This window comes from Limnohabitans sp. TS-CS-82, from assembly GCF_002943475.1.
In genome coordinates this window covers 56,387-112,784 of record NZ_PTQX01000015.1, presented here as the reverse complement: position 1 = coordinate 112,784, position 56,398 = coordinate 56,387, and the positions used below count along the sequence as shown (strand labels likewise).

At 58.2% G+C, this 56,398-nt stretch carries 55 protein-coding genes, 1 tRNA gene and 1 pseudogene (2 of these 57 cut by a window edge); 26 read left to right on the top strand and 31 right to left on the bottom strand.

The window, feature by feature from the left end:
• The 3 genes in view from C5F52_RS23855 to hemC are tightly spaced (at most 17 nt apart) and all read right to left on the bottom strand, a layout consistent with a single transcriptional unit that may run on beyond the window.
• Positions 1 to 669 carry the 5' portion of a uroporphyrinogen-III C-methyltransferase gene (locus C5F52_RS23855; RefSeq protein WP_104800848.1) on the bottom strand. Its footprint begins 465 nt before the window's first position, so 669 of the gene's 1,134 nt are visible here — the first part of the coding sequence; the start codon lies at positions 667 to 669; its stop codon lies beyond the left edge, outside the window.
• The gene (locus tag C5F52_RS23850) at positions 666 to 1,559 is read right to left on the bottom strand and encodes a uroporphyrinogen-III synthase (RefSeq protein WP_104800847.1); all 894 of its coding nucleotides are present in this window, start codon (positions 1,557 to 1,559) and stop codon (positions 666 to 668) included. The genes C5F52_RS23855 and C5F52_RS23850 overlap by 4 nt, the downstream gene beginning before the upstream one ends.
• Before the next feature lie 17 nt (positions 1,560 to 1,576).
• On the bottom strand, positions 1,577 to 2,452 hold the full coding sequence (hemC, locus tag C5F52_RS23845) for a hydroxymethylbilane synthase (protein WP_236657996.1): 876 nt from the start codon (positions 2,450 to 2,452) through the stop codon (positions 1,577 to 1,579).
• A gap of 147 nt (positions 2,453 to 2,599) precedes the next feature.
• Here hemC and argH point away from each other — a divergent pair, with 147 nt between their 5' ends.
• From argH to C5F52_RS23830, 3 genes and pseudogenes are all read left to right on the top strand, one after another.
• Positions 2,600 to 4,048: an argininosuccinate lyase gene (gene argH / locus C5F52_RS23840; RefSeq protein WP_104800845.1), complete on the top strand. Its 1,449-nt coding sequence runs from the start codon at positions 2,600 to 2,602 to the stop codon at positions 4,046 to 4,048.
• Between the two features lie 44 nt (positions 4,049 to 4,092).
• Positions 4,093 to 4,242 (top strand): annotated as a pseudogene (locus C5F52_RS23835) (DUF2127 domain-containing protein); the annotation flags it as partial.
• On the top strand, positions 4,239 to 5,174 hold the full coding sequence (locus C5F52_RS23830; protein WP_104800843.1) for a 1-phosphofructokinase family hexose kinase: 936 nt from the start codon (positions 4,239 to 4,241) through the stop codon (positions 5,172 to 5,174). The pseudogene C5F52_RS23835 and the gene C5F52_RS23830, both read left to right, overlap by 4 nt.
• 9 nt (positions 5,175 to 5,183) lie before the next feature.
• Here the strand turns inward: C5F52_RS23830 and C5F52_RS23825 are convergent, their stop codons facing one another.
• Complete coding sequence (locus C5F52_RS23825) at positions 5,184 to 5,456, bottom strand: hypothetical protein (protein WP_161499758.1); 273 nt, start codon at positions 5,454 to 5,456, stop codon at positions 5,184 to 5,186.
• Positions 5,457 to 5,675: 219 nt separating this feature from the next.
• On the opposite strand from C5F52_RS23825, the gene C5F52_RS23820 reads away from it, so the two are divergent.
• The gene (locus C5F52_RS23820; RefSeq protein ID WP_104800901.1) at positions 5,676 to 6,830 is read left to right on the top strand and encodes an alpha-hydroxy acid oxidase; all 1,155 of its coding nucleotides are present in this window, start codon (positions 5,676 to 5,678) and stop codon (positions 6,828 to 6,830) included.
• A 119-nt stretch (positions 6,831 to 6,949) separates the two neighbouring features.
• On the opposite strand, the gene C5F52_RS23815 is transcribed toward C5F52_RS23820, so the two are convergent.
• Entirely contained in the window at positions 6,950 to 7,141 is a 192-nt protein-coding gene (locus C5F52_RS23815; protein WP_104800841.1) for a 4-oxalocrotonate tautomerase, read from the bottom strand.
• Between the two features lie 76 nt (positions 7,142 to 7,217).
• On the opposite strand from C5F52_RS23815, the gene dinB reads away from it, so the two are divergent.
• Positions 7,218 to 8,453 carry a DNA polymerase IV gene (gene dinB / locus C5F52_RS23810; protein ID WP_104800840.1) on the top strand — a complete coding sequence of 412 codons (1,236 nt, stop codon included), beginning with the start codon at positions 7,218 to 7,220 and terminating at the stop codon, positions 8,451 to 8,453.
• 7 nt (positions 8,454 to 8,460) lie between these two features.
• Here dinB and queF read toward each other — a convergent pair whose 3' ends face one another.
• Genes queF through C5F52_RS23790 form a run of 4 tightly spaced genes read right to left on the bottom strand, consistent with a single transcriptional unit; the run spans position 8,461 to position 12,178 of the window.
• Positions 8,461 to 9,306, bottom strand: coding sequence for an NADPH-dependent 7-cyano-7-deazaguanine reductase QueF (gene queF, locus C5F52_RS23805; protein WP_104800839.1), 846 nt, complete (start codon positions 9,304 to 9,306; stop codon positions 8,461 to 8,463).
• Positions 9,303 to 10,106, bottom strand: coding sequence for a peroxide stress protein YaaA (gene yaaA / locus C5F52_RS23800; RefSeq protein WP_104800838.1), 804 nt, complete (start codon positions 10,104 to 10,106; stop codon positions 9,303 to 9,305). Before yaaA ends, queF begins: the two co-directional genes overlap by 4 nt.
• A gap of 2 nt (positions 10,107 to 10,108) precedes the next feature.
• Positions 10,109 to 10,531 (bottom strand): rubrerythrin family protein, encoded by a 423-nt coding sequence (locus C5F52_RS23795; protein ID WP_104800837.1) that lies wholly within the window; start codon positions 10,529 to 10,531, stop codon positions 10,109 to 10,111.
• A 48-nt stretch (positions 10,532 to 10,579) separates the two neighbouring features.
• Positions 10,580 to 12,178 (bottom strand): ABC transporter substrate-binding protein, encoded by a 1,599-nt coding sequence (locus C5F52_RS23790; protein ID WP_104800836.1) that lies wholly within the window; start codon positions 12,176 to 12,178, stop codon positions 10,580 to 10,582.
• A gap of 185 nt (positions 12,179 to 12,363) precedes the next feature.
• Between C5F52_RS23790 and C5F52_RS23785 the strand changes: the two genes are divergently transcribed.
• Both C5F52_RS23785 and galU read left to right on the top strand, forming a co-directional pair.
• The gene (locus C5F52_RS23785) at positions 12,364 to 15,429 is read left to right on the top strand and encodes a valine--tRNA ligase (protein ID WP_104800835.1); all 3,066 of its coding nucleotides are present in this window, start codon (positions 12,364 to 12,366) and stop codon (positions 15,427 to 15,429) included.
• A gap of 39 nt (positions 15,430 to 15,468) precedes the next feature.
• Entirely contained in the window at positions 15,469 to 16,353 is an 885-nt protein-coding gene (gene galU / locus C5F52_RS23780) for a UTP--glucose-1-phosphate uridylyltransferase GalU (RefSeq protein WP_104800834.1), read from the top strand.
• Between the two features lie 73 nt (positions 16,354 to 16,426).
• On the opposite strand, the gene C5F52_RS23775 is transcribed toward galU, so the two are convergent.
• From C5F52_RS23775 to cysM, 3 genes are read right to left on the bottom strand one after another with little or no spacing between them, the layout of a single operon-like run.
• Positions 16,427 to 16,654, bottom strand: coding sequence for a sulfurtransferase TusA family protein (locus C5F52_RS23775; RefSeq protein WP_104800833.1), 228 nt, complete (start codon positions 16,652 to 16,654; stop codon positions 16,427 to 16,429).
• A 4-nt stretch (positions 16,655 to 16,658) separates the two neighbouring features.
• On the bottom strand, positions 16,659 to 17,201 hold the full coding sequence (locus tag C5F52_RS23770; RefSeq protein WP_104800832.1) for an NUDIX domain-containing protein: 543 nt from the start codon (positions 17,199 to 17,201) through the stop codon (positions 16,659 to 16,661).
• Complete coding sequence (cysM, locus tag C5F52_RS23765) at positions 17,198 to 18,100, bottom strand: cysteine synthase CysM (RefSeq protein WP_104800900.1); 903 nt, start codon at positions 18,098 to 18,100, stop codon at positions 17,198 to 17,200. Before cysM ends, C5F52_RS23770 begins: the two co-directional genes overlap by 4 nt.
• A 50-nt stretch (positions 18,101 to 18,150) precedes the next feature.
• Here cysM and C5F52_RS23760 point away from each other — a divergent pair.
• The 4 genes from C5F52_RS23760 to C5F52_RS23745 all read left to right on the top strand — a co-directional run bounded on the left by C5F52_RS23760 (position 18,151) and on the right by C5F52_RS23745 (position 22,333).
• A tRNA-Leu gene (locus tag C5F52_RS23760) sits at positions 18,151 to 18,235 on the top strand.
• A gap of 371 nt (positions 18,236 to 18,606) precedes the next feature.
• Positions 18,607 to 20,085 (top strand): hypothetical protein, encoded by a 1,479-nt coding sequence (locus C5F52_RS23755; protein WP_104800831.1) that lies wholly within the window; start codon positions 18,607 to 18,609, stop codon positions 20,083 to 20,085.
• Positions 20,086 to 20,191: 106 nt separating this feature from the next.
• Positions 20,192 to 21,313: an NADH:flavin oxidoreductase/NADH oxidase gene (locus tag C5F52_RS23750; protein ID WP_104800830.1), complete on the top strand. Its 1,122-nt coding sequence runs from the start codon at positions 20,192 to 20,194 to the stop codon at positions 21,311 to 21,313.
• A gap of 27 nt (positions 21,314 to 21,340) precedes the next feature.
• The gene (locus C5F52_RS23745) at positions 21,341 to 22,333 is read left to right on the top strand and encodes a tripartite tricarboxylate transporter substrate binding protein (protein ID WP_201747082.1); all 993 of its coding nucleotides are present in this window, start codon (positions 21,341 to 21,343) and stop codon (positions 22,331 to 22,333) included.
• On the opposite strand, the gene C5F52_RS23740 is transcribed toward C5F52_RS23745, so the two are convergent.
• Positions 22,320 to 23,258, bottom strand: coding sequence for an NAD-dependent epimerase/dehydratase family protein (locus tag C5F52_RS23740; protein ID WP_104800829.1), 939 nt, complete (start codon positions 23,256 to 23,258; stop codon positions 22,320 to 22,322). The two genes, C5F52_RS23745 and C5F52_RS23740, sit on opposite strands and share 14 nt — an antisense overlap.
• A 34-nt stretch (positions 23,259 to 23,292) precedes the next feature.
• Here C5F52_RS23740 and C5F52_RS23735 point away from each other — a divergent pair, with 34 nt between their 5' ends.
• The 4 genes from C5F52_RS23735 to C5F52_RS23720 are packed head-to-tail and all read left to right on the top strand — an operon-like array spanning position 23,293 to position 26,377.
• Entirely contained in the window at positions 23,293 to 24,324 is a 1,032-nt protein-coding gene (locus C5F52_RS23735) for a CDP-6-deoxy-delta-3,4-glucoseen reductase (protein ID WP_104800828.1), read from the top strand.
• Positions 24,325 to 24,341: 17 nt separating this feature from the next.
• On the top strand, positions 24,342 to 25,400 hold the full coding sequence (locus C5F52_RS23730) for a tripartite tricarboxylate transporter substrate binding protein (protein WP_104800827.1): 1,059 nt from the start codon (positions 24,342 to 24,344) through the stop codon (positions 25,398 to 25,400).
• Entirely contained in the window at positions 25,393 to 26,169 is a 777-nt protein-coding gene (locus tag C5F52_RS23725; protein WP_104800826.1) for a DUF2189 domain-containing protein, read from the top strand. Before C5F52_RS23730 ends, C5F52_RS23725 begins: the two co-directional genes overlap by 8 nt.
• 7 nt (positions 26,170 to 26,176) lie before the next feature.
• Positions 26,177 to 26,377, top strand: a complete 201-nt coding sequence (locus C5F52_RS23720) for a DUF2788 domain-containing protein (RefSeq protein WP_104800825.1) — start codon at positions 26,177 to 26,179, stop codon at positions 26,375 to 26,377.
• Positions 26,378 to 26,402: 25 nt separating this feature from the next.
• Here C5F52_RS23720 and C5F52_RS23715 read toward each other — a convergent pair whose 3' ends face one another.
• Genes C5F52_RS23715 through C5F52_RS23690 form a run of 6 tightly spaced genes read right to left on the bottom strand, consistent with a single transcriptional unit; the run spans position 26,403 to position 32,103 of the window.
• Complete coding sequence (locus C5F52_RS23715) at positions 26,403 to 27,206, bottom strand: phytanoyl-CoA dioxygenase family protein (RefSeq protein ID WP_104800898.1); 804 nt, start codon at positions 27,204 to 27,206, stop codon at positions 26,403 to 26,405.
• Positions 27,207 to 27,211: 5 nt separating this feature from the next.
• Positions 27,212 to 27,940, bottom strand: coding sequence for an ABC transporter ATP-binding protein (locus C5F52_RS23710; protein ID WP_104800824.1), 729 nt, complete (start codon positions 27,938 to 27,940; stop codon positions 27,212 to 27,214).
• Position 27,941: 1 nt separating this feature from the next.
• Complete coding sequence (locus C5F52_RS23705; RefSeq protein ID WP_104800897.1) at positions 27,942 to 28,727, bottom strand: ABC transporter ATP-binding protein; 786 nt, start codon at positions 28,725 to 28,727, stop codon at positions 27,942 to 27,944.
• A 44-nt stretch (positions 28,728 to 28,771) separates the two neighbouring features.
• A complete protein-coding gene (locus C5F52_RS23700) occupies positions 28,772 to 29,875 on the bottom strand; it encodes an ABC transporter ATP-binding protein (RefSeq protein ID WP_104800896.1) in 1,104 nt (367 codons plus the stop codon).
• A 5-nt stretch (positions 29,876 to 29,880) separates the two neighbouring features.
• Positions 29,881 to 30,810 carry a branched-chain amino acid ABC transporter permease gene (locus tag C5F52_RS23695; RefSeq protein WP_104800823.1) on the bottom strand — a complete coding sequence of 310 codons (930 nt, stop codon included), beginning with the start codon at positions 30,808 to 30,810 and terminating at the stop codon, positions 29,881 to 29,883.
• 3 nt (positions 30,811 to 30,813) lie between these two features.
• Positions 30,814 to 32,103 carry a replication-associated recombination protein A gene (locus tag C5F52_RS23690; RefSeq protein ID WP_104800895.1) on the bottom strand — a complete coding sequence of 430 codons (1,290 nt, stop codon included), beginning with the start codon at positions 32,101 to 32,103 and terminating at the stop codon, positions 30,814 to 30,816.
• A 229-nt stretch (positions 32,104 to 32,332) separates the two neighbouring features.
• Here C5F52_RS23690 and C5F52_RS23685 point away from each other — a divergent pair, with 229 nt between their 5' ends.
• On the top strand, positions 32,333 to 34,813 hold the full coding sequence (locus C5F52_RS23685) for a HAMP domain-containing sensor histidine kinase (RefSeq protein WP_201747081.1): 2,481 nt from the start codon (positions 32,333 to 32,335) through the stop codon (positions 34,811 to 34,813).
• Here C5F52_RS23685 and C5F52_RS23680 read toward each other — a convergent pair.
• The 4 genes from C5F52_RS23680 to C5F52_RS23665 all read right to left on the bottom strand — a co-directional run bounded on the left by C5F52_RS23680 (position 34,782) and on the right by C5F52_RS23665 (position 38,841).
• Positions 34,782 to 35,135, bottom strand: coding sequence for a response regulator (locus C5F52_RS23680; RefSeq protein ID WP_104800821.1), 354 nt, complete (start codon positions 35,133 to 35,135; stop codon positions 34,782 to 34,784). The two genes, C5F52_RS23685 and C5F52_RS23680, sit on opposite strands and share 32 nt — an antisense overlap.
• Positions 35,136 to 35,215: 80 nt before the next feature.
• A complete protein-coding gene (locus C5F52_RS23675) occupies positions 35,216 to 35,722 on the bottom strand; it encodes a DNA-deoxyinosine glycosylase (protein ID WP_104800894.1) in 507 nt (168 codons plus the stop codon).
• Between the two features lie 39 nt (positions 35,723 to 35,761).
• Entirely contained in the window at positions 35,762 to 36,412 is a 651-nt protein-coding gene (gene lolA / locus C5F52_RS23670) for an outer membrane lipoprotein chaperone LolA (RefSeq protein WP_104800893.1), read from the bottom strand.
• 77 nt (positions 36,413 to 36,489) lie between these two features.
• Positions 36,490 to 38,841 (bottom strand): DNA translocase FtsK, encoded by a 2,352-nt coding sequence (locus tag C5F52_RS23665; RefSeq protein WP_104800820.1) that lies wholly within the window; start codon positions 38,839 to 38,841, stop codon positions 36,490 to 36,492.
• 103 nt (positions 38,842 to 38,944) lie between these two features.
• Between C5F52_RS23665 and trxB the strand changes: the two genes are divergently transcribed.
• The 3 genes from trxB (at position 38,945) to rpmG (ending at position 40,445) form a co-directional block, all read left to right on the top strand.
• Positions 38,945 to 39,901: a thioredoxin-disulfide reductase gene (gene trxB / locus C5F52_RS23660; RefSeq protein WP_104800892.1), complete on the top strand. Its 957-nt coding sequence runs from the start codon at positions 38,945 to 38,947 to the stop codon at positions 39,899 to 39,901.
• A 114-nt stretch (positions 39,902 to 40,015) separates the two neighbouring features.
• Complete coding sequence (rpmB, locus tag C5F52_RS23655) at positions 40,016 to 40,249, top strand: 50S ribosomal protein L28 (protein WP_100131507.1); 234 nt, start codon at positions 40,016 to 40,018, stop codon at positions 40,247 to 40,249.
• Between the two features lie 25 nt (positions 40,250 to 40,274).
• The gene (gene rpmG, locus C5F52_RS23650; RefSeq protein WP_100131508.1) at positions 40,275 to 40,445 is read left to right on the top strand and encodes a 50S ribosomal protein L33; all 171 of its coding nucleotides are present in this window, start codon (positions 40,275 to 40,277) and stop codon (positions 40,443 to 40,445) included.
• A 120-nt stretch (positions 40,446 to 40,565) separates the two neighbouring features.
• Here the strand turns inward: rpmG and C5F52_RS23645 are convergent, their stop codons facing one another.
• Entirely contained in the window at positions 40,566 to 41,777 is a 1,212-nt protein-coding gene (locus C5F52_RS23645) for an acyl-CoA desaturase (protein WP_104800819.1), read from the bottom strand.
• 51 nt (positions 41,778 to 41,828) lie between these two features.
• The gene (locus tag C5F52_RS23640; RefSeq protein WP_104800818.1) at positions 41,829 to 43,172 is read right to left on the bottom strand and encodes an RsmB/NOP family class I SAM-dependent RNA methyltransferase; all 1,344 of its coding nucleotides are present in this window, start codon (positions 43,170 to 43,172) and stop codon (positions 41,829 to 41,831) included.
• Positions 43,173 to 43,192: 20 nt separating this feature from the next.
• On the opposite strand from C5F52_RS23640, the gene C5F52_RS23635 reads away from it, so the two are divergent.
• Complete coding sequence (locus tag C5F52_RS23635; protein ID WP_104800817.1) at positions 43,193 to 43,435, top strand: DUF1653 domain-containing protein; 243 nt, start codon at positions 43,193 to 43,195, stop codon at positions 43,433 to 43,435.
• 6 nt (positions 43,436 to 43,441) lie between these two features.
• On the opposite strand, the gene C5F52_RS23630 is transcribed toward C5F52_RS23635, so the two are convergent.
• Positions 43,442 to 44,557 carry an acyl-CoA dehydrogenase family protein gene (locus C5F52_RS23630; RefSeq protein ID WP_104800816.1) on the bottom strand — a complete coding sequence of 372 codons (1,116 nt, stop codon included), beginning with the start codon at positions 44,555 to 44,557 and terminating at the stop codon, positions 43,442 to 43,444.
• Between the two features lie 15 nt (positions 44,558 to 44,572).
• Entirely contained in the window at positions 44,573 to 45,793 is a 1,221-nt protein-coding gene (locus C5F52_RS23625) for an acyl-CoA dehydrogenase family protein (protein WP_104800815.1), read from the bottom strand.
• 107 nt (positions 45,794 to 45,900) lie between these two features.
• Between C5F52_RS23625 and purN the strand changes: the two genes are divergently transcribed.
• A complete protein-coding gene (gene purN / locus C5F52_RS23620) occupies positions 45,901 to 46,491 on the top strand; it encodes a phosphoribosylglycinamide formyltransferase (RefSeq protein ID WP_104800814.1) in 591 nt (196 codons plus the stop codon).
• Positions 46,492 to 46,591: 100 nt separating this feature from the next.
• On the opposite strand, the gene C5F52_RS23615 is transcribed toward purN, so the two are convergent.
• Complete coding sequence (locus C5F52_RS23615; RefSeq protein WP_104800813.1) at positions 46,592 to 47,149, bottom strand: HNH endonuclease; 558 nt, start codon at positions 47,147 to 47,149, stop codon at positions 46,592 to 46,594.
• Between the two features lie 111 nt (positions 47,150 to 47,260).
• On the opposite strand from C5F52_RS23615, the gene C5F52_RS23610 reads away from it, so the two are divergent.
• The 3 genes from C5F52_RS23610 to lspA all read left to right on the top strand — a co-directional run bounded on the left by C5F52_RS23610 (position 47,261) and on the right by lspA (position 51,832).
• Positions 47,261 to 48,235, top strand: coding sequence for a bifunctional riboflavin kinase/FAD synthetase (locus C5F52_RS23610; protein ID WP_104800812.1), 975 nt, complete (start codon positions 47,261 to 47,263; stop codon positions 48,233 to 48,235).
• A gap of 130 nt (positions 48,236 to 48,365) precedes the next feature.
• Positions 48,366 to 51,278, top strand: a complete 2,913-nt coding sequence (gene ileS / locus C5F52_RS23605) for an isoleucine--tRNA ligase (protein WP_104800811.1) — start codon at positions 48,366 to 48,368, stop codon at positions 51,276 to 51,278.
• 44 nt (positions 51,279 to 51,322) lie between these two features.
• Positions 51,323 to 51,832 (top strand): signal peptidase II, encoded by a 510-nt coding sequence (lspA, locus tag C5F52_RS23600; RefSeq protein ID WP_104800810.1) that lies wholly within the window; start codon positions 51,323 to 51,325, stop codon positions 51,830 to 51,832.
• A 145-nt stretch (positions 51,833 to 51,977) separates the two neighbouring features.
• Here the strand turns inward: lspA and C5F52_RS23595 are convergent, their stop codons facing one another.
• Complete coding sequence (locus C5F52_RS23595) at positions 51,978 to 52,961, bottom strand: quinone oxidoreductase (RefSeq protein ID WP_104800891.1); 984 nt, start codon at positions 52,959 to 52,961, stop codon at positions 51,978 to 51,980.
• A 126-nt stretch (positions 52,962 to 53,087) separates the two neighbouring features.
• Between C5F52_RS23595 and C5F52_RS23590 the strand changes: the two genes are divergently transcribed.
• Positions 53,088 to 54,008, top strand: a complete 921-nt coding sequence (locus tag C5F52_RS23590; RefSeq protein ID WP_104800809.1) for a DMT family transporter — start codon at positions 53,088 to 53,090, stop codon at positions 54,006 to 54,008.
• Positions 54,009 to 54,284: 276 nt separating this feature from the next.
• Here C5F52_RS23590 and C5F52_RS23580 read toward each other — a convergent pair whose 3' ends face one another.
• Together C5F52_RS23580 and C5F52_RS23575 are read right to left on the bottom strand one after the other, a co-directional pair.
• On the bottom strand, positions 54,285 to 55,079 hold the full coding sequence (locus C5F52_RS23580; protein WP_104800807.1) for an SDR family oxidoreductase: 795 nt from the start codon (positions 55,077 to 55,079) through the stop codon (positions 54,285 to 54,287).
• Entirely contained in the window at positions 55,079 to 55,987 is a 909-nt protein-coding gene (locus C5F52_RS23575) for a DMT family transporter (protein ID WP_104800806.1), read from the bottom strand. The genes C5F52_RS23580 and C5F52_RS23575 overlap by 1 nt, the downstream gene beginning before the upstream one ends.
• A gap of 86 nt (positions 55,988 to 56,073) precedes the next feature.
• On the opposite strand from C5F52_RS23575, the gene C5F52_RS23570 reads away from it, so the two are divergent.
• A protein-coding gene (locus C5F52_RS23570) for a cation:proton antiporter (protein WP_104800805.1) crosses the window boundary here: on the top strand, positions 56,074 to 56,398 show its 5' portion. Its footprint extends 1,436 nt past the window's final position; 325 of the gene's 1,761 nt are visible here — the first part of the coding sequence; its start codon is at positions 56,074 to 56,076; its stop codon lies beyond the right edge, outside the window.

The following is a 56,398-nucleotide window of genomic DNA, read 5'->3' as shown; positions in this document are numbered from 1 at the left end:
CGCGCGCACCAACTCGTCGAGTTTGAACAGCAAGTTGGGCGTGTCTGCCACCGCCGATTGTTTGATGCGCTCAATGTCACGCGTGACAGCGCGCAGCAGCGGGGCCAAGCGAGGTTGAGCCACTTTGTTCAAACGCTGCTCGGCAGAATTGAGCGCAGCCAGCAAAGGCTGCACGCTGCCGGTGAGTTGCGACTGTTGCTGCGCCAAGCGAATGGCCGACTCGATGTCGACCACCAAGTTTTCATCGCGCGAGCGCGACAGGCTTTGCATCAACTCTTCGAGCTGCGTGCGTTGCAGCGCCACTTCGCTGAGCTTGGCATCGGTCACGGCCAAACGGGCGGCGGTTTCGCGGGCCAGTTCTTCGGCTTGTTTAGACGCGGCTTTGGCCTCCACCGCTTTGCTGCCCGTGTCCGCGCTTTGCAGCGCGAGTTGCTCTTGAATGCCGTTGAGCTTGGACCACATCAGCCCCATGCCCACGGCGCCAATCACGGCCACCACGCCCACACCACGCAGCAGCCAAGGCGTATCGCTGGAGGCCGACACGGCGGTTGGCGTCGCCACAGCGACGTCGGGCGCGGCCACAGACGCGGGCCCTGAGTTGGTGACGGGCTCGGTGACGGGCTCGTTAGAGGCTGGAATTGGAGGGGGTTCGACGTGCTCTGGCTTCATGCCAGTGATTCTAATGAGGCCACCACGTCGGCTACCAGGGGGCGTGCCGTGTGAATCTCACCAAAACCAAGCGATTCGGCCGTTTGCGCAATCCGCGCATGCGTGGCAATGCATCGCGCGGTGGCCCAGTTTTGCGCTGGCAACAGCTGCTGCAAATGCGTGACAGCCTGAGAACTGCTAAAACACCACACGCTGCCGTCGGTCGCGGCTTGTGTGGCTTGCTGGCGTTGCGCGGGCGTCCACACCGGCGCGCTGCGCGCATACGCGGCCACCCACGCGACCGTCACACCGCAGGCTTGCAACTGCTGCGTCAACCAATCGCGACCTGAACCGCTCTTGGCTTGCGCCGCAGACGCGCCTTCGTCGCTGCCGCGCACGATCAAAACAGCGGGTTGCGCAGAAGCACCAGCGCTGGCAGCACCTTGCCCAGAAGTTAACCCCTGCCGAGGCTCACCTGAATCCAAAGGGGTGAGCGCTTGCACTTGCGACGCCACCACGCGCCACAGCGCTTCGGAGTCGAACTGGGCCTCATGTTCGGGCGGGCTGTCGATGCACGCAGCAGGAACGCCTGCGCTCAGCAAGGCCTTGCGCGTGCCGGGGCCTGTGGCCCAGCAGCGCGGACCGCTCGCCCCATCCGAATGCATCGCCTGACACGCATCCGCACGCAGGGCCACGGGTTGGCTGTCAAAGAAGTAACGCACGGCTTGTGCACTGACAAACATCACCGCGTGAAAGTCGGGCCACTGCGCCCACGCCTGTTGCACAGCCTGCGGATCGGCAACGGGTGCGATGTCGATCAAGGGCAACACCCAAGCCTCATGACCCGCCGCTTCTAAAGCGCTCACCCACGACGCAGCGTCGCCAGCAGGTCGGGTGATGACCAAACGCATGGCCTGAAACGCCCCGATCAGTGCGCGCCTAGGCTTCGCAATTGCGCCGCCACAGCTTCGCCCAATTGACGGGCCAACTCACGCGAGGCGGGGTCAGCTGCGTTCATGGCTTGCTGGGTTTCGGCACGCAACAGCACGGGGGCACCTTCGGGGTCGCCCCAAGCGGCTTGCAAGCGCAACACGCCATCGGTCAACGTGGCGTGCGCAGCCAAAGGCATGGAACAACTGCCGCCCATGGCGCGGCTCACGGCGCGCTCAGCCGTCACCGTCAACCAAGTGGCGGCATCGGCCAGCGGGGCCAAGGCTTGGGCCACATCGGCACGGTGGCTGCGCACCTCAATGCCTAACGCACCCTGCCCTGCAGCGGGCAGCATTTCGGTCGTTTCAAAAATGTGGCGAATGCGCTCGCCCAAACCCAAACGTTTGAGGCCAGCAGCGGCCAACACAATGCCGTCGTACTGACCTTCGTCCAGCTTGCGCAAACGGGTGTCGAGGTTGCCGCGCAGGGGCTCGATCTTCAAATCGGGTCGCAGGGCGCGCAGCAGCACGGTACGGCGCAGGCTAGACGTGCCCACCACCGCGCCGTGTGGCAAATCATTCAGGTGCGCGTATTTGGACGACACCCACGCATCACGCGGGTCTTCGCGGGTCATCACGCAGGCGAGGTCAAAGCCTTCTGGCAAATCCATGGGCACGTCTTTGAGCGAATGCACGGCCAAATTGGCGCGGCCTTCTTCCAACGCCACTTCAAGTTCTTTCACAAACAGGCCTTTGCCGCCCACTTTGCTCAAACTGCGGTCCAAAATTTGATCGCCCTGTGTGGTCATGCCCAGCAATGCCACGCTGTGGCCTTGGGCCTGCAGCAAAGCTTGAACATGCTCGGCCTGCCACATGGCCAAGCGGCTTTCGCGGGTGGCGATGGTCAGGGAAACGGGGGTTGTGGGGGCAGTGGACAAAACAAAAACTCGCTGGTGAAAAAGCTTGGCTCAATAGCTGTAAATGTTAGCAGTGCGCCATCCGCCCGATAAAATCCCCCACCTATGACAAACCAACTCGACAAAAAATCCCAAGCCTGGTCCGCGCTCTTTTCAGAACCCATGAGCGAGTTGGTCAAGCGCTACACCGCCAGCGTGTTCTTTGACAAGCGCCTGTGGCAAGCCGACATCACCGGCAGCCTGGCCCACGCCGAGATGCTGGCCGCGCAAAAAATCATCGGCGCCAGCGACCTGGCCGACATCCAGCGCGGCATGGCGCAGATCACCCAAGAAATTGAATCTGGCGCTTTTGAGTGGAAGCTCGACCTGGAAGACGTGCACCTGAACATCGAAGCACGCCTGACCACCTTGGTGGGCGATGCTGGCAAGCGCCTGCACACCGGCCGCAGCCGCAACGACCAGGTGGCCACCGATGTGCGCCTGTGGTTGCGCAGCGAGATGGACCTGATCATCGACTTGTTGGTTGATTTGCAAAAGTCACTGGTGGATGTGGCCGAGCAAAACGTCGAGGTCATCATGCCCGGCTTCACCCACCTGCAAGTGGCCCAGCCCGTGAGCTTTGCGCACCACCTGCTGGCCTATGTCGAGATGTTCAGCCGAGATGCCGAGCGCATGAGCGACGTGCGCCGCCGCACCAACCGCCTGCCGCTGGGCAGCGCCGCCTTGGCCGGCACCACCTACCCCCTGGACCGCGAGCGCGTGGCCCGCACCCTGGGCATGGTCGATGAACACGGCAACCCACAGGTCAGCCAAAACAGCCTGGACGGCGTGAGTGACCGCGACTTTGCCATCGAGTTCACCGCCGCCGCCAGCCTGTGCATGGTGCACATCAGCCGCTTCAGTGAAGAACTGATCTTGTGGATGAGCCAGAACTTTGGCTTTGTGCGCATTGCCGACCGCTTCACCACCGGCTCGTCCATCATGCCGCAGAAGAAAAACCCCGACGTGCCCGAGTTGGCACGCGGCAAAACCGGTCGTGTGGTCGGCCACCTGATGGGCTTGATCACCTTGATGAAGGGCCAGCCCCTGGCCTACAACAAGGACAACCAGGAAGACAAAGAGCCACTGTTCGACACGGTGGACACGCTCAAAGACACGCTGCGCATCTTCAGCGAAATGGTGGGCGGCCAGGTCAACCCGGCCACAGGCCAAAAAGAAGGCGGCATCACCGTCAACGCCGCCGCCATGGAAGCGGCCGTGAAAAAAGGCTACGCCACCGCCACCGACTTGGCCGACTACTTGGTGAAAAAAGGATTGCCGTTTCGCGATGCCCACGAAGTGGTGGCCCATGCGGTCAAGACCGCCCAAGGCTTGGGTGTGGACCTGTCAGAGCTGCCGCTCGAAACCCTGCAAAAGTTCGACAGCCGCATCGAAGCCGATGTGTTTGGTCCGCTCAGCCTGCAAGGCTCGCTGAATGCCCGCAACACGCTGGGGGGCACCGCACCTGCGCAGGTGCGCTTGCAAATTGCGCGGCATCACAAACGCTTGGGTTAAGTCCACCTAAAGTCCACGCATGAACAGAGTATTCGGGGGCATTTTCGAGAAGAATTTACATTCCCTTCGAGGTGGTGCACTTGATCCATGAACTCTCTTGGGTCAACGCGGGCATCGTGGCATTGAATGGCGCCATCGTGGCCTACTTGGGCCATGCGCTGTGGATGCGTCTTACACAGAAAGTACAGCCATGACCGACATCCTGACCGTCACCCTCAATCCAGCCTTGGATGTGCTGACCACGATTGACCGTGTGTCTGACACCCACAAAATGCGCTGCGGCCCAGCCATCAAACATCCGGGCGGGGGCGGTGTGAATGTGGCGCGTGTGTTGCACCGCTTGGGCGCCAACTGCGTCGCTTTGTACTTGGCGGGCGGCGTGACCGGCGAACGCCATCACCAGTTGATGCGCGCAGAGAAAGTGCACTGTCACTTGGTGCCGATCGCAGAAGAAACACGCGAGAGCTTCTCCGCACACGAACTCAGCAGCGGTCACGATTTTCGTTTTGTGCTGCCCGGCCCCACCGTTTCAATGGCCGAATACGAAGCATGTTTTGGCTATGTGGTGCATCACATGCCCAAACAGTTTTTGGTCATCAGCGGCGGCTTGGCACCCGGTGTGCCCACCGATTTTTATGCGCGCCTTGCAGCCTTGGCCAAGTCGCAGGGGGTGCGGGTCGTTTTAGACACCAATGGGCCTGCCTTGCATGTGGCACTGAAAGAAGGTGTGTACATGTTCAAACCCAGCTTGCGAGAGTTGCGCGAGTTAACGGGGCAAGTGCTGCCCGACGCTGCCTCTTGGAAAGCAGCCGCGCAGCAACTGATTCATAAAGGGCAGGCCGAGGTGGTCGCCGTCTCACTGGGCGAAGAAGGCGCGATGTTGGTAACCGCCACGCAAGCTTGGCGCGCACCCAGCTTGAAAGTCAACGTTCAAACCACCATTGGCGCGGGCGACAGCTTCGTAGGCGGCATGGTGTGGGCATTGAGCGCAGGTCAAGCGCTGGAAAACGCGTTTCAAGTCGGCATGGCCGCAGGTGCCGCAGCGCTGCTGGCCCCCGGCACGTCGCTGTGCCAAGCGGTTGACGTTTTTGAGCTGATGTGCGTGGCTGGCTACGAAACCATTTGAGCGGCGTGATTAAGCCGCCTTAGGGGCCAGCTGCAAAGAAGCCTCAATTTTTTGCAAGGCCGTCAACTCCGCACGGTGCGCACCGGTGGAGGCATCCCAGCTGAACAACTCGGGGTGGCGCTGAATCACTTCGCGGATCAGTTGGCTGGATTCGACTTGGCTCAATCCAAACATCTCACACAAGGCATGTCGGGTGACATGGCCGTGCGCTTTGGCAACCTGAACCACCATGCCAAAGTGCATATCAAAATTTTTAGACGTCATCATGATGTGCTTACTCACGCAGACGCTGACCCCAAACAAGGTCAAAACAACGTCCACTCAATTGAGATTATTTTATTTGAGTTTCTTAACTTTATCAATTAAGTTGTATTTAACCTTTCAAAGGGTGCATCTCAAATCGGTGGGATGTAAATAATTTCACAAGCGCTGTCGCAGGCATCACAGCCCAAAGGACGGTGGGCGGCTAGGATGCACAGCATCAAATTTGGAGACTTGCCCATGCCCGTGATTACCAACATCGAAGACCTGCGCGTTTTGGCGCAAAAACGCGTGCCCCGCATGTTTTACGACTACGCCGACTCGGGCAGCTGGACCGAAAGCACGTACAAAGCCAACGAAAGTGACTTTCAAAAGATCAAGCTGCGCCAGCGCGTGGCGGTCAACATGGAAGGCCGCAGCACCGCCACCCAAATGATTGGTCAAGACGTGGCCATGCCTGTGGCGATTGCACCCACCGGTTTGACCGGCATGCAACACGCCGACGGGGAAATCTTGGCGGCACGCGCCGCGCGTAAATTTGGCGTGCCCTTCACGCTGTCGACCATGAGCATTTGCTCCATCGAAGACGTGGCACAACACGCGGGTGAAGGCTTTTGGTTCCAGCTCTACGTCATGAAAGACCGTGGCTTTATTGAGCGCCTGATCGACCGCGCCAAAGCCGCCAACTGCAAAGCCTTGGTGTTGACACTTGATTTGCAAATCTTGGGGCAACGCCACAAAGACCTGAAAAACGGCCTGTCTGCACCGCCCAAGTTGACCCTCGCCAACATTTTGAACATCGCCACCAAGCCCCGCTGGGCCTTGGGCATGTTAGGTACCCAACGCCGCGAATTCGGCAACATCGTGGGCCATGTCAGCGGCGTGGAAAACATGAGTTCCCTCTCCTCGTGGACCGCCCAACAGTTTGACCCTGCCTTGAGCTGGGACGACGTGGCGTGGATCAAAGAGCGCTGGGGCGGCAAGCTGATTTTGAAAGGCATTCAAGACGCCGAAGACGCCCGTTTGGCCGTCAAATCAGGTGCCGATGCCTTGATCGTCTCCAACCATGGTGGACGCCAGTTGGACGGCGCCCAAAGCAGCATTGAAGCGCTGCCCGCCATCGTGGCCGAAGTGGGCTCACAGATTGAAGTGCACATGGACGGCGGCGTGCGCAGCGGCCAAGACGTGCTCAAAGCCATGGCCTTGGGCGCCAAGGGCACCTACATCGGGCGCTCGTTCTTGTACGGCTTGGGTGCCATGGGCGAAGAAGGCGTGAGCAAAGCGCTGGAAATCATCCACAAAGAGCTGGATCTGTCGATGGCGTTTTGCGGTCGCACGCAAATGGGCCAAGTCGATCAATCGATCTTGTTGCCCGGCACGTTTCCAACGGCTTAAGCGCCAGCATCCACCAGGGCGGCGCCAATCGCCCAAACTTCGCTGAAACAAAAAAAGCTGCATAGCGCCGAGCGCTTGCAGCTTTTTTAATGGCTGGCTGGGAGCTAGCTGGCTGAGCTTTAGCTCGTCTTGTTGCTCCACAAAACCCCGCCCGTCGACCAGTCATGGCGTTTGACGTCAAAGAACAAAATGTCCACCGCTTCGGGGTTGCTTCCCAACGTTTTGCAAGTGGCTTCGGTCAAAGCTTGGGCCAAATCACGTTTTTGCTCAGGCGTGCGGCCTTCCAAAAGTTCGACACGGATGGTGGGCATAAGGGTCTCCTTGGGTTAAAAGTGACAACGATTATGCTTGCAGCCTGTGAGCCTTTCTACACCCGTCACCCCCCTCATGCGTCGCATTGCGCACCTCGACATGGACGCTTTTTACGCCTCCGTCGAGCTCTTGCGCTACCCGCAGCTCAAAGGCTTACCCGTGGTGATTGGTGGCGCGCGTCGACGCGAAGACGACTTGCTGAGCCGCCTGCGTCAGGCCTACCCAGACCAGAGCTGGTCCGCCGAGCATTTAGGTGACATTCCCCTCGATTTCTTCCCTCGCCTGTCGGGCTACACCGGACGCGGCGTGATCACCACCGCCACCTACGCTGCCCGTCAATTCGGCGTGGGCTCGGCGATGGGCGTGATGAAAGCGGCCAAGTTATGCCCAGACGCCATTCTTTTGCCCGTCGACTTTGAGCAATACCGCCATTACTCGCAACGCTTCAAAGCCATCATCACCGACATTGCGCCTGTGATGGAAAACAGAGGCGTGGACGAGGTCTACATCGACTTCACCCACGTACCCGGCGGGCAACGCGAAGGCGGTCGCGTGCTGGCCCGTTTGATTCAAAAAGCCATTTTTGACGACACGGGCCTGACCTGCTCTGTCGGCGTGGCCCCCAACAAATTGCTGGCCAAAATGGCGAGCGAGTTCAACAAACCCAACGGCATTTCCATTGTTCAAGCCGAAGACTTGCAAGCCATGATCTGGCCTTTACCGTGCCGCAAGGTCAATGGCATCGGCCCCAAAGCAGAAGCCAAATTGGCCCAGCACAGCATCCACACGATTGGCGATTTGGCGAGCCATGACCGCCTCTGGCTGATGGAGAACTTCGGCAAAAGCTATGGTGCCTGGCTGCACGATGCCGCCCACGGCAAAGACAACCGCCCCGTAGAAACCAGCAGCGAACCGGTGAGCCTGAGCCGCGAAACCACGTTTGAGCGGGACTTGCACGCCGTGCGCGACCGTGAAGCCCTAGGCGCCATCTTCACCAAACTCTGCGAACAAGTGGCGGCCGACCTGCAACGCAAAGGCTATGTGGGCAAGACGATTGGCATCAAGCTGCGCTACGACAACTTCCAAAGCGTCACGCGTGACCACACCGTTGACACCTATCTGGATTTGGCAACCCCCATTCGACACGCCGCGGGCCTGCTCTTGAAGCGCGTCGACTTATCGCGACGGTTGCGCTTGCTGGGGGTGCGCGTGGGCTCGTTGATGCGCAAAGACGCGTGGTTGGCACAGGGGCAGCAGGCGCAAGAGGCGCCGCAGCAGCCTTACACCGAGTCGCTGTTTGGGGACAGATAGAGAAAGGTCACTGCCGCGCCGTGCGCACGTTGGATGGTGCAGCTTGCGGATGGCTAGTGCGCCACGGGTTGATGTCCAAACCACCACGTCGGGTGTAACGCGCATACACCTCTAGACGCGAGGGTTTGCACTGCTGCCAAATGTCCATGAAGATGCGCTCCACGCATTGCTCATGAAACTCGTTGTGGTTGCGAAAACTCACGATGTAGCGCAGCAGTCCAGCTTGGTCAATTTGAGGGCCGCTGTATTTGATGCGAACACTGCCCCAATCTGGCTGCCCCGTCACCAAACAATTGCTTTTCAACAAATTGCTGGTGAGGGTTTCGGTGACGGGCGCTTCACCTGATGTGGTGCTCAAGAGCGAAGGCGCGGGTTGGTAAATATCGCAATCCAAATCGAGGCGGTCAAGGCTCAGACCATCCAACTCATGAATCGGCTCACGGTCAAATTGATCGGGCAGCACCAATTGCACGCCCACGCTGGCCATCATCGGCCCACCGTGCCAGACGGCCGCGCTCAGGTCTTGGCGCATGCGCGTTTGCAACTCGGTCGCATCCGCGAGACGGGTGTTGTTGAAGCTGTTGAGGTAGAGCTTGAACGACTTGCTCTCCACAATGTGCGTGGACTCCGCAGGCACGGTGATGCGAGCCAAGGCCACTTGAGGCTTGCCGCGCAGGTTGAGCCAACTCAACTCATAGGCCGTCCACAAATCGGCCCCAAAAAATGGCGGTTGGCCTGTGACGCCGATCTCATCGCGCTTGGTTTGGCGCGGGATCGGAAAGAGCAAGGACGCGTCGTATTGGTCCACGTAGGCCGAGGTCTTGCCGAGTTGTGATTGTTCGGGGGAGTTCATGCGGCGAGCTTTCTGCGAAAGACGAGTCGGTCGGGTTCAGAGACGGCGGCGTCAAAGGCGTAGCCCTCTGCGTCAAAGCCCTGCAAGTCTTTTGGCGTGGCAACGCGATGGGTCACCGCAAAGCGGGCCATCAAACCACGTGCGCGCTTGGCGTTGAAGCTGATGATTTTGTATTTGCCGCCTTTGTAGTCTTCAAACACGCACTCAATCACACGCGCTTGGAGGGCTTTGCGGTCCACCGATTTGAAATACTCTTGCGAAGCTAAGTTGACGATGATGGGCTCTGACGCCTTAGCAACTGGCACTTTAGAACCTAGCACCTTCAAATGTGCGTTCAAATAATCTGCGATTTGGGAGCCCCAAAATTTGTAGAGGTTGTTGCCCTTGTCGTTCGCCAAGGCGGTGCCCATTTCCAAACGGTAGGGCTGCATCCAATCCAGTGGCCGCAACACGCCATAGAGCCCGCTGAGGATGGCCACGTGGTCTTGCGCCCAAGCCAAGTCATCGGGCGCAAGGCTCTTAGCATCCAAGCCTTCGTACACATCGCCATTGAAGGCCAACACCGCTTGCTTGGCATTTTGGGCTGTGAATTTGGGGCGCCATGCTTGGTAACGTGCCACGTTCAAGGTGGACAGCGCATCACTCAAGTGCATCAAGCTGGCGATGTCTTGCGGTGATTTTTCTTTGAGGATGTCGATCAACTCGGCCGACTGCTTCACAAACAAAGGCTGCGTGTGTGGCACATCACCCGCAGGCGTGTCGTAGTCGAGGGCTTTGGCAGGAGAGAGCACAAACAGCATCGTTAATCCACCAACTCGTTGAGCGCTTTTTGGTAGCGGCTGGTGTGTGATCGCTCCGCTTTGGCCAAAATTTCAAACCAATCGGCGACCTCATCAAAGCCTTCATCGCGTGCAATTTGGGCCATCTCGGGATACATCTCCACAGATTCGTGACTTTCACTGGCCATGGCCGACAGCAAGTTTTGGCGCGTGGTGCCAATGGGCAAACCCGTCACCGGATCACCCGCTTTGGCCAAAAACTCCAGGTGTCCATGGGCATGCCCCGTCTCGCCGGTGGCCGTTGAGCGAAACAAAGCCGCCACATCGATTTGGCCCTCAATGTCGGCTTGGTTGGCGAAATACAAATAACGGCGATTGGCTTGCGACTCTGCCGCAAACGCCTCTTTCAAACATTGCTCAGTGCGTGAGCCTTTGAGTACGGCCATGGTGTCCTCCTCGGTGAAACAAGTTGCTTAGCGCTAAAGCAACGTAGTTTATGGCCTGAGGGAAACCCCAAAGAACGTGTGGCGTCCTAGCGGGCTGAGCTGGAAGCCCTCCACTTCGTTACGCAAAACTTTGAACTGCACGGTGTGCGCCAAGGTGAACCAAGGCGCTTGAGCCTTGAAGATGGCTTGGGCGCGTTGGTACAAACGTGTGCGCTCTTCTATTTCCGATGAAATCTTCGCCTTTTTAACCAAGTCGTCATAGGGGGCGTAACAAAACTTGGCCACGTTGTAGCCATTGAGCGACGTGCAACCCAGCAAGGTGTTTAAAAAATTGTCCGGGTCTCCGTTGTCACCGGTCCAACCCAATATGCCCATGTCGTGCTCACCCGCCTGCATGCCGCTCACGTAGTGGACCCAGTCCGGACTTTCAATCTTGACGGCCACGCCCACCTCGGCCAAATCCTCTTGGATCAACTTGGCCACACCCATCGCATCTGGCATGTAAGAGCGCTGCACGGGCATGGCCCAGAGGGTGGTCGAAAAACCGGATGGGTAGCCCGCATCTGCCAGCAACTTTTTTGCGGCGGCGGGGTCAAACACATCGTCTTCGATCTCTCGGTTGTAGGACCAGACCATGGGCGGTATCGGGTTGATCGCCGGAACCGCTGTGTTTTTGTAGATCACCCGCAAGATGCGCCGCTTGTTGATCGCCATGTTCAAAGCACGGCGCACCCGCACATCGGTGAAGGGTTTTTTGCGCAGGTTGTAGGCCACGTAGCCGACGTTCAAACCCGTTTGGTTCATCACGTCCATGCGCGAATCGTTACGCATGCTGGGCAAATCTGCGGGATTGGGATACGCCATGACGTGACACGCGCCCGCTTGCAATTTGGCCCAGCGCTGCCCCGCGTCGGGGGTGATGTCAAACACCAAATGCTCCACCTTGGCACGACCCGCCCAATGCTTGGCAAAGGCTTGGTATTTCAAGGCCACATTTTTTTCATAGCTCATCAACTGAAATGGCCCCGTGCCCAAAGGCGCTTGGTCTATTTTTTCAGGGGTTCCCGCTTTCAACATGGCTTGTGCGTAATCCGCGGACTCAATGCCTGCCCAACTCATGGCCAAATTCGCCACAAAGGGGGCGACGGGTTGATTCAAGGTGAACTTCACCGTGTAGTCGTCCAGTTTTTGCACCGACACCAAGACCTCGGGCATCCCCACATCATCGAAATAAACGTGCTTGGCGCTGGTCACGGCGTAAAACGGGTGATCACGCTTCCATTGGCGCTCCAACGTGAAGATCACATCGTCCGCATTGAAATCTCGTCGGGGGGTGAACAACGCGTTGGCTTGCCACTTCACACCGCGTCGCAGATGAAAGGTGTACTCCAAGCCATTGGCAGACACGGTCCAGCGGGTCGCCAAGGCTGGAACCACTTGGGTACCACCCGGCTCAAAGTTGACCAATTTGTCAAACATCTGCTCCGTCACATCGAACGAGGTGGTGTTGGAATTCAGACCCGATGTCAAAAACTCCGGATTGCCCTCTGAGCAAAACACTAAGGTCTGTTGACTGGCCCACGCACGGGGTAGAACGCACAGCGCCAACAACAGCCAGAGAAGACGTGAAATGAATGAGTACTTCATAGACCATCCGAATTTATAAATTGAATACCAATGCGCTCATTTTGACTGAACTCATCGAACACAACGACGCGCACGGGACTGAAATTGGTGAACAGTCACCTAGGTAAAATGAAGCATCCCGCTTTTAGCGCCAACGGCACGCTCATCGATGTGCGTGCCGTTCTTCTTTTTGTCAAAGCCCTCCCATGAGCAACGCGCCCGCCACTCCCGTGAACCAACCCGGCCTTGAGAGCCTGTCCAAATCGTTTGAACCTGCCGCCCTGGAAGCCCACTGGGGCCCCGAATGGGAAAAACGCGGTTACGGCGTGGCCGGCTTCCGGGGCACGGGCGCACCGACAGCGGATGCACCTGCATTTGCCATCCAACTGCCCCCACCTAATGTGACCGGCACCCTGCACATGGGCCACGCCTTCAACCAGACCATCATGGACTCGTTGACCCGCTACCACCGCATGCTGGGCCACAACACGGCCTGGATTCCGGGCACCGACCACGCGGGGATTGCCACGCAAATCGTGGTGGAGCGCCAGCTGCAAGCCAAGGGCATCAGCCGGCACGACATGGGGCCTACGCCCGCAGAAGCACGCAAGAACTTTGTGAGCAAGGTCTGGGAGTGGAAAGAAGAATCGGGCAACACCATCACCAGCCAAATGCGCCGCATGGGCGACAGCGTGGACTGGAGCCGCGAATACTTCACGATGGACCCCAAACTGTCCAAAACCGTGACCGAGACTTTTGTGCAGCTGTATGAGCAAGGCCTGATCTACCGTGGCAAACGCCTGGTGAACTGGGACCCGGTGCTGATGAGCGCGGTGTCTGACCTCGAAGTTGAGAGCGAGGAAGAAGAAGGCTCGATGTGGCACATCCGCTATGACTTGGCCGATGGAAGTGGCAGCGTGACCGTGGCCACCACCCGCCCCGAAACCCTGCTGGGCGACGTGGCCGTGATGGTGCACCCCGAAGACGAACGCTACAGCGCTTTGATCGGCAAGCAGGTGAACCTGCCTTTGTGCGGCCGCACCATCCCGGTGATTGCGGACGACTACGTGGACAAGGCCTTCGGCACCGGCGTGGTCAAGGTCACGCCCGCGCACGACACCAACGACTACCAAGTCGGCCAGCGCCACAAGCTGGACATGATCTGCGTGCTGAATCTGGACGCGACGATCAACAACAACGCCCCCGAGAAATACCGAGGCCTGGACCGCTTCGTGGCCCGCAAGGCCGTGGTGGCCGACCTCGAAGCCGCAGGCCATTTGGTCGAAGTGAAAAAACACAAACTCATGGTGCCCCGCTGCGCCCGCACCGGGCAGGTGATTGAGCCCATGCTGACCGACCAGTGGTTTGTCGCCATGAACCAGGTGGGCCAAGGCGACGCCACCGGCAAGAGCATTGCCCAAAAAGCCATCGACGCAGTGCAGTCCGGCCAGGTGAGCTTTGTGCCCGAGAACTGGGTCAACACCTACAACCAGTGGATGAACAACATCCAGGACTGGTGCATCTCGCGCCAGCTGTGGTGGGGCCACCAGATCCCGGCCTGGTACGACGAAGACGGCAATGTCTACGTGGCACGCAACGAAGCCGAAGCGCAAGCCAAGGCCCCGGGCAAAACCCTCAAGCGCGACGAAGACGTGCTCGACACTTGGTATTCCAGCGCCTTGGTGCCCTTCTCAACCATGGGCTGGGGCAACGACGACAAAGTTAGCAACGCCGCAGCTGGCGAGCGTGCCGGGCTCGGACGCAGCGACATTGCGAGCGAAGCGAGTGGGAGCAAGGCCGAGTCCGGCACGCTCGCCAGCGGAACCGAAGGCCACACCAGCGACTACGACCTCTACCTCCCCAGCAGCGTATTGGTCACCGGCTACGACATCATCTTCTTCTGGGTCGCCCGGATGATCATGATGACCACCCACTTCACCGGCAAAGTGCCCTTCAAACACGTCTACATCCACGGCCTGGTGCTCGACGCCCAAGGCAAAAAGATGAGCAAATCCGAAGGCAACGTGCTCGACCCGGTCGACCTGATCGACGGCATCACGCTCGAACCCCTGCTCGACAAACGCACCCAAGGCCTGCGCAAACCCGAAACCGCCCCAAAAGTTCGCAAGCAGACCGAAAAAGAATTCCCCGAAGGTATTCCGGCCTACGGTGCCGACGCGTTGCGCTTCACCTTTGCGGCACTCGCCAGCCTGGGCCGCAGCATCAACTTTGACAGCAAGCGCTGCGAGGGCTACCGCAACTTCTGCAACAAGCTGTGGAACGCCACCCGCTTTGTTCTGATGAACTGCGAAGGCCAGGACTGCGGCCTCAAAGAGCACACCAAAGCAGAATGCGCGCCACCCGGCGTCGATGCCAGTGGCCAAGCCACGGCCGCAGGCCCAGTGCACGGCTACTTGACCTTCAGCCAAGCCGACCGCTGGATCAGCTCGCAACTGCAACGCGTCGAAGCCGACGTGGCCAAAGGCTTTGCCGAGTACCGCCTGGACAACGTGGCCAACACGATTTACGACTTCGTCTGGAACGAGTTCTGCGATTGGTACCTCGAAATCGCCAAAGTACAGATCAACACCGGAGACGACGCGCAAAAACGTGCGACGCGCCGCACCTTGATCCGCACACTCGAAACCATCATGCGTTTGGCGCACCCGATCATCCCTTTCATCACCGAAGAACTTTGGCAAAAAGTGTCGGTGGTCGCAGGCCGTCCGGGCGAGTCGGTCAGCATCGCGGCCTACCCTGTGAGCCAGCCCGAGCGCATCGACGAACAGGCCGAAGCCCATGTGGCACGCCTCAAGTCTTTGGTCGACGCGTGCCGCAATTTGCGCGGTGAGATGAACGTCTCACCAGCCAACCGCATGCCCTTGTTTGCACTGGCAGGCAATGCCGAGGAACTGGCCTTCATGCAAAGCGCAGCGCCCGTGCTGCAAGCCTTGGCCAAACTGAGCGAAGTCAAAGTGTTTGACGACGAAGCCGCATGGTCCGCTGCCGCACAAACAGCCCCCGTGGCTGTGGTGGGTGAGTTGCGCGTGTGCTTGTTCATTGAGGTGGACGTCGCGGCGGAGAAGATTCGCTTGAGCAAAGAAGTGGACCGTTTGCAAAACGAGATCACCAAAGCCGGTGCGAAGTTGGGCAACGAAGCCTTCGTGGCCAAGGCACCCCCCGCGGTGATTGAAGAAGCCAAAAAGCGCGTGGCTGACTTCACAGCCACCCTGGCCAAGGTGCAAGAGCAGCTTGTCAAGTTGGGTAAATAAAGCACCGTTAAACTTGGCAAAACTATCAACTTCTCACGTATGACCAAAGCTCTTACCAAAGCCGTCTTTCCCGTCGCGGGCATGGGCACGCGCTTCTTGCCTGCCACCAAAGCCAGCCCCAAAGAAATGTTGACGGTGGTGGACAAGCCACTCATTCAATATGCGGTGGAAGAGGCCTACGAGGCCGGCATTCGTGAAATGATTTTTGTCACAGGCCGCAGCAAACGTGCCATCGAAGACCATTTCGACATGGCCTATGAGTTAGAGACCGAACTGGAAGCCGCAGGCAAACAAGCCTTGCTCGACATTGTGCGCAGCGTGCAACCCGACGACATGCAATGCGTCTACGTGCGCCAAGCACGCGCGCTGGGCTTAGGCCATGCGGTGTTGTGCGCCGAGCATTTGGTGGGCGACGCGCCGTTTGCAGTGCTGTTGGCCGATGATTTGATGCGCGGCAAAGCGGGTGGGCCTGGTGTGCTCAAGCAAATGGCCGAGGTGTTTGCGCGCACCCAATCGTCGGTGTTGGCGGTACAAGAAGTGCCGCTTGAGCACGTTCATCGCTACGGCGTAGTGGCGGGCACAGACTTGGGCAACGGCTTGATCGATATCCAACAAATGGTGGAAAAGCCCAAGGCAGAAGTGGCGCCCTCACGTACCACAGTGGCGGGCCGTTACATCTTGACACCGGCTGTGTTTGACCGCATTCGCGCAGGTGGCCGAGGTGTGCAAGGTGAGATTCAACTCACCGATGGCATTGCCGGTTTGTTGGCGTCTGAAAAGGTGTTGGCTTTCTCGTACGAAGGCAAGCGCTACGACTGCGGCAGCAAGCAAGGCTTTTTGCAAGCGTCTGTCGAGCTGGCTTTGGAACACCCAGAAGTGGGCGCCGAATTTCGCGCTTACTTGAAAGATTTCAAACTCGATTGAGGCTGAACGACTGAGTCGCCGTACTTTGGTCTAAAGCCCACAAAGCACAGGCCTCAGCGCTTGTTGAAGCGGCTCAACGGCGCTTCAACACATGCACAAAGTCGTTGCCTTCGGTGGTTTGAAACAACAGCTCATTGCCCGTTTGCTTAGCGAAGGCCGCAAAGTCACGCACCGAGCCTGTGTCTGTGGACACCACTTTCAAAATCTGCCCGCTCTCCATCGCGGTGAGTGCTTTTTTGGCTTTCAGAATAGGCAAGGGGCAGTTCAAACCGCGTGTGTCGATTTCTTGGTCAATGTGCATGGTGTCAGTCTAAACCCTTTGCCTCGCGTTGTGCCCATTCCATGAAGCGCGGCTCAATACCTTGGGTGCGCTGCCAATCGGCCATGGCGTAACCCGTGCCGGCTGGCCAACAAATCACATCAGCGGGGTTGTACAGCTTGTACTCAGCGAGCTCAGGCGAGAGCTGAATGTCACCATCGGCCACCGCATGGTAGGCAATGATGACTTGGTTCATGCGTTGAAAATCGTACACACCGATGAGTTTTAAATCGCTCACCTGCAAATTGGTTTCCTCGGCAATTTCACGTTTGATGCCATCTTCCGGCGTCTCGCCCGCCTCCATGAACCCCGTGATCAACGCAAAGCGTCGACCCGGCCAAGCCGCATTGCGCGCCAACAAAATTTGCCCCTGGTACTGCACGATGCCGGCGAGCACGGGTGTGGGGTTGTTCCAATGGGTCCAATCGCAAGCCGTGCAACGCAAGCGCTGCACCAAGCCGCCATCTTCTTCGCGTTCGATCAAAGCCAACGGGGTGGCGCAGCTGGGGCAAAAACGGAATTCACTCATGCGGGAAACACTCCTGTAGACAAGTAACGATCACCACGATCGCACACGATGAAGGCGATGGTGGCGTTTTCAACCTGTTGTGCGATTTGCAAGGCCACCCAACAGGCGCCCGCCGCAGAGATGCCCGCAAAAATGCCTTCTTCGCGTGCCAATCGACGGCACATGTCTTCGGCGTCGTCTTGGCTGACGTAGACCAATTCATCGACATTGTTGGCATCGTAGATTTTGGGCAAATAAGCCTCTGGCCATTTGCGGATGCCAGGAATGCGCGAGCCTTCGCTGGGTTGCGCGCCAATGATGCGCACCGCTGGATTTTTTTCTTTCAGATAACGCGAAACCCCCGTGATCGTGCCCGTGGTGCCCATGGCGCTCACAAAATGGGTGATGCGCCCGTGGGTGTCATTCCAAATCTCAGGCCCCGTGGTTTCGTAATGGATGCGCGGGTTGTCTTCGTTGGCAAATTGATCGAGCACGCGACCTTTGCCTTCTTTTTCCATGCGTTCCGCCAAATCTCGGGCGTACTCCATGCCACCGCTTTTGGGCGTCAAGATCAATTCAGCACCAAAAGCCTTCATGGTCTGCGCACGCTCAATGGACAAGTCCTCCGGCATGATCAGCACCATGCGGTATCCCTTGATGGCCGCCGCCATGGCCAAAGCGATGCCTGTGTTGCCAGAGGTGGCTTCAATTAACGTGTCACCGGGCTTGATTTCTCCGCGCTCTTGTGCGCGTTGAATCATCGACAAAGCGGGACGGTCTTTGACCGAGCCAGCGGGGTTGTTGCCCTCCAACTTCCCCAAAATCACGTTGCCACGCTTCGCATTTTCAGAAGCATGAATGCGCTGCAAGGACACCAAAGGTGTTTTTCCGATTGCAGCTTCAATGGTTTGATAAAAAATCTGTTCAGTCATGCCATAAATGTGCCATAATCTTGCCTGTTGATTCCAGTGCCCGGGTGGTGAAATTGGTAGACGCAGGGGACTCAAAATCCCCCGCCGCAAGGCGTGCCGGTTCGATTCCGGCCCCGGGCACCACTGGACAAAAGCCGCAAGCTTCAAACCTTGTGGTTTTTTTTCGCCTGTTCAAAATACACACCGCTTCGACCACGGCACCTCACAGGCAAGTCGCGGACGTGCCTCTTTGTTTTCGGGCTTAGCCCCCCAGAAGCGAAGACCTCATCAAATCAACAAAGTTACTTGATGATGCGCACAAAAAGACACAATCCGCACCGCGGCATTGGCGCTTGAATCATGCAAAAATCACAGCGAAATCGATATTCACAAATATTCGCTCCGAATCAGCAGTTATCCAAAGGGGAATAAAGCAATTGATGTCAGGTGTGATCCGCACGCAAAGCGGCTGCAAACGTACTCACCCCTTCAACTGACTCATTGACTTCGAATCTATGCAAGACGAAGAATTCACCAACATTGTGAGAAGCGGCGCCAAACACACGGTTCAAGTGTCCGAGCGCACAGGCAATGCCAAGACACCCAAAAATATTGTCAACTCGGCTGCAGATGAAGATCTAGCCAGAAAAAAAGCCTTGCTTGCACAACAAGCCTTGGCACTGGAATTGGCCAAAGCCAAAGAAAAAGAGCAAGCGATCCAGCTCAACAACGACCAAGTCAAAACAACGACCACCGCGACATCGAGCACGGCCATTGCGCCTGAATCAGTCCAAGTCAAAAATGTGCAAACCTTGGCAGACAGTGGCAGTACGCCCCCCAACGTTCAACACGTTGTAGTGGACAAGCTGCAAGCCAACGTTCAGCAAGTCACCACTGAGATCGTGGCCACGCCCAACGTCCAAAATGTGCCTGTCGATCAGTTGACGAGCAATGTCCAACACATTGACACATCAGCGCAAACAGAGAACCGCCAAACCCTGGCAACCGACGGGGCCAAATCGACGAATATTCAAAACATCGCGGTCGACAAACTGGAAGACAACCAGCAAGCCATTGAGACCTCGTCCACATCGCCCCATCGCCAAGGTATTGCGACAGAGCCGGCAGCCGCACCGAATGTGCAAAGCGTCCCGGTTGATCACATCGATGACAACACACAAGCCTTGTCTGAGTCGACCAACAGCCAAAATCGAGCCGCGATTGCAGCAGACGCGGCAACACCGCCCAACGTTCAAACCATTCCGACCGGAACCGTCACGAACAACGTCCAGCAGATCGACTCAACATCGGCTGTCGACAACCGTCAAAGTATTGCCAACGACGAGGTCTCGGCGAATGTGCAAACCATTCCCGCCGACGATGCCGCCAGCTACCGCCAAGCGCTAGAACAAACGCCCAGCACGCCTGCGAACCATGCCACGATCGACACAACCGTCGATTCAGACAACCGTCAAGCCGTTGCATCGCTGAATGTGATCGACAACATCCAAAACATTGGCAATGCGGCCATCACGGATAACGTGCAAGACCTTGGCAAAGCAGGCGTCATCGACAACCGCCAAGCGGCGCCAGAAAACCCACTGCCGGGCTTGAACCAACAAGATGTGCCGATTGATCACATCGAAGACCATCTTGAGGTGCTGCCGTCCACCGTCATTGAGCGGGCCACGGTGTCGTTTCCTTCTGACCCAACGCCACCTGCCCCACAAGCCAAGCCCCCAGCGGGGAAAACGCCCGCGGCCATCGCGAGCCAAGCGGCTGATCTCATCAAAATCAAACAGCAACAAGAAGAAGCACGGGCCGCATTTCGCGGTCGCTTGGCAGGCATCAAAAACACGGTCAACAGCCTCAATTCACGCTTAACCAATATTGAAGAAGATGCCAAACATACCCACAAGCCGCAAGTGAGCAGCGAAGACATTCGCGAGAACTTCGGGCCGAGCGAAGAAGAAGGTGATGAAAAGTTTCTCTAACCCCCACAGCGCCCGTCTTTGTCGCGCAGTTGCCAACTGAAACATCACAAGCAACTTACGATCCGTGCCTGCCTCACCCGCAGGCATTTTTGTTTTTGGAGTTCCCTTGAGCCACCTCTTTTCTGAATTCACCCTCACGTCGCCACGCGGTCCCCTAACCTTAGCGAATCGCGGCGTGGTGGCCCCCATGTGCCAATACTCAGCCGACCACGGTCAGGCCACCGACTGGCATTTGATGCATTGGGGCAACATGCTCAACAGCGGCGCGGCCCTGTTCATCATCGAAGCCACCGCCGTCACCGCACGCGGCCGCATCACGCCCTACTGCTTGGGCTTGTGGGACGACGCCACCGCAGCCGCCTTGAGTGACACCCTGCACCGCGCACGCCGACTCGCACCGCAAGTGCCTGTGTGCATCCAACTCGCCCACGCAGGCCGCAAAGCCTCCAGCGCATCGCCTTGGCAAGGCGGCCAACTGGTCGATGCGGCACAAGGTGGCTGGCACCCCGAGGCGCCCTCTGCTGTGCCGCATTTGGCGCAAGAAACGCCACCCGAAGCCATCGATGCCCAAGGTTTAGAAGACATCAAACAAGCCTTCGTCAAAGCGGCCGAACGCGCTGACGCCATGGGCATTGAGGCCATTGAATTGCACGGCGCACATGGCTATTTGTTGCACCAATTTTTGTCGCCCCTGTCTAATGTGCGCACCGATGGCTACGGCGGCAACTTTGATGGTCGCACACGCTTTCCCATGGAAGTTTTTCAAGCCGTACGCGCCGTTTACAAAGGCGCGCTGGGCATGCGCTTGTCCGCGACCGATTGGGTCGAAGGCGGCTGGACACCCGAAGAAACCGCCGACTTCTCGTTGCGCTTGAAACTCGCTGGCGCCGACTTTGTGCACATCTCCTCAGGCGGCGTGTCGTCGCAACAAAAGATCGCGATTGGCCCCGAGTACCAAGTGCCTTTCGCCAAGCTGGTGAAACAAAAAGCACAACTGCCCACCATCACCGTGGGACTCATCACCGAGCCCCAACAAGCCGAAGACATCGTGGCGCGGGGTGACGCCGATCTGGTCGCCTTGGCCCGCGCCTTTTTGTACAAACCCCGCTGGATGTGGGAGGCCGCAGCCGCCCTTCAAGGCACCGTACAAGCCAGCCCACAATACTGGCGCTGCATGCCGCGCGAAGCCCAAACCATTTTTGGCACGGTGCGCATTGGCCAACGCTAAGACCTACAAAGAACCAAGGAAAACAACATGAACCCCATCAACCGCCGCCAACTACACATCACGCTGGCGACCGTGGCTGCACTGGCTGGTTTGGCCGCTTCACCGGTGTGGGCGCAAGCCGATGCCTACCCCAGCAAGCCCATCACCTTGGTCGTGCCCAACCCGCCCGGTGGTTTGGTCGACACCTCGGCCCGTTTGGTCAGCGAGCCCTTGGCGCGCTTGATCGGGCAATCCGTGGTGGTCGACAACAAACCCGGTGGCAGTGGCAACTTGGCGTACTCACTCGTGGCGCGCAGCCCCAAAGACGGCCACACAGTGTTGGTCTCTTACTCGGGCTATCACATTGCCAACCCTGTGCTGATGGACAAACTGCCGTGGGAACTCAAAGACCTCACGCCCGTGGGCCTGATCACCGTGGCCACCAACGTGATTGCGGTCCACCCTTCCGTGCCCGCCAACACGCTCAAAGAGTTCATCGCGTGGGCCAAACAAAACCCGGGCAAGCTCAATTACGCCTCGCAAGGCAACGGCTCGGTGTCGCACATCGGCACCGAAATCTTCAAACAGCAAACTGGCATTGAGATGACGCATGTGCCCTACAAAGGCTCAGGCCAAGCCATTCAAGATGTGCTGGCGGGTCAAGTGCAAGTCTTCATCACCACCCCACCCTCGGTGATGGGCCATGTGCTCAGCGGCAAGCTCAAGGCCTTGGCCGTCACCGGTAAAACGCGTCATCACCAACTGCCCCAAGTGCCGACCGTGACCGAAGCCGGCTTGAGTGGCTTTGAGTTGGAATCGTGGGTGGCCTTGTACGTGGCCAGCGGCACGCCCAAAGACGTGGTGCAAAAACTCTCCGCCGAAGTCAAACGCAGCATGGAGTTGCCTGAGACCAAGCAACGCGCCGAACTCGCAGGCGTCGAAGTGCGCTACCTCACGCCCGACAACACCACCAAGCTGCTGGAGCGCGACACCGCCAGCTGGACCAAAGCCATCAAGGCGGGCAACATCAAGTTCGATTGATCGTTGGCGAGCTGGCCAAGCCCGCCTTCGCATCCGCATAGCGCAGCTGCAGGCGCAGCTCGCGTTTCATGCGGGTGTTCAACATGCGGCGTGACTCGCTCATGAAACTCAGCTGCATCGCAGGCACATCGACTTGCGCCTGCGCACGGCTGATGCGCGGCGGTTTGGGCAAACCGTACAGACCAGCAGCCATGTCGAAGTAATCGCCCATCAACAAGCTGCTGTCGTCGTTCACGTTGTATGCGCGCTGCGTTTTGCCGCGCCACAGCGCCAGCTGACACGCGCGCGCCAAATCGTCGGCGTGAATGTGGTTGGTGAACACATCGTCCGCGCGCTGGAGCACGGGCGCGCCGCGCAACAAACGCTCGCGGGGTGTGCCGCCTTCGCGGTCAGGTGCATAAATGCCCGGAATACGCAACACGCTCACGCGCACCGCATTGCCTCGCAAACGCGCATAGTGGCGCTGCCGCGCTTCCGCATCCACACGGCGCATGGCACGCGGCGTGGCGGGGTTCACGGGACGGCTGTCGCTCACCCACGCGCCCGCGCAATCGCCAAACACGCCGCTGGTCGAGCCATAGACCCAGCTGCGTGGTGGTGTGCGCACGCTGAGGGCACGGGTCAGCGCTTGGGTGCGCGGATCGGTGCTGCCGCGCAAGGGAGGCGGGGCCAGGTGAATGACACGGGTGGCCAAACCCGCCAAGCGTTTCAAGGTGGCTGGTTGGTCTAAATCACCCAGCAACGGCGTGACGCCCAAGGCTCGCAATTCAGCCACACGCGCGGAGTTGGAGGTCAGCGCCAGCACGCGCACATGGCGCTGCGCACGCACCACGCGCACACCCACATCGCCGCAGCCGATGATCAGCAAACGCTCGCGTCGAAATCGGGCAGGCAAAGCGCCAAGAGGGGGTTGGTTGGAGGGCAAAATACAGCCTATAAAAGTTCAAGGATACCCAAAGATGAGTTTCAACATCACGGTCCAACCCAGTGGCCGCACTTTCACTTCCACACCTGACGAAACCTTGTTGGCCGCGGGCATGCGCCAAGGCATTGGCCTGCCCTACGGCTGCAAAGACGGCGCTTGCGGTTCATGCAAATGCAAAAAGATTTCGGGCGACGTGACCCACGGCAAACACCAAGAAAAAGCCCTGAGCGCTGAAGAAGCCGCCAACGGCTTTGTACTCACCTGCTGCGCCACCGCACACAGCGATGTGGTGCTGGAGTCGCGCCAAGTGGTGGAAGAAGGCGCCTTCCCCATCAAGAAGATGCCAGTGCGCGTGATTTCGCTGGAGAAAGCCTCGCACGACGTGATGGTCGTCAAACTCCAACTGCCCGCCAACGACGTGATGAAGTTTCACGCCGGTCAGTACATCGACTTTTTGTTGCGTGACGGCGATCGCCGCAGCTACTCCATGGCCAATGCGCCGCACACCTTGGTCGCGGGCAGCCCTGCGATTGAGCTGCACATTCGCCACATGCCCGGCGGCAAGTTCACCGACCATGTGTTTGGTGCCATGAAAGAAAAAGAAATCCAGCGCATCGAAGGCCCGCAAGGCACCTTCTTCTTGCGTGAAGACTCGGACAAACCTTTGGTGTTCTTGGCCTCCGGCACAGGCTTTGCCCCGATCAAGGCCATCTTGGAACACATGCAGCACATGGAGATCACCCGTCCCGTCACGCTGTACTGGGGTGGCCGCCGCCCTGAAGACTTGTATTTGAACGACTGGGTACAAGCCCAATTGGCCGTCACGCCCAACTTGACCTACGTGCCCGTCATCTCCAACGCTTTGCCTGAAGACAACTGGACGGGTCGTACCGGCTTTGTGCACCAAGCCGTGTTGCAAGACACCCCCGACCTCAGCGGCCATCAGGTCTACGCTTGCGGCGCGCCCATCGTGGTGGACTCGGCCCGTGCCGACTACACCGCAGCAGGCTTGCCCGCCGATGAGTTCTACGCTGACTCGTTCACCTCGGCCGCCGACAAAACCTAAACCGCGAAAGACGCTGTATGACCTCATCTCACACCCCATCCACACGCACCACATCCGCATCGAAGCAAGCTCATGCACGAGCGGCGTGGCCGTTGATCCGACGCATCAGCGCGGGTCTGGGCGTGGGTCTGAGTTTGGCGGCAGCGTCGATCACGGCACAGGCACAAAGCTTCCCCACCAAACCCATCCGTTGGGTGGTGGTGGCGCCAGCGGGCTCGTCGCTCGATGTGATCGCCCGCGCCATGCAAGACCGCCTCAAAGACAATTTAGGGCAAGCCGTGGTGGTCGAAAACAAACCCCAAGCCGGTGGCACCGTGGGTACCAACGAAGTGGCCAAGTCCACCCCCGATGGCTACACCTGGGTCATGTCGTACAACGGGCCGCTGTCGTTTGCGCCTTATCTGTACCCCAAGCTGCCCTACCAACCCTTGAAAGATTTGCAGGCGGTGATGATCACCACCTCGCAGCCCAACGTCATCGCCGCCAACGTGCAACTGCCAGCCAACAACATGCGTGAATTGGTGGGCTTGCTCAAGGCCTCGCCTGGCAAATACAACTTTGCCTCCGTGGGCAACGGCAGCTCGTCGCACCTGACAATGGAATACATCAAGGCTGTCACCCACACCTTCACGGTTCACATTCCGTTCAACGGCAGCCCGCCTGCGGTGTTGTCGACCTTGTCGGGCGAGACCCATCTGATCGCCTCAGTCCCCACTGTGATTTCGCCGCAAGTCAAACAAGGCCGCTTGAAATATTTGGCCGTCACCAGCGCCCAGCGTTACCCGCTGTTACCCGATGTGCCCACCGTGGCCGAAAGCGGCGTGCCCGAACTCAAAGGCTTTGAAGCCTTGGCTTGGAACGGCGTGTTGGTGCCCGCTGGCACCCCGCGTGCCGTGGTGGACCGCATCAACAGCGCGCTCAATGCCGCCTTGCACGACCCCGCTGTCAAAGAGCGCCTGAAATCCGCAGGGCTTGAAGCCATCGGCGGCACACCCGAACAGTTCACCAAATTGATCCACGACGAATCCACCAAATGGGCGCCCATCATCCAACGCTCTGGAGCTCGCATTGACTGATTTCGCGCCGCACCCCGATCTGCAGGTCCGAGAAGTTGAGTTGACGCGACCGCTGCATTGGCTGGCCTTGGCTTGGAAAGACATCGAAAAAAGCCCCACCTCTGGCGCCGTGCATGGCTTGGTCTTGGCCTGCGTCGCTGGCCTCTTGTTTTGGTTTGCACGCCATGAGTTTTGGTGGATTGCCGCCATGCTGGCCACCTGCATGATCGTGGCGCCGCTGCTGGCCACGGGGCTGTACGACATCAGCCGTCGGCTAGAGCGCAACGAGCCCGCCACGCTGAGCGACGCGTTTCGCATTTGGACCTGCGGTGACAAACGCCTGATTCAATTCGGCCTGTTGCTCGCCCTCTCCAGCGGTGGCTGGCTGCTGTGTTCGGCCGCCTTGGTGCATTGGATGCTGCCCGCCAGCGTGCACACCCCCATCGACTTTGTGCGCTTGGTGGTCTTGCAACCTCACTTTGGCTTATTTGAGGTTTGGGTGCTGATGAGCACCTTGATTGCCGCACCCATGTTTGCCTCCACCGTCATCACCATTCCGCTGCTGATGGATCACCCCAGACTCACGCTCTGGCAAGCGGTGTTCACCAGTTGGCGCGTGGTGGCACTCAACCCCTTCGCCATGGCCATGTGGGCGGGGCTGCTGTGCTTGTTCACCGCGTTGGGCGTTGGGTCAGCATTTTTGGGTTTGCTGGGCGTGGTCCCCATGCTTGGCCACGCCAGCTGGCACGCGTACCGCGATTTGGTGGTCTACGAAGCCTCTGCGCATTGAGCCGGCCATGACAGAAGAACAATTTGCCAACTTCGGGCTGACCTTCGGCATCGCGGGTTTCATGCTCTACATGCTGTTCATCATTTTTCAGCTGGCACGCGAATCGAAGGCCGGTAAGTTTGGCACCTTTGTGCTGTTTCTCGTGCTGGCTTTTGGCATGCTGGGCTTTGTGGCCAAGCAAGTCATCATTTGGGTGATGGAAGGCTGAGACTTCAGCCTTTGCAACGGTGCTTTTAACGGTGCCCGACTTGAAAGTCGTTGCGTCCCGTGCGGTCTTCACCACGTAGCAGCCACAAAGGGCGCGTGCCAAAACTCACGGGCACGCCGGTCTTGCCATCCACAGGGCGCAGGTCGCGGTCAAACAAAGAGCTGCCAGGCATGAAGCGCAAAGCCACGCCGGTTCGACGTTGGGTGGAGGTGTTGGCTTTGGCACCGTGGATCATGTAGACGTCGTGCATGGACATCTCGCCAGGCTGCAACTCCAAATCGACCGCCTGCGCCTCGTCGAAGGTGCCTTCGGCCATGCGTTGGTTCAGAACCAAATCTTGGCGATCTTCGTGCAGGTGCTCGTGCAACACATGGTCGCGGTGCGAACCAGGAATCACGCGCAAGCAACCGTTCTCACGCGTGCTGGGCTCCAAGGCCACCCACACGGTGCAAGTGGCCAAAGGACGAATGGGCCAGTAGTGACCGTCTTGGTGCCACGGTGTTTCAAACCCCTCGCTGGCGGGTTTGCAAAACACATGGCAGCCCCACAAAATGATGTCAGGCCCAATGATTTGCGCCACCATGTCCACAATCGGCGGGTGCATGGCGAGCTCTAAGAAACGCTGGCTGCCGTGCACACCTTCGTCGTTGCGCCCCTCAATGTGGGCACTCACCAGCTTTTCAGGGCGCACACCCGGGTTGTTGGCAATCAAGGTGTTGAGCGCGTCTTGCAAGCCATTCAGCAACTCCGGCTCCAAGCGATAAGGCGGAATCACAAAGCCTTGTGTTTGGTAATGGGCGATGTCGTCGGCACTGAGTCGCTGGGTCATGGTGGTCACGCTCCTAAATAAGCTGCCCGAACTTTGGGGTCATGCAACAAGTCTTGCGCAGGGCCACTGAGGGTGATCACGCCCGACTCCATCACGTAGCCGCGATCGGCAATTTGCAAAGCACGGCTGGCGTTTTGCTCGACCAACAAAATCGTCACGCCTTGGGCCGAAACCTCGCGGATCACTTCAAAAATCTTGTCCACCATGATGGGTGACAAGCCCATGGACGGCTCGTCGAGCAACAGCATCTGAGGACGACTCATCAGGGCACGGCCCATGGCCAGCATTTGCTGCTCGCCACCCGACAAGGTGCCGGCCAGCTGGTCGCGCCGTTCTTTAAGTCGAGGGAAGGTGCTGAACACGCGTTCGATGTCATCGGCAATGGCTGCGTTGTCGTCGCGCAGATAAGCCCCCATTTGCAAGTTCTCAAGGATGGTCATGCGCGTGAACACACCACGGCCTTCGGGCACCATGGCCAAGCCTTGTTGCACCAAGTTCCAAGGGCCTTGACCGGCGATGTTTTGGCCCGCCAACGCAATCTGGCCGCCCCCCAAAGGCAAGAGCCCCGTGATGGCATTCATGGTGGTGGTCTTGCCCGCCCCGTTGGAGCCGATGAGCGACACCAACTCGCCCTGCCTCACCTCAAAGCTCACGCCCTTGACGGCTTGAATGCCGCCGTAGCCGACTTGGAGATCGCTGACCTTCAGCAGCACCTTCGCGTTGTGATGGGTCATGTCAATGCGCTCCTGTGCCGAGATAGGCATCGATCACTTGCGCGTTGCGCTGTACCTCGGCGGGGGTGCCCTGCGCAATCACTTTGCCGTAGTCGAGCACCGTCACACGGTCGCACAGGCCCATGACGAGCTTCACGTCATGTTCAATCAGCAAGACCGTGCGGTGGTCGCGGCGAATTTTGTCGATCAGTTCGCGCAATTGCACTTTCTCGGTGGCGTTCATGCCCGCCGCAGGCTCGTCCAAGGCAATGAGTTGGGGGTCGGTGGCCAAGGCCCGCGCAATTTCTAAGCGCCGCTGGTCGCCGTAGCTGAGGGTGCGCGATTTGTAGTCGGCAAAAGCGCCAATCCCCACGTAGTCCAGCAGCTCACGGGCACGTTGCGCAATGGCTGCTTCTTCGGCCAAGAATTTGCGAGTTCTGAAGATGGCACCGAGTAATCCCGAATGCGTGCGCACATGGCGGCCCACCATCACGTTTTCGAGCGCGGTCATTTCTGCAAACAAACGGATGTTTTGAAAGGTGCGCGCAATGCCGGCTTGGGCCACGCGGTGCACCTCGGTGGGCTGATAAGGCTGACCTGCCAACTCAAACTTCCCGCTGTCGGGCGTGTACAGACCTGTGATGACGTTGAAAAACGTGGTCTTGCCAGCGCCATTGGGACCAATCAAGCCATAGACTTGGCCGCGCTCAATCTGCATGCCCACATCGCTCAAGGCTTGCAAACCGCCAAAGCGTTTGGAGATGCCGGACACGTTCAACACCCAGTCAGCGGGCTTGTTGAGAGGCATGTTCGAAGAAGGGTTGAGCGAGTTGCTCGGGTTGCTGGTGCTGCTCATGCTTGACCTCCGTCGGTCGGCAGCTTTTTACCGTGTTCAGGCGTGGGCCACAAGCCGCGTGGACGCCAAAGCATGATGACGATCATCGCCAGCGCGATCAGCAACTGCCGCAAAATGGCCGCGTCCAAACGCCCACCACTCATCTCTTGCAGCGGCCCAGCGAGGTAGCGCAAAGCCTCGGGCAAAGCCGCCAACAACACAGCGCCCAAAATGACGCCTGGCAAATGCCCCAAGCCGCCCAGCACCACCATCGCCACGATCATCACAGACTCCATCAGGCTGAACGACTCCGGCGACACAAACCCCTGAAACGCAGCAAACATCGCGCCCGACACGCCGCCAAACGACGCGCCCATGCCAAAGGCCATGAGCTTCAAGTTGCGCGTGTTCAAGCCCATGGCTTTGGCGGCGATTTCGTCTTCGCGAATGGCCATCCAAGCGCGGCCAATGCGTGAGTGTTCAAGGCGTGCGCACAGCACCACGCTCACCACCACCAAAGCCAAGAACAGGTAGTAATACAAGGTGACCGAGGGCAGCTCGATGAAGCCCAAATCCAAGCGCCGCGAGAGGGGGTAGCCAAACACCGTCACCGCATCAATCTGCCCCAAGCCCTTGGGGCCGTTGGTGATGTTGACGGGGTGGTCCAAGTTGTTCAAAAACACGCGAATGATTTCGCCAAACCCCAAAGTGACGATGGCCAAGTAATCGCCACGCAGCTTCAAGGTCGGCGCCCCCAACAACAGACCAAACAACCCCGCCAAGCCAGCCGCCAAAGGCAGCACCAGCCACAAGCTCATGTGCAGACCATCGGGAAACAAAGCGGCGATGACCGGAAATGCGTCAGTCAAATGCGGTGAAGCCATCAAGCCAAACAAATAGGCACCTACGGCAAAGAAGGCCACATAACCCAAGTCCAGCAAACCGGCATAACCCACCACGATGTTCAGGCCCAAGGCCAGCAATACATACAACAGCGACATGTCGGCAATGCGTACCCAAGCGTTGCCAAAGCTTTGCAGCAGCAACGGCAACGCCAAGGCGAGGACGAAGATGAGCCAAGGTTTGTCGAGCCCGCGTTTGGAGAGAAAAGTATGTGTCATGTGCGTCACGCCCGATCTGCCACACGCTCGCCCAGCAGGCCCGAAGGCCGCAGCGTCAAGACCACGATGAGCACGATGAAGGCCAAGATGTCGGTGTAGTGGCTGCCCAGCACGCCCCCCGTCAACTCCCCCAAATACCCCGAGCCGATCGATTCAATCAGTCCCAGTAACAGCCCACCCACCACAGCGCCAGCCAAGTTACCAATGCCGCCAAACACAGCAGCTGTGAAGGCTTTCAGGCCTGGCAAAAAGCCCATGGCGTGTTGCACGGTGCCGTAGTTAGAAGCCCACATCACACCGGCAATGGTGGCGAGCACCGCACCGATGATGAAGGTGGCAGAAATGACGGTGTCGGGTTTGACGCCCATCAGGCTGGCCACGCGTGGGTTTTCTGCCGTGGCGCGCATGGCTCGGCCCAGCTTGGTGGCGTTGACCAACCAAGACAGCACCGCCAAAGCCATGGCCGTCACCGCCAAAATCATGATCTGCGTGGGGGTGATGACCGCCTCCCCAATGGCCATGGGTGTGCTGGGCAACAGCGTCGGAAACGATTTGTAATTGGGCTTCCAGACAATCATGGCCAGCGTCTGTAACAAGATCGACATGCCAATGGCCGTGATGAGCGGCGCCAGCTTCGGGGCATTGCGCAAAGGGCGATACGCGATTTTCTCAATCGCGAAGTTCAGCGCCGCGGCAGCGGCCGAGGCCACCACCATGGAGATCAGCAAGATCACCCATCCCGGGGTGGTAGGCAACAACGGCTGCAACCACCCAATGACCGACCAGCTGCACAAGGCCCCAATCATCAACACTTCGCCATGCGCAAAGTTGATGAGGTTGATGATGCCGTAGACCATGGTGTAGCCCAAAGCCACCAGCGCGTACATGCTGCCCAGCACCAAGCCATTGATGACTTGTTGAAGCAAGACGTCCATTTGTTATTTACCTGCTTGTTTGTTCTTGTCGCGCAAGTGGCGCAACTTGTCGGCGATTTTGATCTCTAAACCACGTTCCACAGGGCGGTAGAAGCCCGTAGTTTCTAAGCCTTCAGGCATGTAGTTTTCGCCAGCGGCAAAACCGTCCTCTTCGTCGTGGGCGTAACGGTAACCCTTGCCCCAATCCATGTCTTTCATCATCTTGGTGGGGGCATTGCGCAGGTGCATGGGCACGGGGCGCGTGCCGTCTTTTTTGATGAGGGCTTTGGCTTCGTTGTAAGCCTTGTAAACCGCGTTCGATTTAGGGGCCACCGCCAAATACACCACGCATTCGGCCAAGGCCAACTCGCCCTCGGGCGAGCCCAAGCGCTCGTACACCTCGGCTGCATCCAGCGCCAAACGCAAAGCGCGTGGATCGGCCAAGCCAATGTCTTCGGCGGCCATGCGAATCAAACGGCGCGCCATGTATTTGGGCTCTGCCCCGCCATCGAGCATGCGCACCAGCCAATACAAAGCGGCATCGGGGTCAGAGCCGCGCACCGATTTGTGCAACGCGCTGATGGTGTCGTAAAACTGCTCGCCACCTTTGTCGTAGCGGCGCATGCGCTCGCCCAACACACGCATGAGCCATGCATCGTTGATTTCTTCGAGCTTCTCGCGGTTGGCCGCAACGGACAAAGTTTCAAGCGTGTTGAGCAAGCGGCGTGCATCGCCATCGGCATAGGCAATCAGTCGCTCTAGTGCTGCATCTTCCAACGCAGGCACCGCGTCAATGGCTTGCGCTTTGGCAATGATTTGCGTGAGGTCTTCCACACTCAGCGACTGCAGCACATACACCGCCGCACGCGACAACAAGGCCGAGTTCACCTCGAACGACGGGTTCTCGGTGGTTGCGCCAATGAAGGTGAACAAGCCCGATTCGACATGCGGCAAGAACGCGTCTTGCTGGCTTTTGTTGAAGCGGTGCACCTCGTCCACAAACATGATGGTGCGTTTGGGGTCTAGCGAATCACGCGCCGCGATGGCCAATTCCACGGCTTCGCGAATTTCTTTCACGCCGCCCAAGACAGCGCTGATGGACAAAAACTGTGCATCAAACGCATCGGCCATCAAGCGCGCAATGGTGGTTTTACCCACGCCGGGCGGCCCCCACAAGATGCAACTGTGAGGTTGGCCCGACTCAAACGCCACGCGCAGCGCCATGCCCTCGCCCAGCAAATGCTGCTGGCCAATGACGTCGCCCAAAGTGCGCGGGCGCAGGCGTTCAGCGAGGGGGATATGGGTGGTATTCACAAAGATGTGGGGTGTCACAAAAATTACGTGAAAGTGTAGCGAGCGAAGCAAGGCCTGCGTCTTGGCGACAGCACGTCCGTCATGCTGACATTTTCCGAATCTATAATTTATTAGTATTAATTCATCGAAAACTAGCAAACAAATGAAACCACTGGAGTCACTTAAGGAAATTAAATTTGGTGTTAGATCCAAATTAATTACTTTATTTGCTTTGATTAAGGTTTTTCCTTTGATTCTCTTGGCGTATTTGGCTTGGCAGGGTGTGCACCATTTGGGCTTGCAGTTGACGCAAGAAACGGATCGACTGGCAGAGGAAGTCAGCACCACCGTCAACGACATGAGTACGCGATTCACCAAAGCGTCGGTTCAAGCGCTGGACGACCGTGCCCGCGAAGAGTTGGAACGTTTGACCACCGACACCGCCCGCTCGGTGGCTGATTTTTTGTATGACCGCGACCGTGATGTGTTGATGGCCGCGACTTTGGACCCCAACAAAACGCAGTACTTTAATTTCTTAGAAACCCGCACGCGCTTGCTCACCCAAACGGGGAAATGGCAACTCGCCGCGCATCAAAAAGGCTGGGCTTCTGCGACGCCAGACCCCGAACCTGCCTTTGAGTTGGCCGCCTCAGGCAACGCAGAAAACGTGCAAGATTTTCATGCGCGCCCACCTGAATCGGTGCGCCGCACACACCCTGCCCCGCTGTATCACGAGATCACTTACGTCGGGCTAGACGGGCAGGAGCTGATCAAAGTCTCAGGCACCGCTGTGCTGCCGCCAACGCTGCGCAATGTGTCTAACAAGGCCAATACGTGGAGCAAGGCTGAAACCTATTTCGCTGCGCTCAAACACCTCAAACCGGGGCAAATCTATGTCTCTGAAGTGGTGGGTCCCTATGTGCCATCGCATGTGATTGGACCTGTCACACCCGAGAGCATGGCGCGAGCCTCGCTGCCCTTTCATCCCGAAAAAGAAGCGTTCGCGGGTCGCGAAAACCCCGTTGGTAAGCCCTTTCAAGGTTTGGTGCGTTGGGCAACGCCGGTGGTGCGCCAAGGCGCCATCGTCGGCTACGTGACCCTTGCTTTGGACCACCGCCATATTCGCAGCTTCACCGACAACCTCACGCCCACGGCGCAGCGTTACACCGCCATCGCTGACGCTGAAAGCGGCAACTACGCCTTCATGTGGGACCACAAAGAACGCAACATCGCACACCCACGCCACCACTCCATCATGGGCTTTGACCCAGTAACAGGCGAGTACGCCACGCCTTGGCTAGAAGAGAGCATTTACAAAAGCTGGAAAGCATCGCAACGCCCCTTGCAAGAGTTTTTGCGCCAAGTACGCCCATTTGACAACCAGAGTCGAGACAAGAAACCGGCGACCGAACTCACCCAAGCTGGGCTGCTCGGCTTGGACTGCCGCTACCTGAACTTTGCGCCCCAATGCCAAGGCTGGCACGATTTGACCCAACAAGGCGGCTCGGGCTCATTTTTGATCCAGTGGTCAGGCCTGTGGAAGCGCACCACGGCCGCCGTCATTCCCTATTTCACCGGCCAATATGGCCAATCGCCACGCGGGTTTGGCTACGTCACGATTGGCGCCAGCGTGGAAGACTTTCACGCCCCAGCCGTGGCCAACGCGCAATTGATGAACGAAAAAGTAGCCGAGTTCAGCGAACGCCTCAAACACCGACAAGCCGACCTGCAAAGCATGATCGCGAGCTCGGTCAACCGCACCGCAGCCAGTTTGTCAGGCTCAACGTTTGTGATGCTGGGCTTGGTGTTGGTGGTGGCGGTTTGGTTAGCCTCCGCGCTCACGCAGCGCATCACCAATTTGGTCAAAGGCTTGTCGCGCATTGAAGCGGGCGATTTATCGTTCCGTTTTCAACACAACTCCAACGATGAATTGGGTCATTTGAACAACTCACTCAACACGATGGCCGACAGCGTGCAAGCCTCTTTAGAGCGCAGCGAAGAAGCACGCCGTCAAGCCGAAGAAAACAGCCGTTTGAAGAGCGATTTTGTGGCCAACGTTTCCCATGAGTTGCGCACCCCGCTGAACGGCATTTTGGGCTTCTCAGAAATCATCCGCGAAGACGCGAAAGACGAGGCCACCCGCGAGTTTGCGCAAACCATTCACAAAAGCGGCCAACACTTGCTGTCTGTGGTGAACGACATGTTGGATATCGCCAAAATTGAAGCGGGTCACATGACCCTAGAGCCCGCTTTGATCGATGTGCGTGCGTTACTGGAAGAAGTTGCCTTGCTGCATGCCACTTGTGCTCAACAAAAGGGCTTGCAGATGCACACAATTTTTGAGCCCCATTTACCGGCGCAACTCTGCACCGACCCCATGCGCTTGCGGCAAATCATCAACAACTTGCTGAACAACGCCGTCAAGTTCACGGAGCAAGGTGACATCACACTGTCAGCACGCTGGTCGGATCAGCAACTGGTCATTGGTGTGCGGGACACAGGCCCTGGCATTGCCCCCGATGTCCAAGAAGCGGTGTTTGAACGTTTCCACCAAGCCACTTCGTTCATCACCCGTGAGCATGGCGGTACGGGCTTGGGCTTGGCTTTGGTGCGCGAGCTGGTTCGATTGATGGGTGGACGACTGCAACTGTCGTCACAAGTGGGCGAAGGCGCTCACTTTGAGGTGTCGGTACCTGAACTCAATCCGGAAGAACACGCAACAAATCGCTGATGCTGATGGGCTTGATGAGCACATCATCAAACCCAGACGCCATGATCCGCGAGCGCTCCGACTCCAAGGCATGCGCTGTGTAGGCAATCACACGCATGTCCGACCAATTGGTATTCGCGCGAATGTGGCGACACACCTCTTCGCCATCCATCAACGGCATGCTGATGTCAAGCAGCACAGAGTCATAGTGACCATTGGCCAACTTGCTCAATGCCACCAAACCGTTCTCAGCCTCTTCGGTCTGCATGCCGCGACGTTGAAGCAAGGCCACAGCCAGTTTGCGGTTCACCAAGTTGTCGTCAACGACCAGAACAGATCTCATAAGTTTTTATAAAAAATCAAACACCAATACGCAGCAGTTTACAAGAACCTGTCATTAAATAGCTATAAATAATTAATATTTCAATTTAATTCAAGAAAATTAAATTTGACAACCAATTCACGCCAAACCGTCAATTTACGCGCGAACGACCATGTCGCATGGGCGGGACTGGTGGACGGCAAGCGGTACACAGGCAGGCCTAAAGTGCGGGTCAGCGGCGCATGTTTGAAACTCTCGCCGCCGTTGTGCGCAATCGCCACCAAAGCAGGGCAGCGCTCGCGCAAACTGAGCAGGTCGTTGGGTTGGGCGTTTTGGATGCGGCTGTCCAAGCTGCCTTCACGCTCGCAAGCCGAATAAACGTCCCACAAACCGATGCCTTGGGCCAGCAACCACTCGGCACGCGCCGCATAGGGAAAGGTCAGCACCTCGGGGCGATCGGGGGCAAACAAAGCCACCATGATTTTCCAAAATTGATTTTGGGGGTGGCCGTAATACTGCTGCGAGCGCAGCGAAGCCACGCTCGGAAAACTGCCCAACACCACCAAGCGGGTGCGTGTGTCCAACAAAGGCGGCAAGCCTTGCAGCATCACGGGGGCGCTGGTGACGCGGCTCACAAGTGCCTTGGATCAGGGGCGAACGACGTCCACGCCCGGAGGAGGTACGAAATTGAATTGCGCAGCGCCCAAGTTAACGGGGTTGACCTCAAAGCGATCAAAACTCAGCACAGAGCGTTGACCCAAGGCGTCCAAAATTTCAAGCTTGGCCAACAGGGCAAAGGTGCCCTCCAAACGCAGGCCCAAACGCACCGACTGCAAGGCACTGTCTCGGGCTTTCGGCGTGGCCTGCACCCATTGCAGACCCTCGGCATCGGCCTCTGCGTGAAGGGTGAACTCTTTTTGCAATGCACCCAAATCGGCGGCCGTGGCCACCAGCGCAGCTGGCGTACTGCCTAGCGTTTGCGCCTGTTTGCGGGCGGTCACTTGGGCCAGATCGGCATCGTACAGCCACAAGGTTTGCCCATCCGCCACGATGGCCATGGGAAACGGTTTTTGGTAATCGAAGCGAAAGCGCAAGGGACGCACAAAGGCAAAGGTGCCTGTCGATGTTTTGCCGCGCACGGCCTGCCCTGCTTTGGCAGGCGGCGTGACGACTTGGGTGAAATCGGCTCGACCACTTTTGGTGGCCTTCAAAAAGCTCTCCAGCGTGTCAAGGCTGCCAGCAGATGCCAGACCGGTACTCAGGGTCAACGTCAGCAACGCGCAGGCTGCTTGACGCATTGAGCGATTAAAAAAAGCAAGGGCCACATTCATCTCAGGAACGGGTTGCATTGGCGCGTCACACTTATTCATCACGTTCATTCATCTCGCTTGGGCACCAAAATTTCGCGTTGGCCGTTGTTGCTCATGGCGCTGACCATGCCGGCCTTTTCCATGTCTTCGACCAAACGGGCTGCACGGTTGTAACCAATTTTCAAGTGACGCTGCACCAACGAAATGCTGGCCTTGCGGTTTTTGAGCACCACCTCAACGGCTTGGTCATACATCGGGTCTTTTTCAGCCGGTGCATCGCCAAACAAATCGGGGCCTGAGGCATTGCCGTCGCCATCGACCGTGCCGCCTTCCAGCACGCCGTCGATGTAATCGGGCTCACCTTGGCTCTTCAAGTAGTTCACCACGCGGTGCACCTCCTCGTCGCTCACAAACGCACCGTGCACACGCACGGGGAAGCCTGTGCCGCTGGCCATGTAGAGCATGTCCCCCATGCCCAGCAAGGCTTCAGCGCCCATTTGGTCAAGGATGGTGCGGCTGTCAATTTTGGAGCCCACCGAAAACGCGATACGCGTGGGAATGTTGGCTTTGATCAGACCGGTAATCACGTCCACGCTAGGACGCTGTGTGGCCAAAATCAAGTGGATACCGGCAGCACGCGCCTTTTGAGCGAGACGTGCAATCAACTCTTCAATCTTCTTGCCCACCACCATCATCAAGTCGGCCAACTCATCAATCACCACCACGATGTGCGGCAAGCGTTGCAAGGGCTCGGGCTGATCGGGTGTCAAGCTGAACGGGTTGTAGATGAACTCTTCGCGCGCGGTGGCTTCGTCAATCTTGGCGTTGTAACCGGCGAGGTTACGCACGCCCAACTTGCTCATGAGCTTGTAGCGTTTTTCCATTTCGCCCACGCACCAATTGAGGCCGTGTGCGGCTTGGCGCATGTCGGTCACCACAGGCGCCAGCAAGTGCGGAATGCCTTCGTAGACCGACATCTCCAACATCTTGGGGTCAATCATCAGCAAGCGCACATCACGGGCTTCGGCCTTGTAGAGCAAGGACAAAATCATGGCGTTGATACCCACCGATTTACCCGAACCCGTGGTACCCGCCACCAACACGTGGGGCATCTTGGCCAAGTCGGCCACGATGGGGTTGCCCACAATGTCTTTGCCCAAGCCCATGGTGAGCATGGACTTGGATTCGTTGTACACGTCCGAGCCCAAAATTTCGCTCAAGCGAATCGACTGACGCTTGGCGTTGGGCAACTCCAACGCCATGTAATTTTTGCCGGGGATTGTTTCGACCACGCGGATCGACACCAGCGAGAGTGAACGCGCCAAGTCTTTGGCGAGGTTCAGCACTTGCGAACCCTTTACGCCTGTGGCGGGTTCAATCTCGTAACGGGTGATCACAGGGCCGGGCGACGCTGCCACCACACGCACTTCGACGCCGAAGTCTTTGAGTTTTTTCTCAATCATGCGGCTGGTCATTTCCAGCGTTTCGGGAGCCACAGTGTCTTGGCGAATCAGCGGATCGTCCAGCAAGTCGACTTGCGGCAAACGCGAGTCGGTGGCCGCGTCGGTAAACAAGGTCTTTTGGCGCTCTTTGGCCACGCGTGCGCTCTTGGGCACTTCGATCATTTCTGGCTCGATGTGCACGGCAATAGGCGGATGCTCTTTGGTTTCCACACGCTCTTCAAACACCACTTCTTCGCGTTCGCGAGCGGCCACCAAACCGTAGGCCACGTCTTGTTCGCGCTCACGGCGCTCACGCCATGTCTCAATGGCACCGTCCAGCCAAGCGCCCAAGTTTTCAGCGGTCTGCGCCCAAGAAAAGCGAAACACCCATGAGGCACCAACCACACCAAACGCAATAAAAATTAAACCCGATCCGTTGAAGCCCAACCACTTCAAGCTCGATGGGCCCACCACATAACCCAGTACGCCACCGCTGACATGACCGGGCAAGCGGTCTTCAAAGCGGTACAAGCGCGTCCACTCCAAACCCGCACTGGAGATGAGCAACAAACCTAAGCCCGCCCAAAATGCAAAACGGGTGTAACGCCAGCCCACAGGCTCCTCTTGCGCCTCATCGTCGTCTCGCAAACGGTCGGCCAAAGCGGCCAACCACGCGATGCTGGCAGCTGCAAAACACCACCACACGGAGTAACCCAGCAAGAAAAAGCTCATATCGCCCAGCCACGCGCCAAGACGTCCGCCAAAGTTGCGCACCGTGCCGCCTGCACCGGACGTGGTCCATGCAGGGTCCAGCGGCGAATGGGTGATCAGCGCCAAAAACCAAAAGGTCATGAACACAAAGCCCGCCGTCAGCGCAATTTCCTGCGCAAAGCGGCGCCAGCCGGTCGGTTCGCGGTCTGTGTCAGCGCCAGAAGCGCGGGGTTCGTTTTTAAGGGTATTGAGCGAGTAAGTCATGTTTCAAGAGAGAGCTTACCCGAGAGGCAGCCTGACGCGGCGTAGGGCAATGGGAGGCGTTCTTACAATCTACGCTTTATTGTCTCTTTGGATGGCGCGCTTCATGTCTAACTCCCAACACGCTCAAGTTTTGATCCTCGGCTCTGGCCCTGCTGGCTACACTGCCGCCGTTTACGCGGCCCGCGCCAATTTGAAGCCCCTGTTGATCACGGGCATGGCCCAAGGCGGCCAATTGATGACCACCACCGAAGTGGACAACTGGCCCGCGGATGTGCACGGCGTGCAAGGCCCAGAGCTGATGCAACGCTTTCAGCAACATGCGGAGCGCTTCAACACCCAAATTGTGTTTGACCACATCAACAAGGTCGACTTCTCCAAGCGTCCCTTCACCTTGACCGGCGACAGCGGCACTTACACCTGTGACACCCTCATCATCTGCACGGGCGCATCGGCCAAATACCTGGGCCTGCCCTCTGAAGAAGCCTTCATGGGCCGCGGCGTGTCGGGCTGCGCGACTTGTGACGGTTTTTTCTACCGCGACCAAGTGGTCAGCGTGGTCGGCGGCGGCAACACGGCCGTGGAAGAAGCCCTGTATTTGTCCAACATCGCGTCTAAAGTTCACTTGGTGCACCGCCGTGAGACCTTCAAAGCCGAGGCGATCATGATCGACAAGCTCATGGAAAAGGTTGCCGCAGGCAAGATCGTCTTGGAAACCAACAGCACCTTGGACGAAGTGCTGGGCGACGCTTCGGGCGTCACCGGCATTCGTTTGAAGAGCACCACCGACGGCAGCACACGCGACTTGGCAACCCAAGGCTGCTTCATCGCCATTGGCCACCACCCCAACACCGACATCTTTGAAGGCCAACTGGCCATGAAAGGTGGCTATTTGCTGACCAAGAGCGGCTCAGAGGGCTTTGCCACCATGACCAGCGTGCCCGGCGTCTTTGCGGCGGGCGACGTGCAAGACAACATCTACCGCCAAGCCATCACCAGCGCTGGCACGGGCTGTATGGCCGCATTGGATGCGCAGCGTTTCTTGGAACAAGGCGCTCACTGAAAAGGCGCTACAATTTCAGGCTTTGCTGAATTCAGCGAATTTGGGTTACCGCCACCCTTTCTGGCGAGGTGAGGCGCTCGTGTGAACGACCGCCGTTAAATATGGAGTGTCCACATGGCACGCGTATGTGAAGTCACGGGCAAAGGCCCAATGTCTGGGAACAATGTTTCCCACGCTAACAACAAAACAAAACGCCGTTTTTTGCCTAACCTGCAATACCGCCGTTTCTGGGTAGAGACTGAAAACCGTTGGGTTCGCTTGCGCGTTTCTAGCGCAGCTCTGCGTTTGATCGACAAAAACGGCATCGACGCCGTGTTGGCTGACTTGCGTTCGCGCGGTCAAGCTTAATTCCAGTTACTGAAAGGACACGATCATGGCATCCAAAGGCGGACGCGAAAAAATCAAGCTGGAATCGACAGCCGGCACAGGTCACTTCTACACGACCAGCAAAAACAAGAAAACAATGCCCGAGAAAATGTTGATCATGAAATTTGATCCCAAAGCTCGCAAGCACGTTGAATACAAGGAAACCAAACTGAAGTAATTCAGGCTGGCCCCTATCAAGAACCCGCTCATCGTTTGATGGCGGGTTTTTTGTTGTCTGTGCAAATGTAGGCAAAAGAAAAGGCACCCGAGGGTGCCTTTGCATTGCGTCTTGCGCTGTTTACACGCGTGCAGCGCGCATCTGCATCGAGAACTCTTGCAATGCCGCAATGCCACTGGCCTCAGCGCGCTTGCACCAAGCCTGCAGGTCTTGCGCCAGTTGCGCACGGTTGTGGTTGGTGTTGAGCCACAGTTGACGCAGCTCTTCACGCATCTTCACCATGGTGTCCACGTTGGGCAAGGCAGCGCGGGCAAGCGCTAAATGCTCAGTCACGGTGGCAGGCACCTTCTCTGCATCGCGATGCATCCAACGCTTGGCAGCCGCCAACACGGCTTCAGCAGGCAAGGTCGACATGCTGGACAACTCTTGGTTCATCGTCAAACGTAATTGACGTGCGTAATTGGCCATCACTTCGTAGCGATTGGCAATGACAGCCTCTAAGGTCTTTTCGTCAGCCACAGGCTTGATGTCGCCAAAGGCCAACTTTGGCACTGTCTTTTTGACGGTGGCCAAACCACAGATTTCCAAAATGCGGATGTACAACCAGCCCAAGTCGAACTCGTAAGGCTTGACCGATAACTTGGCCGATGTGGGGTACGTGTGGTGGTTGTTGTGCAACTCCTCGCCGCCAATCAGGATGCCCCATGGCGAAATATTGGTGCTGGCGTCGGGTGCCTCAAAGTTGCGATAGCCCCAATAGTGCGCCGCACCGTTGATGATGCCAGCGGCAGTGACCGGAATCCACATCATCTGCACCGCCCACACCGTCAGGCCCAAGGCGCCAAACAAGGCCAAGTCGATGATGAGCATCAACGACACGCCCAGCACCGAGTGCGGGGTGTAGACATGGCGCTCGATCCAGTCATCCGGTGTGCCGTGGCCGAAACGTTGCAATGTTTCGAGGTTCTCCGCTTCTTTGCGGTACAGCTCAGCGCCCGTGAACAACACAGTTTTGATGCCATGGACATGCGGGCTGTGCGGGTCTTCCGCTTGCTCGCACTTGGCGTGGTGCTTGCGGTGAATGGAGGTCCACTCTTTGGTCACTTGGGCCGTGGTGAGCCACAGCCAGAAACGGAAGAAGTGCGCAGGAATCGGATGCAAGTCCAGCGCACGGTGTGCGGAATGACGGTGCAAATAAATGGTCACACTGGCGATGGTGATGTGCGTGAGCACCATCGTGACGAGGAAGACTTGCCAGCCAGAAAAATGCAGCAAGCCGTAGCTCAGCCAGTTCAAGGTGGCATCCAGCCAAGCCCAATTGGGTAACAACATGTAGGAACTTTCAAATAAATTGAATAACCGTCAATTTTAAGTGGAATGGCCTTATTTGGCCACCCAGACTGCGGCGAAGAAGCCGTCTGTGGCATGTATGTGGGGCCAAAGGCGCAAATACAAGCCATCAGGCGTACAAAGGCTGCCTGCGTTAGCAACTTTGAGCTCCGTCAACGTGTCTGCGGCGGACAAAGGCACAAAGTTAGGGTGCGCAACGCTGAAGGCTTGGGCAATGGCCTCGTTCTCTTCGGGCAACACGCTGCAAGTGGCATACACCAGGCGGCCACCCGACTTCACCAAACGTGCAGCGCTGGCCAAGATCGACGTTTGCTTTTCGGTCAACTCTTGCACGGCCTTCGGCGATTGACGCCACTTGAGGTCAGGGTTACGGCGCAAAGTACCCAAGCCCGAACATGGCGCATCGACCAACACGCGGTCGATCTTGCCGCTGAGGCGTTTGATGCGCTCGTCGCGTTCATGGGCAATCGCCGAAGGATGCACGTTCGAGAGCTTGCTGCGCGCCAAACGCGGCTTCAACGACTCCAAGCGGTGTGCCGAGGTGTCAAACGCGTACAAACGGCCCGTGCTGCGCATGGAGGCGCCAATGGCCAAGGTTTTGCCACCCGCACCGGCACAAAAGTCGACCACCATCTCGCCGCGCTTGGCGTCGAGCAACAGGGCCAGCAACTGCGAGCCTTCGTCTTGCACCTCAATGGCACCCCGCGCGAAAGCGTCGAGGTTAGACAGCGCAGGCTTGCCCTGAATGCGCAAACCCCAAGGCGAAAACGGGGTGTTCTCGGCCTTGATGCCCGCCAACTTCAACTCATGCTGCACATCGGCGCGTTTGTCGGTGAAGGTGTTGACGCGCAAATCCAGCGGTGCGCCGCCGTTCAGACGTTCGACCAAAGGCCAAAAACCTTCGCCCACTTGGGCTTTGAGTGGCTCCACCAGCCACTCGGGCATGTTGTGGCGATGGCGATCCATCAATTCAGCGGGATTCACCGATTCGCAAGCCTCCAGCCATGCGGCTTCTTGCTTGTTCAACGCGCTGATCAAAAAGTCCAACGCTTGGCTGCCGGGTTGTTGGTGGCGCTTGGGCTGGGTCGATGCCGCTTGTGGTGCGGCATGCTCTTTCAGGTGCTGGGCAAAGCCCAAAATCGCCAAGCGGCGCTCTTTGGGGCCTGAGCCTGAGGGGGCGAAATGGTCGAAGCGCAATTTGTTGCGCAACACGTTGTAGGTGGTTTCGGCCAAGGCGGCGCGCTCACGCGGGCCGAAGGCGTAGGTCTTACGGTAATCACGGAAAAACTTAGAAACCACAGCGTCAGCTGGGTGGTCAAACTTCAAAGTGAGGCGAACGAGCTCGGTACAAGCTTCAAGAAGGGCTTTTGGATGCATAGGGTGTATTGTCCCATCCCATGAACGACCTTGACTTGACCCCACTCGAAGAAACCCCAATCGGCCTCTACCGTCACTACAAAGGTGGCCTTTACGAGGTGATCGGTACCGCCAGACACAGCGAAACCTTAGAGCCGATGACGGTTTATCGAGCTTTATATGGAGAACATGGCCTGTGGGTACGCCCCGCCGCCATGTTCACCGAGCAAGTGACGATTGAAGGCGTGTTGCAACCACGCTTTCAAAAAACCGCCACCGCTTGACGTCAATTAAGCAAACACCCCAGCGGTGTCTTGCATGTGCGCCGACACTTCGCCCAAGTGGTGCAAGGTGTCGCCAAAGGTCATTTCAAGTTGCGTGAGCTTCTTGAAATAGTGGCTGACGATGTACTCGTCCGTCACCCCAATGCCACCGTGCAACTGCACCGCTTGCTGCCCCACAAAACGCATGGACACGCCCAATTGGTACTTGGCGCGGCTCATGGCGCGACGACGCTCGGGCGCGGGGTCGTTGAGCTTCAGGGTGGCGTAGTAGCTCATGGAGCGAGCCAATTCCAGCTGCATCTTCATGTCGGCCAAGCGATGGCGCAAGGCTTGGAAGCTGCTGATCACCACACCAAACTGCTTGCGCATGTTCATGTACTCGATCGTGATGGCGACGGTTTTGTCCATCACACCCACAGCTTCGGCGCACAAAGCGGCCACGCCAATGTCCACCGCGTGCTCCAGCGCGGTTTGGCCGTCGGCCGTCACCAATTGCGCCGCGGCGTTGTTCAAGTGCAACTCAGCCGCACGGCTGCCGTCTTGCGACACATAGCCTTTGGCTGACACGCCCGCAGCGTCGCGCGCCACGATGAACAAAGCCAATTTGCCATTGGCCACCGCTGGCACCAAATACGCATCGGCCACGTCGCCTGCAGGCACCACGCTCTTGGCGCCCGTCAACGTCCAGCCGGAACCCGCTTGTGTGGCTTGTGTTTTGCAAGCCGCCAAGTTGTAACGGCCTGCGCGCTCTTGCTGCGCCAGCACCACCAAGGCCTCGCCCGATGCCACTTTGCCGCACCACGCCGCTTGCACGTCAGCGGGCGCATAACCCGTCAACACCGCGCCCGCAATGAGGGTGTGCGCCAAGGGTTCGAGCACGATGCCGCGCCCCAACTCCTCCATCACCACCATGCCCTCGACAGGGCCCATCCCCAAGCCGCCGAGCTCTTCAGACACGTACAAGCCGCCCAAGCCCAGCTCGGTTAATTCGGTGTAGGCCTCGCGCGAGAACCCACCCGCAGCCACGATGCCACGGCGGCGCTCAAAGTCGTAGCCCTTGTCCACCCATTTGCGCACCGCGTCGCGCAGTTGTTCTTGGTCGTCAGAAAAATTGAAATCCATGATGAATCCTTGTGTTTAGCCCAGCACCACTTGCGCCACGATGTTGCGCTGCACCTCGTTGGAGCCGCCGTAAATGGTGGTTTTACGCATGTTGAAATAAGTCGACGCCAAAGGCGCACTGCGCATGTCGCCGTTGGGCCACAAGCTGCTGAGCGCTTGGTCGCCTTGGTAACCCGCTTGCATGGCCTCTTCAATGAACGGCACGCTGGCAGGACCTGCAGCCAACATCATCAACTCGCTGTAACGCTGCTGAATTTCGCTGCCTTTGATTTTGAGCAAACCCGCAATGTCCAGCGACTGCTTGCCCGACTTCTCGGCCGACAACACGCGCAGCACCAGCATCTCTAGCGCCACCACGTCCACTTCGAGCTTGGCCACTTCGTCGCGGAAGCGCTGCGCCTCGGCACCGCCCGTGGCGGGGTCGTACACGCCCTCGGCCTTGGCGATGCGTTTCAGGCGCTCCAACTCGCGTTTGGCGCGGTTCACGTCAGCAATGTTGGTGCGTTCGTGCGCCAGCAAATGCTTGGCATACGTCCAGCCCTTGTTCTCTTCACCAATCAAGTTTTCGGCAGGCACTTCGACGTTGTCGAACCACACCTCGTTCACCTCGCACTCACCGTCGAGCAACTTGATGGGGCGCACGCTGACACCAGGCGACTTCATGTCGATCAGCAAGAACGAAATACCCGTTTGCGGCTTGCCTTCGTTGCTGGTACGCACCAAGCAAAAAATCCACTCGCCGTATTGGCCCAAGGTGGTCCACGTCTTTTGGCCGTTCACGATGTACTTATCGCCCACGCGCTCGGCACGGGTTTTGACCGACGCCAAATCGGAGCCCGAACCTGGCTCGCTGTAGCCTTGGCTCCACCACACCTCGCCGCTGGCGATGCCGGGCAAGAAGCGCTTTTGTTGTTCGGCATTACCAAACGCCATGATCACAGGCGCCACCATCACGGGGCCAAACGGCACGATGCGCGGCGCGCCTGCCAAAGCGCACTCTTCTTCGAACAAATGCTTTTGCACGGCAGTCCAGCCCGGGCCGCCAAACTGCGTGGGCCAGCCGTAGCCCAGCCAGTTTTTACTGCCCAAAATCTTGGCCCAACGCTGCATGTCTTCACGCGTCAGACGCAGCGCGTTGTGCACCTTGTGCGACAAATCTTTAGGCAAATTGGCGTGCACCCAAGCACGCACCTCTTGACGAAAAGCCTCTTCTTCGGGGGTGAAGGCCAAATCCATGACGGGTTCCTTTAGTTTGACGAATACTAGGTTTTAGCACGACCGTGCTCTTTTTCTTGTCCAGACCACGACAACCGCGGGCAAACCCTGATCGATAATTTGTGCACATGAAAAACATCGTGATCTTGATTTCTGGCGGCGGCTCCAACATGGCCGCCATCGTGCGCACCGCACAGGCACAAGACTGGGCCAAGCACTTGGGCGCCCAAATCAGCGCCGTCATCAGCAACAAAGCCGACGCCCAAGGCCTCGTCTTTGCCAAAGCTCACGGCATGGCCACCGCCGTGGTGGACCACAAAGCCTTTGCCAAACAGCCCAACCCGCGCGAAGCCTTTGACGCCGCCTTGATGGCCGAGATCGACACACACCAACCCGACTTGGTGGTGCTCGCTGGGTTTATGCGCATCTTGACGCCAGGCTTTGTGGCGCACTACGCCGGCCGTTTGATCAACATCCACCCATCCCTGTTGCCCGCCTTCCCCGGCCTGAACACCCACGCCCGCGCCCTAGAGATGGGCTGCAAATTTGCCGGCGCCACCGTGCATCGCGTGACTGCTGAGTTAGACCATGGCGACATCTTGGCCCAAGCCGTCGTGCCCGTGCTGTCCGACGACACCGCAGACACCTTGGCCGCGCGTGTGCTGACGCAGGAGCATTTGATTTATCCAAAGGCGGTGGCGGCGCTGTTGGCCGATTGAGGCCAACCGAAGGCGAGGTGGCTGGCTGCGGCTGACGATTTCTGGTACTCCAGCATGAGTAAGCCGCAGTCAGCCACGTCGCCGGAGCGAACGCAAGCCGTCAGGCCAAGAGCCGAGAACTCTTAGGCACATGCGCCATCAAAAACTCCATCTGGTCCGCCAAGATACGGCGGTTGCGCAAAATGAAGTCTTCCCACAGGCTAGGTTCGTAAGGGGTGTAGATCAGCGGCATGCGCGCTTGCTCGGGGGTGCGGTTGCCTTTGCGGTGGTTGCAGGCGCGGCAAGCGGTGACCACATTCATCCACGTGTTGGGGCCGCGTTGGCCCATGGGGCGAATGTGCTCGCGGGTGAGTTCTGATTCGTGAAAATGATCGCCGCAGTACGCGCAAATGTTGCGGTCGCGGGCGAAGAGCTTGTCGTTGGTGAGGCCCGATTTCAAATCAAACGGGTTGATATTGGGCACGCCCTTGGTGCCGATGATGCTGTTGACCACGATGATCGACTGCTGGCCCGTGATGGCATTGGTGCCGCCATGAAACACCGCCACCTCGCCGCCAGATTCCCAGCGCACTTCATCGGCCGCGTAGTGAATGACCGCTTGTTCCAGCGATATCCACGACTGCGGTAGCCCTTGGGCAGACAGTTTCAAGACCTTCACACCTCACCTCCATTCGCTTGCAAAAAACGACCGTTCGGGAATGCACATCTATCGCTGACAATATACCTTTATTGGGTGACAGTTTCATGTTCGTCGCCCCACACTCAAATCATGCAAATTTTTCGAGGTTTTCATCACCCGCAACTGGCCAAAGCCTGCGCTTTGACCATTGGCAACTTTGACGGCGTCCACCGTGGCCACCAAGCCATGCTGGCCCTGCTCAACAACGAAGCCCGCCACCGTGGCGTGCCCAGTTGCGTGATGACGTTCGAGCCCCATCCGCGCGACTTTTTTGCGGCGCAACACCGCCAACCCGATCTGGCGCCCGCTCGCATCGCCACGCTGCGCGACAAGTTCAACGAACTCAGCGCGTGCGGTGTCGACCAATGTGTGGTGCTGCCGTTCAACCACGCCTTCGCCTCGCAACAACCGCAGGCCTTCATCGAAGAGGTGTTGGTCAAAGGCCTGGGCGTGAAATACGTGCTGGTGGGTGACGACTTCCGCTTTGGCGCCAAACGCGCCGGCGATTACGCCATGCTTGATGCAGCAGGCACCGCGCAAGGCTTCGATGTGGCCCGCATGAACAGCTACGAAGTACGTGGCCTGCGCGTGTCCAGCTCCGCGGTACGCGACGCCTTAGCGCGTGGTGCCATGCAAGACGTGGCGCAGCTGCTGGGCCGCCCCTACGCCATTTCGGGCCATGTGGTGCATGGCCGTAAGTTGGGCCGCGAGCTGGACTGCCGCACGCTCAACTTGCGCTTCACCCACTGGAAGCCCGCTGCCAGCGGCATCTTCGTGGTGCAAGTGCACGGCTTGGCCGAGCAGCCCTTGGCGGGTGTGGCCAATTTGGGCATTCGCCCCTCGCTCGACCCGAGCGATGTGAACGGTGGCCGCGTGCTGCTGGAAACCCATTGCCTCGACTGGCCCGCCAGCCTAGGCGCCGAGGGGGGCTACGGTAAAATCATTCGCGTGGAACTGCTGCACAAATTACACGACGAGCTGAAGTACGACGGTCTGGACGCCTTGATGCAAGGCATACACAAAGACTGCGACGACGCACGCGCCTGGCTCGCAGCCCGAATTTGACGGGGCGTGCAGCCCCTTCTGCTGCACACGGCCCCGCACTTCTTTCTTCTCGTCTGCCTTGAAGCCCGCCCTTTAAACGCGGCTTTCGCAGCCACCGCCCTGATATTTAAGCCTCCGACCTGAGATCGCCATGACCGACAAAGCCACCCCAACGTCCACGGACTACCGTGCCACCCTCAACATGATGGACACCCCGTTCCCCATGCGGGGTGACTTACCCAAACGCGAACCCGCGTGGGCCAAGCAGTGGAACGAAGAAGGTTTGTACAAAAAGCTGCGCGTGGCACGCCAAGGCGCACCGCTGTTTGTGTTGCACGACGGCCCGCCCTACGCCAACGGCAAGCTGCATATCGGCCACGCGCTGAACAAAGTGCTGAAAGACATGATCGTCAAGTCCAAGCAACTCGCTGGCTTTGACGCGCAATACATCCCCGGCTGGGACTGCCACGGTTTGCCCATCGAGAACGCCATCGAAAAACTGCACGGCCGCAAACTCAGCCGCGACGACATGCAGGCCAAGAGCCGCGCCTTCGCCACCGAGCAAATTGACCAACAACGCGAAGACTTCAAACGCTTAGGGGTCTTGGGCGACTGGGAGCGCCCCTACCGCACCATGGACCCCGCCAACGAAGCAGGCCAACTACGCGCCTTCAAACGCGTGATGGAGCGTGGCTTTGTGTACCGTGGCTTGAAGCCTGTGTACTGGTGCTTTGACTGCGGCTCATCCTTGGCCGAGTTTGAAATTGAATACGCCGACAAAAAGAGCGACACCTTAGACGTGGCCTTCTTGTGCGCCCAGCCCGAGAAGCTCGCTGTTGCGTTTGGTTTACCCAAGCTCGACAAGCCAGCGTTCGCCGTCATCTGGACCACCACCGCGTGGACCATCCCTGCCAACCAAGCGCTCAACATGCACCCCGAGATTGACTACGCCTTGGTGGATACCGAGCGTGGTTTGTTCTTGTGCGCGGCTTCGTTGGTTGAGAAATGTTTAGAGCGTTGGAAGCTCGAAGGCAAGGTCGTTGCGACCGCCAAAGGCGACAAGCTGGGCCTCATTGAGTTCAACCACCCACTGTCACATGTGGACGCTGGCTACCAACGCACAGCCCCCGTGTTCTTGGCCGACTACGTGGGCGAGAGCGACGGCACAGGCATCGTGCACAGCGCGCCGGCCTACGGCGTGGATGACTTCAACTCATGCATGGCCAACGGCATGAAGTACACCGACATCTTGAACCCCGTGCAAGGCAACGGCGCCTACGCCGCTGACTTCCCATTGTTCGGTGGCCAACACATCTGGAAAGCTGTGCCCGTCATTCTTGAAGCGCTGCAAAACGCTGGCCGCTTGATGGCCACACAAACCATCACGCACAGCTACCCACATTGCTGGCGTCACAAAACGCCCGTCATCTACCGCGCGGCTGCGCAGTGGTTCATCCGCATGGATGCGTTTGACAGCACGACCGAAAAAACCACGGGCAAGTTCATCACCGACAAGTCGAGCAAGTCGCTGCGTGAACTGGCGTTGAACGCGATTGACCAAACCCACTTCTACCCAGAAAACGGCCGCGCACGTTTGCGCGACATGATTGCCAACCGCCCCGACTGGTGCATCTCGCGCCAACGCAGCTGGGGTGTGCCAGTGCCGTTCTTCTTGCACAAAGACAGCGGCGAGTTGCACCCACGCACCATGGCCATCATGGACCAAGCGGCCGACATCGTTGAAAAAGGCGGCATCGAAGCGTGGAGCCGCGTGACAGTGGAAGACATCCTCAACCAGCCCGGCGACGACGCAGCCAGCTATACCAAGAGCACCGACATTTTGGAAGTGTGGTTTGACTCAGGCTCCACCTTCCAACACGTGCTGCGCGGCAGCCACAAAGATGCCTACAACTTTGGTGTGAACCACCGTGCGCCTTTCCACACATCGCCTGACAACTCCACCCCCGAGGCTGACCTGTACCTCGAAGGCCACGACCAACACCGCGGCTGGTTCCACAGCTCGTTGTTGCTCGGCTGCGCCTTGTACGACCGCGCGCCCTACAAAGGCCTGCTGACCCACGGCTTTGCCACCGACGGCCAAGGCCGCAAGATGAGCAAGAGCTTGGGCAACACCGTGGCGCCACAAGAAGTGAGCGACAAGATGGGCGCCGAAATCGTGCGCTTGTGGGTGGCATCGACCGACTACTCGGGCGACCTCAACATTGACGACAAAATCTTGGCCCGCGTGGTCGATGCGTACCGCCGCATCCGCAACACGCTGCGCTTCTTGCTCGCCAACGTAAGCGACTTTGATCCCGCCAAAGACGCCGTGGCGTTTGACGACTTGTTGGAAATCGACAAGTACGCACTGTCACGCGCAGCGCAAGTGCAAGCCGACATTCGCGCGCACTTCGATGCGTATGAGTTCCACCCCGTGGTGTCGAAGTTGCAGCTGTATTGCTCGGAAGATTTGGGCGCGTTCTATTTGGACGTGCTCAAAGACCGCCTGTACACCACAGCGCCCAAGTCGCTCGCTCGTCGCAGCGCACAAACCGCTTTGCATCAAATCACCCACGCTTTTGTGCGTTGGATGGCCCCGTTCCTCAGCTTCACCGCTGAAGAAGCGTGGACCACGTTTGGTAAGTCTGAGTCGATCTTCTTGGAAACTTTCACCGACCTCGGCGCAAGCAATGCGGCGTTGATGAACAAGTGGCATGCCGTGCAGCAAGTGCGCGAAATCGCCAACAAAGAAATCGAGAACAAGCGCACTGAAGGTTTGGTGGGGGCCTCGCTGCAAGCCGAGTTGGTCATCCACTGCGATGGCGCGGCGTATGACGCGTTGGCCTCGTTGGGCGACGACTTGAAATTTGTGTTCATCACCTCCAAGGTCGCACTCGTCAAAGGCGAAGGCTTGACGGTTGACGTCAAAGCCAGCGCAGCCACCAAGTGCGAACGCTGCTGGCACTACAGCGACGATGTGGGCCACAACCCCGCTCACCCCACCCTGTGCGGCCGTTGCGACAGCAACTTGCACGGCGATGGTGAAGTGCGTCATTTCGCCTAAGTCAGCGCACGTCAACCCTCGCACTCCACACCTCAAAGGCCCATATGGCACGCCCCTCCCTCGTTCGCAAAGGCAACAACCACACGTCTTACTGGCTGTGGTTGGGTTTGGCCTTGGTGGTGTTGCTGGTCGACCAGTTCACCAAGGTGTTGATCGTCAGCACCTACAGCTTGGGTGAAGGGTTTGCGGTCACGGGCTACTTCAACATCGTGCGGGTGCACAACCTAGGCGCTGCCTTCTCGTTCCTCGCGTCGGCGGGGGGCTGGCAGCGTTGGTTCTTCACGGGTATTGGCGTGATTGCCGCGACCGTGATGGTGTGGATGCTCAAAAAGCACCCCAACCAAAAGCTGTTTGGTTTTGCCATTGGCTGTGTGTTGGGTGGCGCCATTGGCAACGTGATCGACCGCTTGATGTACGGCTACGTGGTGGACTTTCTCGACTTCTATTACGCCGGCATCCACTTCCCTGCCTTCAACGTGGCCGACAGCGCCATCACGCTGGGTGCGGCCTGTTTGATCTTGGATGAAATCTTACGGGTAAGACGTGGACATTAACGCGGGCATTGAAGCGGGCATTGAAACGGGCACTGACACGCACACGGTCTTTGCAACAAAAAAATCCCTGCTGAATTCAGCAGGGATTTTTTTCGTCTGAACCAAACGCCACGTCATCCGTGGCGCAAGGTTTAGAAGCTCAAGCTCACAAAGTGATGATGGTGCAACCCGTGGTCTTGCGGGCTTCCAAGTCGCGGTGCGCTTGGGCGATGTCGGCTAAGGCGTAAGTTTGGTCGATGTGAATCTTCACCTTGCCGCTGGTGACGGCTTCAAACAAATCGTCGGCCATCTCTTGCGTGCTCTCGCGCGTGGTGATGTGGCTGAACAAGGTTTGACGGGTGAGATAAATCGAGCCCTTGGTGCCCAAGAGGCCAGGCGCCATCGGGGCTGGTGCACCCGAGGCATTGCCAAAGCTGGCCATCAAACCAAACGGGGCCAAGCAGTCGAGGGACTTGTCCCAGGTGTCTTTGCCCACCGAGTCATACACCACTTTCACGCCCTTGCCGCCGGTGATTTCTTTCACGCGGGCCAAGAAGTCTTCCGTGTTGTAGTTGATGACGTGTGCCGCACCATTGGCTTTGGCCAAGGCGCACTTGGCATCGCTACCTGCGGTGCCGATCAAGTTGTAACCCAAGGCCTTGGCCCATTGGCAAGCGATCAAGCCCACACCGCCCGCGGCAGCGTGGAACAAGATGAAGTCACCGGCTTTCAAGCCGCCTTGAGGCAAGGTGCGCTTGAGCAAGTACTGAGCGGTCAAGCCTTTGAGCATCATGGCTGCGCCGGTCTCGAACGAGATGGCATCAGGCAATTTGCACACGCACTTGGCGGGCATCACACGCTCTTCGCAGTAGCTGCCGGGGGGCTGGCTGGCATAAGCAGCGCGGTCGCCCACTTTCAAGTGGGTCACGCCCTCACCCACGGCTTCGATGATGCCGGAGGCTTCCATGCCCAAGCGCAAAGGCATGGGCAGTTGGTACACGCCGCTGCGTTGGTACACGTCAATGAAGTTCAAGCCCACGGCCTTGTGGCGGATGCGAATTTCGCCAGGACCAGGTTGCCCCACGGTGACGTCCACGAGCTTGAGCTCTTCAGGGCCGCCGTTTTTTTCGATGATGACTGCTTTGGTCATGGTGTGATGCTCCAAGATTTTGAGGGTGGTTTTAATTTTTAAGACGGTGAATCCTGCCATGAATTTGGTCCCCCAGATGTCACTTGGGTTATCCGGCCGCACGGCGCTCGGGTAGAGTCAAACCCTATGTCTTTTGCCCCTCTTGCCTTGACGCCGCGCACAGCGGCGCTTTTGTTGATCCCGCCACTTTTGTGGGCTGGCAACGCCATCGTCGGTCGCTTGGTCCACGAGCTGATTCCGCCCCTCACCCTCAACTTTTTACGTTGGGCCTTGGCGTTTGTCTTGCTGCTGCCCATCGCCAACCAAGCCCTGCGCGCCAGCAGCCCACTGTGGACACATTGGCGGCGTTATGCCTTGCTCGGTTTGCTGGGTGTGGGCTGCTACAACAGCTTGCAGTACTTGGCCCTGCAAACCTCCACCCCCATCAACGTGACCTTGGTGGCATCGAGCACGCCGGTGTTCATGCTGGCGTTTGGCGCTTTGTTTTTCAAACAAGTGGTTCGCAAACGGCAACTGTTGGGTGCGGCGCTGTCCATCGTCGGCGTACTGCTGGTGCTGTGTCGCGGTGATTGGCAAGCCTTGGCCCAAGTGCAGTTGGTGCTGGGCGATGTGTTTGTGTTGATCGCCACGGCCTGCTGGGCCTGGTACAGCTGGCTGCTGGCACAAACCACCGAGCCTGCCGAAGTACGCGGCAACTGGGCTTATTTTTTGATCGCGCAAATGGCTTTTGGTTTGAGCTGGTCAGGCCTCTTCACCGCCGCCGAGTGGACGGGCTACACGGGCCTCACCGAAGTGCACATCGTGTGGGGATGGCCGCTGGTGGCCGCGCTGGTCTACGTGGCCGTTGGCCCCTCATTGCTGGCCTACCGCTGCTGGGGCTTGGGCGTGCAACGCGTGGGCCCCAACATCGCAGGCTTCTTTGCCAACCTCACCCCCGTGTTTGCCGCCACGATGTCCGCGTTGGCCTTGGGTGAAATGCCGCAGATCTACCACGCAGCCGCGTTCGTGATGATCATCGGCGGCATTGTGGTGTCTTCGCGCAAATGATCACGCGTGGTCAATCTCTAGCGAAATCGACCACATCGTGAAGCACGATTTAACTGTTTGAGCACATGTAACGGTAAAGCTTCGGGCCCATCCACAATGAAAGCGGCCCCAAGTACCACACCGAAAAGAACAGCCCGGCCAAAAACGACCCCTCGTGCAATGCGAAGATGAAAGCAGAGAAGCACTCAAGCAGCAAACACAACATGATGGTCCACATCAGGGCTGCAAATTGAATTCGACTCTCTTCTGACTGCATCTTGGAACCACGCACTGAATTTAATAAGTGCCGGCGTAAGCACCGCCATCGGTCAAGATGTTTTGACCGGTGATGTAGCTCGCTTGGGCGGAGCACAAAAACGCGCAGGTGTCGCCAAACTCTTGCGGGTTGCCAAAGCGCAACGCAGGAATGGTTTTCTTGCGGGCTTCGGCAATGGTTTCAATCGGCTGACCCGTTTTCTCAGACGCGCCCTTCATGGTGCCCTTCAAACGATCGGTGTCGAACGCGCCAGGCAACAGGTTGTTGATGGTGACGTTGTTCGAGGCCAGTTTTTGCGTGCGTGCCACGCCCGCCACAAACCCCGTCAAGCCTGAACGTGCGCCGTTGGACAAGCCCAAGATGTCGATCGGTGCCTTCACCGCGCTGGAGGTGATGTTGATCACGCGACCAAACCCGCGTTCGGCCATGCCGTCCACCGTGGCCTTGATGAGTTCAATCGGGGTGAGCATGTTGGCGTCGACCGCTTTGATCCACGCGTCGCGGTCCCAAGTGCGGAAATCGCCGGGGGGCGGGCCGCCTGCGTTGGTCACCACGATGTCGAAGTTTTTACCCGGGCCACCCGCGACCGACCAAATGGCTTCGCGCCCTTCTACCGTGGTGATGTCCACCGCCACCACGAGGATGGTGGTGCCCAGCTTGCGCAGCTCAACCGCCGCTGCCTCTAAAGCTTCTGCGCCACGCGCCACGATGACCACGTTGGCACCTTCACGCGCCAACGAATGCGCGCAACCCAGGCCAAGGCCCTTGCTTGCGCCGCCAACCAATGCCCATTTACCTTTGATACCTAAATCCATCACTTCGCTCCATACTTTGAAACAACAAACACACCTCCCAACACCAGCAGGGTTCCTACCCCGATCCATGCGTTGAGTGGCTCACCCAAGACCAACACGCCAAGCGTGATGGTGGCCATCGGCCCAATCATGCCTGTTTGCGCGGTCAAGGCCGCACCAATGCGCTCAATGGCCATCATGACCATCAACACCGGTGCCACGGTGCACGCCACCGCATTCAACGCCGCCAACCACAACACCTCGTGCGGCACATCGGCGGCAGACAGAGGCCTGAGCAGCAAGAACTGCGCGATGCAACACACGCACGCCACGCTCGTGGCCCAGCCCACCAAACGCGTCGAGCCAATGCGCTGCACCAGCTGACCGCTGTAAATCAAATACATGGCGTAGGTCAACGCACTGGCCAACACCAGCGACGTGCCCAATGCCACATCAGTACCCGCCACCGTCAGCTCATGCGAGAACACCAGCAGCACGCCGCTGTAACTCAACGCCATGGCCCACATGCGTATGGGTTGAATGGGCTTCTTGAAAAACAACCATCCCAACACCACCACCATCGTGGGGTTGAGGTAAAGAATGAGCCGCTCTAAGCTGGCCGTGATGTATTGCAGCCCCAAGAAATCCAAAAAGCTCGACAGGTAATAACCCACAAAGCCTAGGCCCATGATGCCCAACACATCGCGACGTGTGAGCGGATTGGCCTTGGCATGCGCTTGGCGTTCCGACCACAGCCCGAGGCCAATGAAAAACGGCAGCGCAATCAACATGCGCAACATCACCACCGTGACGGCATCCACCCCGTAGCGGTACGACAGCTTGACGATGATGGCCTTGCCACTGAAGGCAATGGCCCCTGCGGCGGCGAGTAACAAACCTGAAAAAACGGGACGCGAAGACGAGCTCATGAAGGACGCAAAGGCCAAGGGTAAATCTGGAGTTTATGTGAGCTAACGCAAGGGCCTTGTCACAAACGCTCGGTACCATTAGACGCATGTCATCACTCGAACTCACCCTGCTCTATTTATGCGCTGCTGTCGTCAGCGTGGTGGGTTGCCGACTGATGCATTTGCCCGCCATGTTGGGCTATTTGTTTGCGGGCGTGGTGATCGGCCCCAACGCCTTGGCGCTGGCCAAAGACTCGGTCGCGGTCGAGCACTTGGCCGAGTTTGGCGTGGTGTTTTTGATGTTCGTCATCGGCTTGGAATTCAACTTGCCCAAGCTCATGCGCATGCGCAAGTTGGTGTTTGGTTTAGGGTTGGGCCAAGTGGTGTTGACGCTGATTGGCGCGCTGGGGCTCAACATTGCGCTGGGCGTGG

Coding starts and splice junctions, on each gene's coding strand:
- C5F52_RS23850 (WP_104800847.1), bottom strand. CDS start 1,559: ATGCGTTTGGTCATCACCCGACCTGCTGGCGACGCTGCGTCGTGGGTG.
- hemC (WP_236657996.1), bottom strand. CDS start 2,452: ATGTGGCAGGCCGAGCATGTTCAAGCTTTGCTGCAGGCCCAAGGCCAC.
- argH (WP_104800845.1), top strand. CDS start 2,600: ATGACAAACCAACTCGACAAAAAATCCCAAGCCTGGTCCGCGCTCTTT.
- C5F52_RS23830 (WP_104800843.1), top strand. CDS start 4,239: ATGACCGACATCCTGACCGTCACCCTCAATCCAGCCTTGGATGTGCTG.
- C5F52_RS23820 (WP_104800901.1), top strand. CDS start 5,676: ATGCCCGTGATTACCAACATCGAAGACCTGCGCGTTTTGGCGCAAAAA.
- C5F52_RS23815 (WP_104800841.1), bottom strand. CDS start 7,141: ATGCCCACCATCCGTGTCGAACTTTTGGAAGGCCGCACGCCTGAGCAA.
- dinB (WP_104800840.1), top strand. CDS start 7,218: ATGCGTCGCATTGCGCACCTCGACATGGACGCTTTTTACGCCTCCGTC.
- queF (WP_104800839.1), bottom strand. CDS start 9,306: ATGAACTCCCCCGAACAATCACAACTCGGCAAGACCTCGGCCTACGTG.
- yaaA (WP_104800838.1), bottom strand. CDS start 10,106: ATGCTGTTTGTGCTCTCTCCTGCCAAAGCCCTCGACTACGACACGCCT.
- C5F52_RS23795 (WP_104800837.1), bottom strand. CDS start 10,531: ATGGCCGTACTCAAAGGCTCACGCACTGAGCAATGTTTGAAAGAGGCG.
- C5F52_RS23790 (WP_104800836.1), bottom strand. CDS start 12,178: ATGAAGTACTCATTCATTTCACGTCTTCTCTGGCTGTTGTTGGCGCTG.
- C5F52_RS23785 (WP_104800835.1), top strand. CDS start 12,364: ATGAGCAACGCGCCCGCCACTCCCGTGAACCAACCCGGCCTTGAGAGC.
- galU (WP_104800834.1), top strand. CDS start 15,469: ATGACCAAAGCTCTTACCAAAGCCGTCTTTCCCGTCGCGGGCATGGGC.
- C5F52_RS23775 (WP_104800833.1), bottom strand. CDS start 16,654: ATGCACATTGACCAAGAAATCGACACACGCGGTTTGAACTGCCCCTTG.
- C5F52_RS23770 (WP_104800832.1), bottom strand. CDS start 17,201: ATGAGTGAATTCCGTTTTTGCCCCAGCTGCGCCACCCCGTTGGCTTTG.
- C5F52_RS23755 (WP_104800831.1), top strand. CDS start 18,607: ATGCAAGACGAAGAATTCACCAACATTGTGAGAAGCGGCGCCAAACAC.
- C5F52_RS23745 (WP_201747082.1), top strand. CDS start 21,341: ATGAACCCCATCAACCGCCGCCAACTACACATCACGCTGGCGACCGTG.
- C5F52_RS23735 (WP_104800828.1), top strand. CDS start 23,293: ATGAGTTTCAACATCACGGTCCAACCCAGTGGCCGCACTTTCACTTCC.
- C5F52_RS23730 (WP_104800827.1), top strand. CDS start 24,342: ATGACCTCATCTCACACCCCATCCACACGCACCACATCCGCATCGAAG.
- C5F52_RS23720 (WP_104800825.1), top strand. CDS start 26,177: ATGACAGAAGAACAATTTGCCAACTTCGGGCTGACCTTCGGCATCGCG.
- C5F52_RS23715 (WP_104800898.1), bottom strand. CDS start 27,206: ATGACCCAGCGACTCAGTGCCGACGACATCGCCCATTACCAAACACAA.
- C5F52_RS23710 (WP_104800824.1), bottom strand. CDS start 27,940: ATGACCCATCACAACGCGAAGGTGCTGCTGAAGGTCAGCGATCTCCAA.
- C5F52_RS23705 (WP_104800897.1), bottom strand. CDS start 28,727: ATGCCTCTCAACAAGCCCGCTGACTGGGTGTTGAACGTGTCCGGCATC.
- C5F52_RS23700 (WP_104800896.1), bottom strand. CDS start 29,875: ATGACACATACTTTTCTCTCCAAACGCGGGCTCGACAAACCTTGGCTC.
- C5F52_RS23695 (WP_104800823.1), bottom strand. CDS start 30,810: ATGGACGTCTTGCTTCAACAAGTCATCAATGGCTTGGTGCTGGGCAGC.
- C5F52_RS23680 (WP_104800821.1), bottom strand. CDS start 35,135: ATGAGATCTGTTCTGGTCGTTGACGACAACTTGGTGAACCGCAAACTG.
- C5F52_RS23675 (WP_104800894.1), bottom strand. CDS start 35,722: ATGCTGCAAGGCTTGCCGCCTTTGTTGGACACACGCACCCGCTTGGTG.
- lolA (WP_104800893.1), bottom strand. CDS start 36,412: ATGCGTCAAGCAGCCTGCGCGTTGCTGACGTTGACCCTGAGTACCGGT.
- C5F52_RS23665 (WP_104800820.1), bottom strand. CDS start 38,841: ATGACTTACTCGCTCAATACCCTTAAAAACGAACCCCGCGCTTCTGGC.
- trxB (WP_104800892.1), top strand. CDS start 38,945: ATGTCTAACTCCCAACACGCTCAAGTTTTGATCCTCGGCTCTGGCCCT.
- rpmB (WP_100131507.1), top strand. CDS start 40,016: ATGGCACGCGTATGTGAAGTCACGGGCAAAGGCCCAATGTCTGGGAAC.
- rpmG (WP_100131508.1), top strand. CDS start 40,275: ATGGCATCCAAAGGCGGACGCGAAAAAATCAAGCTGGAATCGACAGCC.
- C5F52_RS23645 (WP_104800819.1), bottom strand. CDS start 41,777: ATGTTGTTACCCAATTGGGCTTGGCTGGATGCCACCTTGAACTGGCTG.
- C5F52_RS23640 (WP_104800818.1), bottom strand. CDS start 43,172: ATGCATCCAAAAGCCCTTCTTGAAGCTTGTACCGAGCTCGTTCGCCTC.
- C5F52_RS23635 (WP_104800817.1), top strand. CDS start 43,193: ATGAACGACCTTGACTTGACCCCACTCGAAGAAACCCCAATCGGCCTC.
- C5F52_RS23630 (WP_104800816.1), bottom strand. CDS start 44,557: ATGGATTTCAATTTTTCTGACGACCAAGAACAACTGCGCGACGCGGTG.
- C5F52_RS23625 (WP_104800815.1), bottom strand. CDS start 45,793: ATGGATTTGGCCTTCACCCCCGAAGAAGAGGCTTTTCGTCAAGAGGTG.
- purN (WP_104800814.1), top strand. CDS start 45,901: ATGAAAAACATCGTGATCTTGATTTCTGGCGGCGGCTCCAACATGGCC.
- C5F52_RS23610 (WP_104800812.1), top strand. CDS start 47,261: ATGCAAATTTTTCGAGGTTTTCATCACCCGCAACTGGCCAAAGCCTGC.
- ileS (WP_104800811.1), top strand. CDS start 48,366: ATGACCGACAAAGCCACCCCAACGTCCACGGACTACCGTGCCACCCTC.
- lspA (WP_104800810.1), top strand. CDS start 51,323: ATGGCACGCCCCTCCCTCGTTCGCAAAGGCAACAACCACACGTCTTAC.
- C5F52_RS23595 (WP_104800891.1), bottom strand. CDS start 52,961: ATGACCAAAGCAGTCATCATCGAAAAAAACGGCGGCCCTGAAGAGCTC.
- C5F52_RS23590 (WP_104800809.1), top strand. CDS start 53,088: ATGTCTTTTGCCCCTCTTGCCTTGACGCCGCGCACAGCGGCGCTTTTG.
- C5F52_RS23580 (WP_104800807.1), bottom strand. CDS start 55,079: ATGGATTTAGGTATCAAAGGTAAATGGGCATTGGTTGGCGGCGCAAGC.
- C5F52_RS23575 (WP_104800806.1), bottom strand. CDS start 55,987: ATGAGCTCGTCTTCGCGTCCCGTTTTTTCAGGTTTGTTACTCGCCGCC.